The sequence below is a fragment of the Apibacter sp. ESL0404 genome (assembly GCF_019469245.1).
Classification (GTDB): domain Bacteria; phylum Bacteroidota; class Bacteroidia; order Flavobacteriales; family Weeksellaceae; genus Apibacter.
In genome coordinates this window covers 807401-865071 of sequence record NZ_CP048267.1, presented here as the reverse complement: position 1 = coordinate 865071, position 57671 = coordinate 807401, and the positions used below count along the sequence as shown (strand labels likewise).

Annotated in this window: 46 protein-coding genes and 1 riboswitch (1 of these 47 cut by a window edge); of the genes, 21 read left to right on the top strand and 25 right to left on the bottom strand. The window is 32.3% G+C overall.

Going from position 1 to position 57671, the window contains the following annotated elements; translation table 11 throughout:
* Positions 1 to 438: the start of a nitrate/nitrite transporter gene (locus tag GYM72_RS03600; RefSeq protein ID WP_160567470.1), read on the bottom strand. 1038 nt of this gene lie to the left of the window's left edge; 438 of the gene's 1476 nt are visible here — the first part of the coding sequence; the start codon lies at positions 436 to 438; the stop codon falls past the left edge of the window.
* A gap of 48 nt (positions 439 to 486) precedes the next feature.
* Positions 487 to 876 (bottom strand): Rrf2 family transcriptional regulator, encoded by a 390-nt coding sequence (locus GYM72_RS03595; protein WP_105297385.1) that lies wholly within the window; start codon positions 874 to 876, stop codon positions 487 to 489.
* A 364-nt stretch (positions 877 to 1240) separates the two neighbouring features.
* Here GYM72_RS03595 and GYM72_RS03590 point away from each other — a divergent pair, with 364 nt between their 5' ends.
* The 3 genes from GYM72_RS03590 to GYM72_RS03580 are packed head-to-tail and all read left to right on the top strand — an operon-like array spanning position 1241 to position 3658.
* Positions 1241 to 1681 carry an Rrf2 family transcriptional regulator gene (locus GYM72_RS03590; RefSeq protein WP_220264732.1) on the top strand — a complete coding sequence of 147 codons (441 nt, stop codon included), beginning with the start codon at positions 1241 to 1243 and terminating at the stop codon, positions 1679 to 1681.
* A 7-nt stretch (positions 1682 to 1688) separates the two neighbouring features.
* Complete coding sequence (gene ric, locus GYM72_RS03585) at positions 1689 to 2408, top strand: iron-sulfur cluster repair di-iron protein (protein ID WP_220264731.1); 720 nt, start codon at positions 1689 to 1691, stop codon at positions 2406 to 2408.
* Between the two features lie 11 nt (positions 2409 to 2419).
* Complete coding sequence (locus GYM72_RS03580) at positions 2420 to 3658, top strand: hypothetical protein (protein ID WP_220264730.1); 1239 nt, start codon at positions 2420 to 2422, stop codon at positions 3656 to 3658.
* Positions 3659 to 3702: 44 nt separating this feature from the next.
* Here GYM72_RS03580 and GYM72_RS03575 read toward each other — a convergent pair whose 3' ends face one another.
* The 4 genes from GYM72_RS03575 to GYM72_RS03560 all read right to left on the bottom strand — a co-directional run bounded on the left by GYM72_RS03575 (position 3703) and on the right by GYM72_RS03560 (position 6461).
* The gene (locus GYM72_RS03575) at positions 3703 to 4113 is read right to left on the bottom strand and encodes a secondary thiamine-phosphate synthase enzyme YjbQ (RefSeq protein WP_220264729.1); all 411 of its coding nucleotides are present in this window, start codon (positions 4111 to 4113) and stop codon (positions 3703 to 3705) included.
* A 19-nt stretch (positions 4114 to 4132) separates the two neighbouring features.
* On the bottom strand, positions 4133 to 4657 hold the full coding sequence (gene idi / locus GYM72_RS03570; RefSeq protein ID WP_220234166.1) for an isopentenyl-diphosphate Delta-isomerase: 525 nt from the start codon (positions 4655 to 4657) through the stop codon (positions 4133 to 4135).
* 16 nt (positions 4658 to 4673) lie between these two features.
* Positions 4674 to 5639: a PorP/SprF family type IX secretion system membrane protein gene (locus GYM72_RS03565; RefSeq protein ID WP_220264728.1), complete on the bottom strand. Its 966-nt coding sequence runs from the start codon at positions 5637 to 5639 to the stop codon at positions 4674 to 4676.
* Between the two features lie 117 nt (positions 5640 to 5756).
* On the bottom strand, positions 5757 to 6461 hold the full coding sequence (locus GYM72_RS03560; RefSeq protein WP_220264727.1) for an alpha/beta hydrolase: 705 nt from the start codon (positions 6459 to 6461) through the stop codon (positions 5757 to 5759).
* Between the two features lie 129 nt (positions 6462 to 6590).
* On the opposite strand from GYM72_RS03560, the gene GYM72_RS03555 reads away from it, so the two are divergent.
* Positions 6591 to 7805 carry an RsmB/NOP family class I SAM-dependent RNA methyltransferase gene (locus tag GYM72_RS03555; protein ID WP_220264726.1) on the top strand — a complete coding sequence of 405 codons (1215 nt, stop codon included), beginning with the start codon at positions 6591 to 6593 and terminating at the stop codon, positions 7803 to 7805.
* Here the strand turns inward: GYM72_RS03555 and coaE are convergent.
* A complete protein-coding gene (coaE, locus tag GYM72_RS03550; RefSeq protein ID WP_220264725.1) occupies positions 7798 to 8397 on the bottom strand; it encodes a dephospho-CoA kinase in 600 nt (199 codons plus the stop codon). The two genes, GYM72_RS03555 and coaE, sit on opposite strands and share 8 nt — an antisense overlap.
* Positions 8398 to 8404: 7 nt before the next feature.
* Positions 8405 to 9031: a hemolysin III family protein gene (locus tag GYM72_RS03545; protein ID WP_220264724.1), complete on the bottom strand. Its 627-nt coding sequence runs from the start codon at positions 9029 to 9031 to the stop codon at positions 8405 to 8407.
* A 154-nt stretch (positions 9032 to 9185) separates the two neighbouring features.
* Between GYM72_RS03545 and hemG the strand changes: the two genes are divergently transcribed.
* The 8 genes from hemG (at position 9186) to uvrB (ending at position 17472) form a co-directional block, all read left to right on the top strand.
* Positions 9186 to 9725 carry a menaquinone-dependent protoporphyrinogen IX dehydrogenase gene (hemG, locus tag GYM72_RS03540; RefSeq protein ID WP_220264723.1) on the top strand — a complete coding sequence of 180 codons (540 nt, stop codon included), beginning with the start codon at positions 9186 to 9188 and terminating at the stop codon, positions 9723 to 9725.
* Positions 9726 to 9793: 68 nt separating this feature from the next.
* Positions 9794 to 10669: a carbon-nitrogen hydrolase gene (locus GYM72_RS03535; RefSeq protein WP_220264722.1), complete on the top strand. Its 876-nt coding sequence runs from the start codon at positions 9794 to 9796 to the stop codon at positions 10667 to 10669.
* Between the two features lie 24 nt (positions 10670 to 10693).
* Positions 10694 to 11335 (top strand): DUF4271 domain-containing protein, encoded by a 642-nt coding sequence (locus GYM72_RS03530; protein ID WP_158254223.1) that lies wholly within the window; start codon positions 10694 to 10696, stop codon positions 11333 to 11335.
* Positions 11336 to 11341: 6 nt separating this feature from the next.
* A complete protein-coding gene (locus tag GYM72_RS03525) occupies positions 11342 to 12079 on the top strand; it encodes a uroporphyrinogen-III synthase (protein ID WP_105297371.1) in 738 nt (245 codons plus the stop codon).
* Between the two features lie 351 nt (positions 12080 to 12430).
* Positions 12431 to 13564: a radical SAM family heme chaperone HemW gene (gene hemW / locus GYM72_RS03520; protein ID WP_220264721.1), complete on the top strand. Its 1134-nt coding sequence runs from the start codon at positions 12431 to 12433 to the stop codon at positions 13562 to 13564.
* Between the two features lie 28 nt (positions 13565 to 13592).
* The gene (gene murI, locus GYM72_RS03515) at positions 13593 to 14414 is read left to right on the top strand and encodes a glutamate racemase (protein WP_160565480.1); all 822 of its coding nucleotides are present in this window, start codon (positions 13593 to 13595) and stop codon (positions 14412 to 14414) included.
* Positions 14415 to 14566: 152 nt separating this feature from the next.
* Complete coding sequence (locus tag GYM72_RS03510) at positions 14567 to 15187, top strand: bifunctional nuclease family protein (RefSeq protein WP_220264720.1); 621 nt, start codon at positions 14567 to 14569, stop codon at positions 15185 to 15187.
* A 278-nt stretch (positions 15188 to 15465) separates the two neighbouring features.
* Complete coding sequence (uvrB, locus tag GYM72_RS03505) at positions 15466 to 17472, top strand: excinuclease ABC subunit UvrB (protein ID WP_220264719.1); 2007 nt, start codon at positions 15466 to 15468, stop codon at positions 17470 to 17472.
* A gap of 113 nt (positions 17473 to 17585) precedes the next feature.
* Here the strand turns inward: uvrB and GYM72_RS03500 are convergent, their stop codons facing one another.
* The 11 genes from GYM72_RS03500 to GYM72_RS09870 all read right to left on the bottom strand — a co-directional run bounded on the left by GYM72_RS03500 (position 17586) and on the right by GYM72_RS09870 (position 40611).
* Positions 17586 to 17996: a hypothetical protein gene (locus GYM72_RS03500; protein WP_220264718.1), complete on the bottom strand. Its 411-nt coding sequence runs from the start codon at positions 17994 to 17996 to the stop codon at positions 17586 to 17588.
* Between the two features lie 12 nt (positions 17997 to 18008).
* Positions 18009 to 18791 (bottom strand): hypothetical protein, encoded by a 783-nt coding sequence (locus GYM72_RS03495; RefSeq protein WP_220264717.1) that lies wholly within the window; start codon positions 18789 to 18791, stop codon positions 18009 to 18011.
* Between the two features lie 365 nt (positions 18792 to 19156).
* On the bottom strand, positions 19157 to 19885 hold the full coding sequence (locus GYM72_RS03490) for a hypothetical protein (protein WP_220264716.1): 729 nt from the start codon (positions 19883 to 19885) through the stop codon (positions 19157 to 19159).
* 20 nt (positions 19886 to 19905) lie between these two features.
* Positions 19906 to 22038: an RHS repeat domain-containing protein gene (locus tag GYM72_RS09880; RefSeq protein ID WP_255571568.1), complete on the bottom strand. Its 2133-nt coding sequence runs from the start codon at positions 22036 to 22038 to the stop codon at positions 19906 to 19908.
* A 428-nt stretch (positions 22039 to 22466) separates the two neighbouring features.
* Positions 22467 to 23045, bottom strand: coding sequence for a hypothetical protein (locus GYM72_RS03480; RefSeq protein ID WP_220264715.1), 579 nt, complete (start codon positions 23043 to 23045; stop codon positions 22467 to 22469).
* Positions 23046 to 23129: 84 nt separating this feature from the next.
* Complete coding sequence (locus GYM72_RS03475) at positions 23130 to 23846, bottom strand: hypothetical protein (RefSeq protein ID WP_220264714.1); 717 nt, start codon at positions 23844 to 23846, stop codon at positions 23130 to 23132.
* 394 nt (positions 23847 to 24240) lie between these two features.
* Positions 24241 to 24642 (bottom strand): hypothetical protein, encoded by a 402-nt coding sequence (locus GYM72_RS03470; RefSeq protein ID WP_220264713.1) that lies wholly within the window; start codon positions 24640 to 24642, stop codon positions 24241 to 24243.
* Positions 24643 to 24655: 13 nt separating this feature from the next.
* Entirely contained in the window at positions 24656 to 26806 is a 2151-nt protein-coding gene (locus GYM72_RS09875; protein WP_255571565.1) for an RHS repeat domain-containing protein, read from the bottom strand.
* Between the two features lie 410 nt (positions 26807 to 27216).
* Positions 27217 to 27645, bottom strand: coding sequence for a hypothetical protein (locus GYM72_RS03460; protein WP_220264712.1), 429 nt, complete (start codon positions 27643 to 27645; stop codon positions 27217 to 27219).
* A gap of 2 nt (positions 27646 to 27647) precedes the next feature.
* The gene (locus GYM72_RS03455; protein WP_220264711.1) at positions 27648 to 37502 is read right to left on the bottom strand and encodes a toxin TcdB middle/N-terminal domain-containing protein; all 9855 of its coding nucleotides are present in this window, start codon (positions 37500 to 37502) and stop codon (positions 27648 to 27650) included.
* 37 nt (positions 37503 to 37539) lie between these two features.
* On the bottom strand, positions 37540 to 40611 hold the full coding sequence (locus tag GYM72_RS09870) for a T9SS type A sorting domain-containing protein (RefSeq protein ID WP_255571563.1): 3072 nt from the start codon (positions 40609 to 40611) through the stop codon (positions 37540 to 37542).
* Between the two features lie 418 nt (positions 40612 to 41029).
* Between GYM72_RS09870 and GYM72_RS03445 the strand changes: the two genes are divergently transcribed.
* Together GYM72_RS03445 and leuS are read left to right on the top strand one after the other, a co-directional pair.
* Positions 41030 to 41665 carry a DUF6348 family protein gene (locus GYM72_RS03445; protein WP_220264710.1) on the top strand — a complete coding sequence of 212 codons (636 nt, stop codon included), beginning with the start codon at positions 41030 to 41032 and terminating at the stop codon, positions 41663 to 41665.
* A 140-nt stretch (positions 41666 to 41805) separates the two neighbouring features.
* Positions 41806 to 44661 (top strand): leucine--tRNA ligase, encoded by a 2856-nt coding sequence (gene leuS, locus GYM72_RS03440; RefSeq protein ID WP_220264948.1) that lies wholly within the window; start codon positions 41806 to 41808, stop codon positions 44659 to 44661.
* 68 nt (positions 44662 to 44729) lie between these two features.
* Here the strand turns inward: leuS and GYM72_RS03435 are convergent, their stop codons facing one another.
* A complete protein-coding gene (locus GYM72_RS03435; RefSeq protein WP_220264709.1) occupies positions 44730 to 45497 on the bottom strand; it encodes an SDR family NAD(P)-dependent oxidoreductase in 768 nt (255 codons plus the stop codon).
* A 121-nt stretch (positions 45498 to 45618) separates the two neighbouring features.
* Between GYM72_RS03435 and GYM72_RS03430 the strand changes: the two genes are divergently transcribed.
* From GYM72_RS03430 to GYM72_RS03420, 3 genes are all read left to right on the top strand, one after another.
* On the top strand, positions 45619 to 45927 hold the full coding sequence (locus tag GYM72_RS03430; RefSeq protein ID WP_220264708.1) for a MerR family transcriptional regulator: 309 nt from the start codon (positions 45619 to 45621) through the stop codon (positions 45925 to 45927).
* A 320-nt stretch (positions 45928 to 46247) separates the two neighbouring features.
* A riboswitch (SAM riboswitch) is annotated at positions 46248 to 46345 on the top strand.
* A 159-nt stretch (positions 46346 to 46504) separates the two neighbouring features.
* Positions 46505 to 47641 (top strand): PLP-dependent aspartate aminotransferase family protein, encoded by a 1137-nt coding sequence (locus tag GYM72_RS03425; protein WP_220264707.1) that lies wholly within the window; start codon positions 46505 to 46507, stop codon positions 47639 to 47641.
* A 28-nt stretch (positions 47642 to 47669) separates the two neighbouring features.
* Positions 47670 to 48851: a homoserine dehydrogenase gene (locus tag GYM72_RS03420; protein WP_220264706.1), complete on the top strand. Its 1182-nt coding sequence runs from the start codon at positions 47670 to 47672 to the stop codon at positions 48849 to 48851.
* A gap of 30 nt (positions 48852 to 48881) precedes the next feature.
* On the opposite strand, the gene bshA is transcribed toward GYM72_RS03420, so the two are convergent.
* The 4 genes from bshA to GYM72_RS03400 all read right to left on the bottom strand — a co-directional run bounded on the left by bshA (position 48882) and on the right by GYM72_RS03400 (position 52608).
* Positions 48882 to 50006 carry an N-acetyl-alpha-D-glucosaminyl L-malate synthase BshA gene (bshA, locus tag GYM72_RS03415; RefSeq protein ID WP_220264705.1) on the bottom strand — a complete coding sequence of 375 codons (1125 nt, stop codon included), beginning with the start codon at positions 50004 to 50006 and terminating at the stop codon, positions 48882 to 48884.
* 1 nt (position 50007) lies between these two features.
* On the bottom strand, positions 50008 to 50637 hold the full coding sequence (locus tag GYM72_RS03410) for an alpha/beta hydrolase (protein ID WP_105297008.1): 630 nt from the start codon (positions 50635 to 50637) through the stop codon (positions 50008 to 50010).
* A gap of 251 nt (positions 50638 to 50888) precedes the next feature.
* On the bottom strand, positions 50889 to 51539 hold the full coding sequence (locus GYM72_RS03405; protein ID WP_160542322.1) for a protein-L-isoaspartate(D-aspartate) O-methyltransferase: 651 nt from the start codon (positions 51537 to 51539) through the stop codon (positions 50889 to 50891).
* A gap of 154 nt (positions 51540 to 51693) precedes the next feature.
* Positions 51694 to 52608 (bottom strand): DMT family transporter, encoded by a 915-nt coding sequence (locus GYM72_RS03400; RefSeq protein ID WP_220264704.1) that lies wholly within the window; start codon positions 52606 to 52608, stop codon positions 51694 to 51696.
* Positions 52609 to 52845: 237 nt separating this feature from the next.
* Here GYM72_RS03400 and rpsL point away from each other — a divergent pair, with 237 nt between their 5' ends.
* Genes rpsL through rpsJ form a run of 4 tightly spaced genes read left to right on the top strand, consistent with a single transcriptional unit; the run spans position 52846 to position 56182 of the window.
* Entirely contained in the window at positions 52846 to 53226 is a 381-nt protein-coding gene (rpsL, locus tag GYM72_RS03395) for a 30S ribosomal protein S12 (protein ID WP_055425682.1), read from the top strand.
* Positions 53227 to 53251: 25 nt separating this feature from the next.
* Complete coding sequence (gene rpsG / locus GYM72_RS03390) at positions 53252 to 53728, top strand: 30S ribosomal protein S7 (protein ID WP_055425681.1); 477 nt, start codon at positions 53252 to 53254, stop codon at positions 53726 to 53728.
* A 7-nt stretch (positions 53729 to 53735) separates the two neighbouring features.
* On the top strand, positions 53736 to 55865 hold the full coding sequence (fusA, locus tag GYM72_RS03385; protein ID WP_220264703.1) for an elongation factor G: 2130 nt from the start codon (positions 53736 to 53738) through the stop codon (positions 55863 to 55865).
* A gap of 11 nt (positions 55866 to 55876) precedes the next feature.
* The gene (rpsJ, locus tag GYM72_RS03380) at positions 55877 to 56182 is read left to right on the top strand and encodes a 30S ribosomal protein S10 (protein WP_055425679.1); all 306 of its coding nucleotides are present in this window, start codon (positions 55877 to 55879) and stop codon (positions 56180 to 56182) included.
* A 676-nt stretch (positions 56183 to 56858) separates the two neighbouring features.
* Here the strand turns inward: rpsJ and GYM72_RS03375 are convergent.
* Positions 56859 to 57554: a formyltransferase family protein gene (locus GYM72_RS03375; protein WP_220264702.1), complete on the bottom strand. Its 696-nt coding sequence runs from the start codon at positions 57552 to 57554 to the stop codon at positions 56859 to 56861.
* Positions 57555 to 57671 lie beyond the last annotated feature (117 nt).

Sequence of the window (57671 nt, the reverse complement as noted above, 5' to 3'; positions counted from 1 at the left end):
TCCTGCATTTCCCATTCCAAAAATTCCCAGAGCTCTCCCTTGCCATTCTTTAGGATACCAAACAGAAGTATACCCTACTCCTATAGCAAAGCTTGTTCCTACAAATCCAAATAAAAAGCTTAATAAAGCAAATATCCAAAATGATTTTGCCATCGGTAGTAAAAATAAAGGAATGGAACAAAACAAAAGTAAACCTGCAAATACATATTTACCGCCGAATTTATCCGTTAAAATTCCGATAGGAAGTCGTAAAAGTGACCCTGTTAAAACAGGAATTCCCAACAGCCACCCTGTTTCTACCACTGAAAAATCAAATATGCCTTTATCTACTAAGTAAGTTACTAAAACACCATTGAGTGTCCAACAGGCAAAGCAAACCGTAAAGGCTAATGTATTTAAAAAAAGTATTTTGTGAGATTGAAGTAATTTAGTGCTCATTTAATAAAGTAGTTTAATAATAGTTAATAGTTGTATAATAGTTAATTGTTAGACTTCTAAGGTTGAATCCAAAACATATTTTTTAAAATCGTCTTTAATTTTATAAAATTTATGATGTAAAGGACAAGGGTTTTCTGAAGAACAATCTTTTAAACCTAAAAGGCATCGATTTATAGATTTTTCTCCATCAACTGCTATAACTATATCAGAAATCTTGATTTCTCCCAGTTCTCTGCTTAAAGTGAACCCGCCATTTTTACCTTTCATTGAAAACAATAAACCTGCTTTAACCAATTGCTGCAAAATTTTAGCAGTAAATGGCCCGGGAGTGCCTAATGCTTCACTTACCTCTTTGACTTGACGCAAATTATCTACTGTACTGTTAGCACTTAGATATATCATAATTTTAATTGCGTATTCACTTGTTTTTGAAAACATTATTTTCTAATGCAGAAATTAAACATAGTTTTATTTCTACAAATATACAAATTAAAAAATTATAATAAGACTTTTATATCCTATTATCTTCAATATTTAAAAAGATTATAAATAACTGATTCATTTTCAATTTCTTAACTTAATATACCATTTAATTTTATTATGTTTTTTTAAGATATAGGTATTAATATTTTATATTTATTTCACAATTTATATATCAAAATTTACCTTAATTTAATTTATTATTCTGTAAATCAAGTATTTTTTATCCCATATAAATATTGATAATTTTCTATATAATAAAAGATATTTTTGTCCTTTATTATTTTTTTTATACCTTTGGCACAATTTAAATATCTAGAAATTGTTTTCGAAGAGCTGTGAATATGCTATTAGAGCAACGATATTTGTTGGTGCGCAATCTTTTAAAGGAAATAAACCGGGTTTGAAAGATATTTCTGCAGAAATTAATTCTCCGGAGGCGTTTACCGCTAAAATCTTACAAACTTTAGTTAGGCATCATATAATTACTTCCCATAAAGGACCTTCGGGTGGGTTTAGTATTCCTATTAATTCTTTATCGGAAATTAAAGTATACGACATTGTATCGGCTATTGATGGAGATTCAATTTTTACGGGATGTGCATTGGGATTACCCAAATGCTCGGAGAATCACCCTTGCCCTGCTCATCTTAAATTTAAGGCTATTCGGAATCAATTACAAGATACTCTCCAATCAATCAGTATTGAAGATATGATTAGGGATGTAATTTCCGGTTTAACTTTTTTAAAAATAACAAATTAATTATAATATGGAACATAATTGGAACGCAACTATTGGAGAAATTGTAGCAGAAAATTATCAAACAGCTTCCGTTTTCTCAAAATACGGTATCGATTTTTGTTGTAAAGGAGATAGAACCATCGAACAAGCTTGTGATAAAAAATCAATTGATATCAAAGAATTAACCGATCAACTCAATGAAGCAATAGCTGTACGCGAGGAAAACATTGATTTTAAATCGTGGCCGCTGGATTTATTGGCAGATTATATTGAAAAAATTCATCATCAATATATTCGTGAAAAAAGCCCCTCTTTGTTAAAGTTTTTAAATAAAGTACAGAAAGTTCATGGTTTTAGGCATCCCGAATTAGTAGAAGTTTATCAATTATTTGAAGCTTCTGTAAACGATTTAGAAGCACATATACAAAAGGAGGAAAGAATTTTATTTCCTTTTATTCGTCAATTGAATGAAGCTAAAAATAAAAATTTACCCTTTGTAACTCCTCATTTTGGTACTGTACAAAATCCTATTGAGATGATGAAGCACGATCATGACATTGAAGGTGAACGATTTAAAAGAATTTGCGAATTAACTCAAAATTATACTCCTCCCATGGAGGCTTGCAATACGTATCGTGTATCTTTTGCTATGCTGGATGAATTTGAGCAAAATTTACACAAACATATTCATTTGGAAAATAATATTTTATTTCCTAAAGCTATACAATTGGAATCTTCTATGAACTAAGAATACAAACGATGATTAAAAAGTGGATTATTGTAAGCTTTTTAAATGTATTTGTTGCCGGAGTTCTGGGATTTTTACTCAGGATATTTCAATACTATGAGGTACGTTTTCCGTATGGTAATTTTTTACATTCTCATTCTCATATTGCTATGTTGGGAGGATTATATCAAATATTTTATGTATTAATCTATCTGTATTTTATCCCTCAAAATAAAAAAAATTTATCCTCCTATTTTTCCTTATTTTGGATTACTCAATTAACTATTTTGGGAATGTTATTGAGCTTTCCGATTCAAGGTTATGGCTTGTTTTCTATATTGTTTTCCGTTATACATATTTTATGTTCTTATTATTTCTGCTTTATAACTTTTAAGAATCTTACTCATGAGAATGATTTGAGTTCTATTTTTCTTAGATCTGCATTAACTTGTATGCTCATATCTTCTTTTGGAATTTGGGGACTGGGGATTACAATGGGAACATTAGGTAAGAACTCTGTATTGTATTCTATTTGCATACAATTTTATCTACATTTCCAAATCAACGGTTGGTTTTTATTGGGCTCTTTGGCTTTATTATTACGATTGATTTCAATAAAATCTTTAGGTGTTCCGCCTAAAATTGCCAGGTATTTTTATATTTTGATTTTAGGAGGTATACTTTTAACATTTGGCTTACCTCTTAGCTGGTATTTTCATTCGATTTATATTTATTTTGTATACTCTTTAGGGATTCTTTGTAACATTGCCGCTTTAGTATTGTATCTAAAGTATATTCATCCTTTTATTGTAAAAATTAGTAAGGCAAATGATTATATCCTATCTCTTTTATATGGTTGTTTTGTAATTTCCTTTGTTGCAAAAAACGTTCTCCAACTGTTTCTTTTAGTACCGGAAATGGCTCAATTATCTCATGAAATTAAAAATTTACGTATAGGATTTATTCATTTGGAAGTTCTTGGAATATATACAACTTTAGCTGTTGTTTTACTCTTGATACAATGTCAATGGATTAACTGCAGAAATAATCTTATACAGATCGGTACTTTCTTTTTCTTACTTTTCTTCTTTATTTCGGAAGGTTTATTATTTATACAAGGATTTTACATTTATTTAGATAAAGGTTCAATTCCTTATTATTCTTGTGTTTTGTCTTGGATCAGCTTGTTATTTCCTTTAAGTTTTGGATTATATTTGATGTATTTATATCAAGCTAATCTTTCTTTAAAAAGCAATAGCCAAATCCAGTAAAGTATTGAATAATTAAAAATAAAAAGGGGTTAAAAAAGGCAGAATTAACTTAGTATAGTAGCAACTAGTTTTCTATTTCCTCCTCTATTTCTAAATTCACATAAATATAAACCCTGCCAAGTTCCTAGATTAAGTTTTCCATTGGTTATTGGTATCGATACACTCGTTCCTGAAAGTATGGATTTAGCATGGGAAGGCATATCATCTTCCCCTTCATAAATATGGGTATAGTAAGGTTCTCCTTCTTTAACTAGATGATTAAAGATATTTTCTAAATCGAATCTGACATCGGGATCGGCATTTTCATTGATAGCTAAGCCTGCAGATGTATGCTTAATAAAAAGATGGAGTATTCCGACTGGAGGAAGGGACGGTAATTTATTGATGATTTCATCCGTGATTAAATGAAAACCTCTGGCTCGTTCTTTCAAAACAATTTCTATTTGAGATACCATCGGATTTAACGTTTAAAAATTAACCGGTGTAATGTTCAATATATTTTTCATATTTGTCGAATATAATCTTAAACCATTCAGTATAATTAGAGGGATGCAAATCAATATCTTTTTTTAAATCTGTTAAGTTTATCCACTTTATGGACTCTACTTCCAAGGGATTGATAACTATTTCTCCATCGTATTGGCCTATGAAAACATAATCATATTCATGTTCAATAAGCCCGTCTCCTACCTCTGCTTTATAAATAAAATCGAACTTTTTGTGCAATTCACAATCAAACCCTAATTCTTCTTTAAGTCTCCGATGCGCTCCATCCATATAACTTTCACCAATTCTAGGATGGCTGCAACAAGTATTGGTCCATTTCAAAGAGGAATGATATTTTATTTTTGCTCTTTGTTGAATTAAAAGTTCCTTTTTTTTATTGAAAATAAATATTGAAAATGCTCGATGCAATTCACCTTTTATATGGGCTTCTTGCTTTTCCATTTCACCTACTATCTCATCTTTCTCATTCACTAAAACTACGTATTCTGTCATCTTTTCAAAAATTCTTCTATCTGTAACGAAATCCTTGCGGATTTATAAAGTTTTCTATATTATATCCTAAACCTACCAATAATCCATCACCTCCTTTTTTGAATACGTCTGTAATTCCAAAATTATATCCAAAAGTAAAATTTAATCTGCCTAATTCTGCTTGTAAAAATGGTGTTACGGAAAGACCGCCGCTAACTTGAGAATCTTTGGCTGTCCTGTAACTAACTCCTAAAGCAAAAGCATTGAAATCATCTTTATATTTAGCTTTCAAATTTAAATCCATCATTCTTTCGGAATTTGTATTTAAGCTCATCATAAATGAGGGTTCTAAAAAAAAGGATTCCACCAATTCCCAATTATAGCCTAAATTCAAATAATACCAAGAAGGTGAAGGTTCTATGGAATTTACCACCGGTTTGTTTTTTCCTAAAGGTATGTCTAGTACAGAAACTCCTGCAAAGAAACCTTCATAGGCTACGGACATCCCTAAATTCAGGTAAGGCAAAAATACAGATTTATCACCATATAATAGAGGATCATTCGCATCTTCCGGTCTCAATTTGGAATATTCAAATGATTGAGAAAAAAAACTGAACGAAGTACCGAATGAAAACTGACTTTCCGATCTGTTCTCTTCATCCGTTAAAGGAATATGATAGGCTCCTGAAATATTAGCTCCTGTTAGTGTAATCGGACCGTTTTCATCCCTAAAAAAGTAAGCCCCTAATCCTACCCTGTCAAAAGCATTGAAATGGGTACTGATGGTTTGGGTATTCGGACTTTCATTAAAATTGCTAAATTGTTGATGATACGTAGCTTTTAATACAATATCATCAGTAGATCCTGTATACGACGGATTAATCAACACTTTATCCGACAAAAGATATTGTTGATCAAAAGGGATACTTTGTTGACCATATAATTTCACTTTAGTTAGAAAAAAAAATAGTATTAAAAATAAAAAAAGTCGAAATGATCTCATTAGCAATTATTAAATTAGAATCTAAATAAACATTTATATATTGTACAAACTTACTAAAAAAAGAAATATTTTACGTATTACTAATGTTTTAAATTTTTTTTCATCAATTTTTATTATTTATTCATTTAATATTATATTTTCTAATGCTTTATTCACTTTTTTTGGTAATTCCAATACTAAAAGATGGGATCCTTTTTCTACGATTTCAAGATGGGGTTGTTGGGTAGTAGCATAACTGGTATGTATCTTCTTAAATGGAAAAATAATATCTTTTGTTCCATGAATTTGATATATTTTTTCACATTCTTTTTCGGGTAACCAATTTATAATTTGATCAATGGACCATTTAAAATACTCTGAATTTAAATCTACCATAAATTCGTCTAACTTAATTTGATTTCTTTTTTGTTTTTTGGATGGTATTGTATTAAAATAGACGGATCTCATAAATGCATATGAAAGCATTTTCTTTCCGGTAAAAAATTTCATGGGAAACCATTTTGCGAATTTAATTTTCTTTAAGATTTTGAATAATTCAGGAATTTGGATTTTATCTTTCATACTTGCTATCAGTATGGTTTTTTCAGGTTTCATAAACTTATTCATTTCTTGAACAATGACGCCTCCAAAAGAATAGCCGACTAATATAAAAGGCTCGGATTGATCTATTTTTTCTGACATTTTTCGGGCATAAGTAGATAAACTATCATTTTTTTCAGGAAGATGCCATTCAATATATATTTTTTCAAATCCTTCAGGTAGCTTAATGAACTTGAAACATTGACATTTTGCCCCTAATCCCGGAATGAAATATACCTTCATAGTTTTATTTATTTTGTAGTTAAGTAATTACTGTTATAATACAAATGTATTTTTTATTGTGCAATGCATTAGCTTAACTATTGATACATGTTATAATTAACCTATATATTTGCAAATATTTTCATACGAATGATTCCAAAGATAAAGTTACACAGAAATTTAATAATAGGTTTACATAAAGCCTTAGAAGAAAGTTTTTTCGAGCCGAATAAATATGCAGACAAGGTGCTGGAAAGAACCCTGAAATTCAATAAAAAATGGGGCAGCAAAGACCGTGGCTTTGTTTCTGAATCATTTTATGAGATTATACGCTGGAAAAACCAATTGGAATTTTTTGCAAATAAGAAGCTATCTCCCGAATCAATAGATAATATAATCGCCACCTACTTACTTCGTAATAAAATTGAGCTTCAACCTTTTCCTGAATTCGAAAAAGTATATATAAAAAAGATTAAGGATCGTTTTAAACTTCCCTTTCCCACTCTTGCCATAAAATATTCTATTCCTGAATGGATGCAAAAAGTGTTGGAATCAGAGTTGGGCGATTCATGGAGCCAAGAAATAAAAGCTTTAAATGTTCCGGCACAAACCATCTTAAGAGCTAATACTCTTAAAATCACAGCCGAAGAACTTAAAGACGTTTTGAGTGAAGAAAATATTACTGTTGATTTTATCAGGGGATACAAAAATGCTCTTATAATGGAAGAAAAGAAAAATATTTTCAAAACGCAAGCTTTTAAAGACGGTTTATTTGAAATTCAAGATGCATCTTCTCAAAGAGTGGGAGAATTTGTTGACGTAAAACCAGGGATGAGAGTTATCGATTCATGTGCAGGGGCCGGTGGTAAAACATTACAACTTGCTGCTTTAATGGAAAACAAAGGCCAAATTATTGCCATGGATATTCATGAATGGAAGTTGCAAACGTTAAAACAAAGAGCTCGCAGAAATGGTGCTCACAATATACAAACTAAAGTTATTGAAGATTCTAAAACATTAAAAAGGCTTGAAAATAGCGCAGATAGAGTACTAATTGACGTTCCGTGTTCCGGTTTGGGTGTGTTGAGACGTAATCCGGATGCAAAATGGAAATTAAATGAAGAGTTTATTAGCCGTGTTAGAGAGGAACAAAGACAAATCTTGCAAAACCATTCCAAACTTGTTAGAAAAGACGGAATCTTAGTTTATGCAACTTGTTCCATTTTACCATCTGAGAATTCTTTACAAGTGGAAAACTTTTTAAAAGAAAACTCCAATTATCAGTTGATTGAAGAGAAAAAATTGATGCCATCCGTTTGTGATTTTGATGGGTTTTATATGGCTAAAATCGTGCGAACTAGCTAGTCTGTTTGCATTTGATTTTTAAGATATTGACGGTTTGAATGACCTGATTCTTTAAATTTTCATAATCCGAATCATTATTTATATGAAAGGTGGATAATTTTACAATTTTACTCTCAGGCCATTGATGTTGAATACGTTCTTTAACTTCAGTTTCGGATAAATGATCTCTGGATAGTATTCTTTGCATCCGTAGAGAATCGGGAGAAGTAACAGCTATCGTAAAATCGCAATCTTTGTAAGAACCACTTTCAAATAAAATGGCTGCTTCTTTGATTCCAAATAGGGCATTCTGTTTACTTTTCCATAACTGAAAGTCGTGTTGCAAAGCAGTATGAACTAAAAGATTCTGCTTTTTAAGAAGTTCTTTATCGGTAAAGATTTTTTTTGCTATATATTTTCGGTTTAATGTGTCTCCTTCATAAGCCTCTTGCCCTAAAAGTGAAATTATATTTCTTTTGAGCTCATCGTTTTCAACCATTAGTTCCTTTGCTCTTGTATCGGAATTAAACACCGGAAAACCAAAATCTTCAAATATTTTGGCTACCGTCGATTTTCCTACCCCCATTCCTCCTGTTAATCCAACTATTTTCATTAAAAATTTATATAATATAGTATACCATGGCGTAATGGGAAGCGCTTCCTCCCAAGACAAATAAATGCCATATAAAATGAGCATAAGGCATCTTATCCCTTGCATAAAATATAGTTCCCAGAGTGTACAAAACTCCTCCCAGAACTAAAAAAAGCAAAGCCTGAGAAGTCATAGAATTTGCGATATTCTTTATGTCGAATACCAAAAGCCAACCCATAATCAAATAAAGAAGTAAAGATAACTTATCAACCTTACCGGTCAAAAAAATTTTCATGATAATACCTAAAGCAGCTATGGTCCAAACGATAGTAAAAAGCGTCCATCCCGAACTTTTTTCCAATGTAATCAGGCAAATCGGTGTATACGTTCCTGCAATCAGCAAAAATATGCTCATGTGATCTAAAACGCGAGCTTTTTTCTTCCAATTTTCATTCACAAAAAAATGATAGATGGTTGAAGAGGTATATAAGATGATGAGCGAAAGACCAAACGTCCAAATGCTTAAGGTACTGTATAAACTACTATTATTATTTTTTACTAATAGAAATATTAGTCCGACAATACCCAATATAATTCCCATTCCATGCGAAATAGTATTTAAAATTTCTTGTTTATCTCTGGCTATTTGAGTCATTACCTTTAACTTTTAACAAAGTTACTAAATATATTTATCTGAAATTTAATTTTGTAATTTTTAACACTTCTTATTCATAAAAGCTTTATTCATACATACCGGCTATTACATTTATTATAAGTAATTTTGCTGTCACTAAAAACTTTATTGTCATATGTCATCAAAAGAAAAAAAAGTTTTGATTATATATTCTTCTACCGATGGTCATACCATTAAAATTTCCAAGTTCATTTCTGGTATTTTAAAAGCGAAAGTAACTATAGTATCAATTAATGATCCAATTCCCTCTCTTTCTAACTTTGATGGTGTAATTATCGGGGCTAGTATTCGGTATGGATTCCACAGAAATAAAGTAAAAAAATATATCAATACTCATTCTCAAGAACTAAGTTCGATGCCGAATGCTTTTTTCTCAATAAGTTTAATAGCAAGAAATAAAGAAAGAAGATTGGTTGAAAATAATCCATACGCTAAAAAATTTTTAAATAAAATTAAATGGAAGCCAAACCATATAGGTTTATTTGGTGGCTTATTAAATTATCCTGCCTATTCAACTTTCGACAGGCTCATGATTCAGCTTATTATGACAATGACTAAAGGTCCTACTGACTCTTCAACCGTAATTGAATACACAGATTGGAAACAGGTTAAAAATTTTGCCAACGAGTTTAATTCTCAAATTGATGCTATTTGAACACTATAATTTATAAAATATAACTTATTTTTGTAAGTGAAAAAACCTTGAAAATATATTTTTAAGTAATGGCAAAAGTAAAAATCGGATTGGTACAATCCAGCTGTTCCAATAATATTGAGAATAACATAGAGAAAGCAATTGAAGGAATTAAAAAAGCAGCTTCACAAGGTGCTCAAATAGTTTGTCTTCAAGAGTTATTTACATCCCTGTATTTTTGTGATGTTGAAAATTACGATAATTTTAAAATAGCTGAAACTATTCCCGGCCCCACTACGGACCGATTGGGAAAAGTAGCAGCTGAATTAAATGTTGTCATTGTTGCTTCACTTTTTGAGAAAAGAGCTAAAGGATTATACCATAATACTACTGCAATTATTGATGCCGATGGTCAATATTTGGGAAAATATCGCAAAATGCATATTCCTGATGATCCTGCATATTATGAAAAATTTTATTTTACTCCGGGTGATTTAGGATACAAGGTTTTTCAAACCAAATATGCTAAAATAGGAGTATTAATTTGTTGGGATCAATGGTATCCCGAAGCTTCTCGTATTACGGCTTTATTGGGTGCTGAAATTCTATTTTATCCTACAGCTATTGGTTGGGCTTCTACTCAAAATGAGGACACAAACATCGAACAATATAATGCATGGCAGACCATTCAGAGAAGTCATGCAATTGCCAACGGAGTGCATACAGTAAGTGTTAATCGTGTGGGATATGAACAAGACGGCGCGATGAAATTTTGGGGTGGATCTTTTGTTTCTAATCCGTTCGGCACTATTTTACAACAAGCTTCTCATGAAAATGAAGAGGTTATGGTCGTGGAAATTGAAACCGAACAATCTGACAGTTACCGAGTGCATTGGCCTTTTTTAAGAGATCGCCGTATTGACTCTTATTCTCCTATTACCAAACGTTTTATTGATGAAGATTAATTTATAGAGTAAATCATCTAAATTTTGGAAATAACAAAAATACCTTTAGGGGACAATCTGGTAAATTTTATTCTCTTAGGATCTTTACTATTATTGATTATTTCGAGATTTTTATTAATTCCTAAAGATGAACCCATTTTCCGTTTTAGGTCCATACCTACCGAAAATGAGAATTTTACTCTGTATGTTGCTATATGTAGTTTTGTTTATACGGTTATTTTGGCTTTAACTCTTCTTCCTTTTTTTACGGTAGTAATTCCTTTTTATAATACGGAAGCTTTAAAATTAATCTCATTATTTGTAATTTTAACCATATATCAAGTATCTTCTTATACGTTAGGAAACGGCTTTCTTTTGATATTAGGAAAAAACAAAGAATATCAGATTAATTATAATAATCGATTTATCTTTTTGTTTATCAAATTGTTTATTACAATACTACTTTGTTTTACAATATATTATACAGATATTTCGGTTCAATATGCTCCTTATCTTGTGGTAGGAACGCTATCATTTTTACTGGTTACAGAATGGATTTGGCTGATGTTCTTCATTAAAAATCAAATAAAACTTCCTGGTTATTATGAATTTTTGTACCTTTGCGCTTTCGAAATCTTACCGGCACTATATGTTTTAAAATTAGTGTTTTTAGGAGATAAATTTTAATTTATTATGAAAATAAAATCCGTTTTAATCTCTCTATCAAAGCCCGCTGGCGATAGTTCACCATATTTTGACATTGAAAAAAAGCATAAAATAAAAATTGATTTTTGTCCTTTTATCCATGTGCAAGGCGCTGATGCAAAAGATGTTAGATTACAAAAAATCGATTTTTCTAATTTTACCGCAATCATATTTACCAGCCGCAATGCGATCGATCATTTTTTTAGACTGGCCGATGAAATGCGATTTACGGTACCTGATTCCATGAAATATGTTTGTCAATCTGAGGCTATTGCTTTATATCTTCAAAGATATATTGTATACCGAAAAAGAAAAATCTATTTTGGAGAGAAAGAGGCGGAAGATATGATTCCTCTTTTGAAGAAGAACCCTAATGAAAAATATCTTTTACCAACTTCTGATGTGCTTAACCAGGATATCCCTGATGCATTAGACAAATCAGGAGTAGATTATACCCGAGCTATACTTTTTCGTACAGTAAGTAGCGATGTGGCTTCACAAATTAAAGATATTAAAGAATACGATGCTTTAGTATTTTTTAGTCCTTCCGGTATCAAATCATTATTTGATAATTATAAAGATTTTAAACAAGATTCCATAAGTATCGGTATATTTGGTCATTCCACCAAACAAGCTGCTGAAGAAGCAGGATTAACTGTTAACTTCTTTGCTCCAACCAAAGAAAGTCCATCAATGGCAAAAGCTTTGGATGATTTTTTACAATAAATTTATAAAATATATAAAGCTCAAATTTAAAATTAAATTTGAGCTTTTTTTTACTGTATTGATAAAATTTATTTTCGTTCTTACTTACATATTAACTTTGCGTTACCTATTACCCTATAAAATACTTTTAAGGCACATTTACCTTTTTAGCTTACGATATCAATAAAACTAATTCATAATATACATTTTTCAGTTTTTTTACTTTTTACAAATGAATTTAATCTACATTATACTATTTATCAGGTATTATGACATAACCATTTGCTTAAAAAGCATTTATTAATTCAAGTTAAATTAATTAAAATGATTCAACATTTCCTTGAGTTATAATATCTTTGCAATGATTTTACTATGTCAGGACTTTATATTCATATTCCTTTTTGTGTAAAAAAATGTAATTATTGTAATTTTCATTTTTCAACTCAATTCAACTATAAATCACAATTGATACAAGCTATAGGTAAAGAATTGATTTTAAGAAAAAATGAATTGATTACCCCCATTGAGACCATATATTTTGGTGGTGGAACTCCTTCAATCCTTAATTATAAAGAACTTGAATACTTATTTACTATAATTAAGGAACATTACGATATGTCTGAAACTAAGGAAATTACTTTTGAAGCAAATCCGGATGATTTATCTGTAGAATATCTTCACTTCCTCAAAAATCAAACTCCTGTAAATCGACTAAGTATAGGCATTCAATCTTTTATTGATGAGGATATCAAATTTATGAATCGAAACCACAATGCGGATGAAGCAATTCAATCTATTCGATCCGCTCAAGATATTGGTTTTAACAATATTACGATAGATTTGATTTATGGGGCACAAACTACTACCCATGAAAGATGGATGTATACTCTTGAAAAAGCTATCTCTCTAGGAATTCCTCATATTTCATCCTATGCACTTACAGTTGAACCAAAAACCGCTTTTGAAGCACAAATCAGAAAAAATAAACTTCCACCTATTGATGAGGAAAAACAAGCGATTCAATTTGAAATGCTTAGAAATAAATTAATTGAGCATAAGTATATCCAATATGAATTTTCTAATTTTGGTAAAGAAACGTTTTTTTCTCAACATAATACTTCCTATTGGAAAAATAAACCTTATTTGGGGATAGGGCCTTCCGCCCACTCTTATAATGGAAAAGATATAAGAAGCTGGAATGTCTCCCATAATATACAATACCTTAAAGCTGTCGAAAATAATATACTCAACCATGAGGAAGAGGTAATTAGTGAAAAAGATCGTTTTAACGAAAAAATCATGTTGGGACTACGTACCCTTTGGGGGATCAATATCGATGAATTGGAGAAAGAATTTTCATCTTCTTTGATGAAACACTTTTATAGAGAACTAAAGAAACTGGAAGCAACTAAAAAAGTAAGAATATCCAATCAAATAGTAACTATTCATCCGGAATCTTTATTTTTTACGGATGGAATTATTGCCCAATTTTTTTTCATTGATTAATAACTTATAAACACTTATTTTTGCATCAATGAAAGAAGAAGATCGACCTATTGGTATTTTTGACTCCGGAATGGGAGGACTTACTATTGCGAAGGAAATAAAACGATTGTTACCTCATGAAAGTCTAATTTATTACGGAGATTCAAAGCATTTGCCTTATGGTGATAAATCTAAAGAAGTTATAACTGAATATTCGATAAAAATAACTAAATTTTTACTCGAAAATAATTGTAAAGCTATTGTTATTGCTTGTAATACTGCCACTGCCAACGCTTTGAAAGAAGTAATTGCTTTGGCAAATGAAAAAAATGTGCCGGTATATGATGTTATTTCACCCGTAGCTGAAAAAGTAGCCTTCACTTTTAATCAAAATGTAGGTGTATTAGCCACTAAATCAACTATTTCTTCTCATATTTATAAAAAAAGCATTCAAAAACTAAATCCACATATAAATGTTCATGAACTAGCTGCTCCCCTGCTGGTTCCGGTAATTGAAGAAGGTTTTAATAATCATGAAATATCTTCTATAGTTCTTAAAACGTATTTAACTAATAAAAAGCTTCAAAATATAGATTCTTTAATTTTAGGGTGTACTCATTATCCTATCATTATTAATGAAGTTAAAAATTTCTATTTAAATAAAATTCAGGTTATTGATTCTCCACTGATCGTTGCCAATTACATTAAACAAGACCTTGAAAATAAAAAATTGACTTCACAATCTAAAAACCCTTTGTATGAATTTTATGTTTCCGATTTAACGCCTACTTTTTCTAAATTGGCAAAGAAATTTTTTGGAAGCTGCATACATCTTAAAATTGTTGATATTTTTAATACTATTAGAAATTAATTTATCAACAAAAAAGGATTTTATTAATTTATATAAAGAAAAGTTTCTTTATACCCCTAAAATAAACATCTATTAAAAAATTCTAAAAAAAATTCGTAAATTGCATTGTTATTTCAGTATTTACTATGTTTTCATTGAGTAATATATAATTTATGGATTTAATTCGACTACATATTAGAGGTATTTCATACAGCCAAACTCAAACCGGAGCTTATGCTCTTATTTTAGAAGAAGATTTTGGTAAAAGGAAAATTCCTGTAATTATAGGAAGCTTTGAAGCACAATCCATTGCTTTAGCATTAGAGAAAGATATTACTCCTCCTCGACCAATTACTCATGATTTATTTACTACCTTTGCAAAAAGTTTTCATATTATTGTAAAAGCTGTTTTTATATATAAATTAAAAGACGGAGTATTTTATTCCAATATTTTATTTCAAAACAGAGACACTGATGAGGAAATTGAAATAGATTCTCGCACTTCTGATGCCATTGCGTTAGCCGTGCGTTTTGAAGCTCCCGTATATGCCACTAAAGAAATTCTTGAAAAAGCAGGAGTTTATACGGAAATGAATGAAGATGAATTAGCCACTGAATCAACTTTTGAAAAGGCGTTAGATACCATTGAAAATCAATTGAATATCAATGATATTGAAGATTCATTCGCCCATTTAACCGATTCAGAGATTAATGATTTAATTTCTAAAGCTATAGAAAATGAAGATTATGAGACTGCAGCGAAATTAAGAGATGAACTCGTTAAACGAAAATAAACCATCTCGCAACTTGTTTAAAGTTATCATTATTTTATAATATTTTAACATCATTTAATTGATTATTATTTATAAATTTAAGTTTCAAACTTTAAATTTATTATCTTCCTTATTTAAGTAAATAAAACATTACTTAATTTAATGTAACATTTTTTTTGAAACCTAGGTTTCAAATGATAATTAATGCTTTAACATATTTGTTTTTATACAGTAAAAAAACCTTTTAAGTAAAAAGAGTACTATCAATATATATTTTATTACATTTATATTTTTAATATATGAAATTTCAAGTAGTTTCTCAATTTAAGCCTACAGGCGATCAGCCTCAGGCTATTGAATCACTTTCCAAAGGAATATTAAAAAATGAAAAGTATCAAACTCTTTTAGGAGTAACCGGTTCGGGTAAAACCTTCACTATTGCCAATGTGGTTGAAAAAATTCAACGTCCGACTATCATCCTGGCACATAATAAAACGTTGGCTGCCCAACTTTATATGGAATTTAAAGAATTCTTTCCAAATAATGCAGTAGAATATTTTGTTTCATATTACGATTATTATCAGCCAGAAGCATTTATGCCTACTACCAATACGTATATAGAGAAAGATTTGTCCATTAATGAAAATCTTGAAAAATTACGTTTAAGCGCTACTTCTGCCCTGCTTTCCGGCAGACGAGATGTATTGGTGGTTTCTTCTGTTTCTTGTCTATATGGTATTGGAAATCCGGTGGAATTTAAAAGTAGCATGGTTTCATTAAAAGTGGGTCAAGCTATTTCAAAAACTAAATTACTGCAATCTTTAGTGAATGCCTTATATTCACGCTCTGAAATCAATTTTGGAAGGGGAAATTTTAGAGTCAAAGGGGATGTGATCGATGTTTTTCCTGCTTATTCAGATACAGGAATACGAATTCAATTTTTCGGAAATGAGATTGAACGTATAGAAAATGTGGATTATGTTTCTAATAATGTAATTGATTCTATTGAAAGTATCAATATATATCCGGCTAATCTATTTGTGACTTCTCCGGAAACATTAAATAATGCTATACGAAACATACAAATTGATTTAGGTAAGCAGGTCGACTATTATAATGAAGTAGGTAAAAATCTGGAAGCTCACCGCTTAAAAGAACGAACTGAATTTGACCTGGAAATGATTAAAGAGTTAGGATATTGTTCGGGAATAGAAAATTATTCTCGATACCTCGATGGTCGTCTCCCCGGAACCCGACCTTTCTGTTTATTAGACTATTTTCCTGAAGATTATTTAATGGTAATTGATGAAAGTCACGTTACTTTACCTCAGGTTCATGCCATGTACGGAGGAGACCGAAGCAGAAAAGAAACGTTAGTAGAACATGGTTTCAGACTTCCTGCCGCACTAGACAACCGTCCTTTAAAATTTGAGGAATTTGAAATGATGCAGAATCAGGTCATTTATGTTAGTGCTACTCCTGCTGATTATGAATTGCAGAAAAGTGAAGGAATATATATTGAACAAATTATTCGTCCGACTGGATTACTGGATCCTGTAATTGAAGTGAGACCTTCTTTAAATCAAATTGATGATTTGATGGCTGAAATTCAAAAAAGAATTGAAGAGGATGAAAGGGTATTAGTTACTACGCTAACTAAACGTATGGCGGAGGAATTAACTAAATATCTTACAAAATTTGGGATAAGAACTCGATTTATACATTCAGATATTGATACGCTGGAACGTGTTGAAATTATGCAGGATTTACGTATTGGTAAATTCGATGTTTTAGTTGGTGTCAATTTATTACGTGAAGGATTAGATCTTCCCGAAGTTTCTTTAGTTGCTGTACTTGACGCCGATAAAGAAGGGTTTTTACGTTCGCATCGTTCTCTAACGCAAACCGCGGGTAGAGCCGCTCGTAATATTCACGGTAAGGTTATTATGTATGCGGATAAAATGACGGATAGCATGAAAAAAACTATTGATGAAACAGCCAGAAGAAGGGAAATTCAAAATCAATATAATTTTGAACATCATATTACTCCTCAACCATTAAATAAAAAAATAACTAATATTTCTATTAATAACTTGGATAATGAAGTGAAATCGTATGCACCAAGACATGAAATTAAAAAAGTGGCAGAGGATGAACCTCAATATAAATCAGAAGATTTAGAAAAAATTATTTCTAAAAAACAAAAAGAAATGGAAAAAGCTGCTAAAAATTTAGATTTCTTAACGGCTGCTCAATATAGAGACGAAATACAAGCTTTAAAGGATAAAATGAATTTATCTAATTAATCTTTACTTCATAGTAATTATATCCATTATAGCAAAAAATATTTTATCTTTTGTTAATTTGAAAAATTAATAATTTAATCAAAAAACCTCGCATAATGCGAGGTTTTTGATTTCTATTTACCTTTTGCCCATTCGGGACGTTCTTTCCAACCTTCCGGCGGAGCTTGCTTTATGCTATCCGGTACAGGAATATCCTGGTATATTTTTGAATAACTATTATCCTCCAATGAAAATTGGACCAAATAATAATGTCCTACTTTGGGATCTGCACTATCCTTATATATATTACTACTTTTATATTGTTTATTCCCAACATTATAAATATAGCTCACAGATTTATGAGTTACAATTGGCCATTCTATCCTATTTATATACCCTATCGTATAATTTCCATATTTAACGGGATTATGTTTGTAACTTATATACATATACAGCAAAATAAAAGGTATTATAATAAATAAATAATTCCATTTTGATTCCTTTTCAACTAAATAATAGCGTAAAGTTTCTATAAACTTATTCATTAGGGTTATTTTCTAATCCAATTTATTTTGAATTACATTGACTCCATAATCCGGGGCATTCATAAGTAAGGTTGCGGCTCTGCTTCCTGCTGTTTGACCAAAGCGTACGCTAGTTTGCATATATGTCCCGATTACGGTTCCTTTAAATAATTGTGAACCGCTGATTCCTGTAGCTGCAGCTCCTCCTAACACGCTTAAGGTTGCCTGGTTTATAAATCGCTTGCCTTCAAGTGTTCCATTAAATACGGACTGCATTCCATCATTTATTGTTATTGGAGTTGATGAAGAAAGTAAGGCATTTCCTACATAATTCATTCCCAGGCCCGCTAAGCCACTCTGGGTAAAGTTAACTCTTTCAATCGCATCGATAAGATCTCCACCATTGGTAGTCATGTTTGCCGCCGTTTGTACAGCTGCATCTGTGCCTACTCTACCTAAAACGGCTGTAGTTGTTGCTCCTCCGGATAAACTAAAGAATCCTGCTGCTATGCCTTCATAAGCCGCAACCGGTCCGAAAATCACGCCTAATGCTCCTAACGTCCAGTTCTTTACATCATCTGTATGCATTAAGGGTTTTCCGCCATAGGCATCCAAATATCGTTGATAGGCTTCTCTTGAGCGTCTTTCTTTTTCCTGCTGTTGCTTGGTTACTTCATCGTTGGACGGTCTTCTTTTTCCTATTACTTCTATTTCTGGTAATACTGTCTCATTCTCTGGATCTACGCCTTCTGTTTTCATTCCTGTTGGATCTGTATACTTTATTGGGTTCTGATAGGTATACTGATATATTAACATTGTTTTATCATATAAGGGATCTACACTTAAGAAGATTGACTCTCTTGGATTTAGTATCTATTGTCATTAAATTACTTTCTCTTTTAAATAGCTTTAATGACTAAATTAACTTATTTATAATTAATTTTAAAATTTATTTATCTTTTTTGTCATACAAGAATATCTTTTTTCTCAACTCCTTTTGTAATCTTGCTAAATCTTCTATTATTTTGACAATTATATCCTGAACTCATAGGGCAATATTAATGGGATACTTTAAGCACTATTGTAATTATTAGACTGCTTACCTGTAAGAATAATATTATTTAAAAATAAAAACCCACATAGTAGTGGGTTTTTGTTAGAATTTTAAAATAATTATATAATTATTCTTGCAATATTTCTTTTAAACTTTTATAAGGAGATTTAAATCTATAACTCCCATCTTCTTCAAGTTTAATAATTGGTGACAAACTTATTATATATAAATTATTAGATATATCTCTAAGAAAAATAAGACTTGATTTTCCAACAAATCCAACGTATCCAAAATCATTTTTATTAAAATCATTAAAAGAAAAGTTAATATTTGATGAATTAAATATATATTCAATTATATCTTTTGATATAATGTTTTTTGATAAGATCTTATTTTTTAAATATACATTTACTTTACTTAATTGATTAATTGGTAAAATGGATACATTATAAAAAATCGCAGAAGTTTCATTAGTACTAACTACAGTTTTGGCTATAATATCATTTCTATTAAATAAAGAATTTCTATCAAGAAAAGGAATTGATGAAAAGTATATTATATCTTGCATAGATTTATTTGTAGATAATTGACCTACTTTAGTAATAGATAAGTAATATGTACTGTCTAACAAACAAGAAATCCCTAAAAAATGATCTTTTAAATAATATTCTGCTTCATAAGTTAATCTATTTTCTGAAATATTAATTAATGAACTTATTTTGAATTTATGACTTTCTTTAATTACTTGTAATTTACTATATGAAATATAATAATAAATAATATTATAACTAAAATAAGCAATTATTAAATAAATTGTCAGCTTGAGTATTTTAGTATAAGTTCTGCGTGTAATCATTTTTATATAATAATAATTAATTATTGCATTTCCTGTCCTTGATTACTAGATCCAAAAATAGGAGTGTAGAAAGATGGTTGTAAAATAGTTGGCGGTAAGATCCTACGTATACCATAATTTATCGTTCCTATAATCAAGCTTACTGGTTTTATTCCTATGCTAAAACCATTGGAATTATTATCTTTATTTATATTCTCACTTCCACTGAGATAAATTTCACTATTCTTAATATCTGCATTTAGATTAATTCCAATATTTAAATCTAAACTACCTAAAAGGGAGACTCCAACTCCTGCTCCTAAACTTTCTTTAGTGATTTCTACATTACCTTTAACTATATTTAAATCTAATTGATAGTCTTGGGAGATTTCATACGTTCCTTGTGATATGTATCTAGTAATTTTATTATCTATATTTAATATCCCTGCATTCCCATATGTTGAAGAACTATATGTTGTAAGGTTCGCTAAAATATTTTTTGGTAATAAATCAATCTTAGATAAAACAGTTTCTGTATTTGTAATATATTTATTGTTAGAAACTCTTCGTTTTCCCGTAATAACTACTTCAGGCAGGTCAGTCGGATCGTCAGGATCAATTCCTTCTCCTTCTAAGCCTCTAGGATCTATATACTTAATCGGGTTCTGGAATGTGTAAGCATACGGCGATACATTCGGGTACTTTTTTGCCAAAGGATCTACACTTAACCATACACTCTCTCTTGGATTATAGTATCTTGCGCCATAATAATACAGTCCTGTCTCTTCATCCAACTCTTTTCCATTAAACAAGTAAGGGGTATTCCAACTGTTATTTCTCTCCTCTATAAATACTTCTCCAAACGGTACATATTCTACATGCTGTACTATTTCGCCGTCTAAGTTAGTGATATAACTTGAGCTGCCCAAATGATCCGGGTGATAATAATACTGCATTTTCTCATAGTTCACATTGCCGATTCCTATCCCTGCTCTTAAGGCTGTATTCTGAGAACAACAGAAGCCTTCGCCATTAACGTAATCGTCGTTGTCCTTTCCATTATACGGTACTTCAAAGTACGCATAGTTTCCTTTTATGTCTTGAATGCTTCTTTGGTATTTTGCTTTCCAGTTGATCGTTACTCCGGGTACGCTTGATCCTGCATACTCTATTCTTCTCGGATCTGCGCCAAAGCTTTCTATATCTCCCAACTTACTTACTATTCGTTGGTTTCCTGCGTAGTAATGTTTGGTATACTTTCCATTAGGACTTACTACTAAGAAGGGGTTGATATAGGCCGTGAATCCTTGTGTTTCGGTATTGCCGCCTGAGAATAAGGAATTGATATACACTTGCTCGCTTTCGCCGCTTGTTTTGATTACTCGTTCTCCTGAAGCATCGTACACATAGTTACTTACATACCCATTATCATCTATTGCCATTAATCGGTTTTCTTCATCCCAGCGTAATTTCCTTTCTTGCGTTTGGCTGGTTTTTCTTAAATCCTTCTTCTCTAATTCTACATTTACATAGGTTAGATTTCCGTTTAAATCATAGTGGTAATTCTTGTGCTCTTGGCGTTTTTCTTCTTCTTGACTTTCTTCTTCTCTGTAATTTATGTCTTGAACGGTTTTAATTTGATTCTTTTTCGTTGAATCGTAGGTATACGATAAGTCATAACCTGCTTTTAATCCGCCTTCAATCATTATGCCTTGTTGACTTACTTGTTGGTTTTTGCTTACGATATTATGTAAGTTATCGTAGCCCATTTGCAAGCTGTATGCGGCCGTTTTGTTATCCGCACCTGTGTAGGTCCCTTGTGCTTGTACTAAGCGGTAAAGTCCGTCATATGCATATTCATGTTGCATTTGTCCTCCCATAGTCTTTTTGTTGTCCTGAGGTAGCGGGGCTTGGTTGGATACGCTTAATACATTACTAACAGCGTCATACGTATATTTGTTACTAATGATCTGAGTTCTTACTCCTGTTGCTTGCGTTTTCGGTGATACCCAAACTTGTAAATCACTAAGTCTTCTTCTTTCCGGATCATAGGTATAAGTGGTTTCCGAGCCGTTGCAATATTTAAGATAATTTCTTTGTTCGAATTTATCATAGCCTATTTTGTTTACATAGTCATAGCTATAAGCTTTGCTTCCTTTTATTCCGGTTAACAACCCTGCCGTATTATAGATATAATCTACTTTTTCTTGATCAGGATAGATGATCTGCTCTAGTTTATTCCAGCTGTCGTACTTGGTTTGGGTTATATTATTCCTGGATGAATTTAATCTATTTCAGATTAACAAAAATCTTAGGCTTTACCCTCAAATCTCTTTGAAAATTACTCAAACCGTGCTGCTGGCGGAAATCTAGTTCCCTAGTTACACAGAACAAGATAAATGGGACATTTACAACATAGCTCGTTTATTCCTGAGGAGGAAATGGACTTGGGAAATGGAGTTGTTTGATTTCATTGAATAGGGAGTAAAAAAAACGACCGATACGTATCGGTCGCTTTCTTTCTAGATATTTATTAAATATTTATTTGTCTTAATATTGGAGACTAGTTCATTTTTACATAACCTTTTAGGTAAGTTATTAATTATAAGTATTTTTCCCATACTTCATATAATTTTATTAATTCAGAATCACTTCCTATACCTTCTCCAAATATCTCCCCAATATTATTCATAATTCTAATTGGATTTAAATCACTACCTTTTTTATTACTTAAAGAAATTACCATATTTCCATGATTAATATCTCTATTTTTAGCCGAAGAAAAATGTTGCTTCCAATATAAATTTTTATAGTTATGAATAAACACCTCACCAAAATAAATACCAGCATCTAATAATATAGTCCTTGTTTCTAACGTTAGAGTCCAATCATCAATATCTATATAATCTGGTACTGTTGCCCTAACTTTTGCATAATCTTCTTCACTTAGTTGTTGTATCTTCACATTCGTTTTTAACCATTTACCTAACCCCATTAAAGATTCTTTGCTATAGTCCATTTGCCAATCCTCATAACCTAGAGTTCTTTGTACGAGATATTCTAATTCCAATAAACATTTATCCTTATTTTCATTAAACCAAACCTCATATATTTTTAATTCTTTCTTATCCTTTTCTCTAAAATCTTGACTAAATAATAATATATTAAACAGTTCTTCCATACTCTAAATTTTAATGATTAACTACTTTAATTCCTTTATTTTGTAATTCATTCAATAAAGGTTGAGAAGCTCCCCCTTTTCCTGTTACCGGACTTTTAAAGAAATGCCAGGTAGAACTTTTATTTCCTTTTTACTCATTAATTCAATATCTTTAGCAATTTGTTTTTGAATACTTTTTGTTAAAGTTGTATATCCTACTTTAGATTCATGAGCTGCTCCTTTTACTAATTGATCTACTATTCTTGCTCCCTGGGATGTTTCAAATCTAACTTGAGATTTTCCTCCCAAAGCTTTCAAGGCTTCTTCTCCTACAATTCCAGTTGATCCAATCTTAGAGTAATTACTTACTGCACCACTAATATTTCCAACCTTAGATGTATTACTTATTAGTCCTGCACTTCCTGAACCTATTATGCTAATACCCGCATCAACTATCTCTGCATTTTGCTTTGACATTCCTGCTGCTTGTAAGCCTTGACTAGTAAGTGAACTTTCTTCTTCTCCTGTCCACATTTGCCTTAATCCGGAACTAGCTACATCAGCCCCATAAACTGCTACTACAACTCCAGCTGCTTTAGTTGCCATTGTGGGCTCTGGTGTTACTAGTAAAGCACCTCCTGCTACCATTTCTAAAGCACCTCCTATAGCTTTTACTCCTCCCAAAATTCTTGTCCATACTTGTTTTCCATATGGATCAATCAGTATAATTGGACTTTGGTAACAATACCCATACGTATTGAGATTAAACGAGTTATACACTCCTTCGTTGTGTTGCCCGTCTATGTAGTGTTCTACTTCCATAATCGGATTATATCCGCTTAATGGATCAGTACTTAACCATACACTTTCTCTTGGATTATAGTATCTTGCTCCGTAATAATGTATTTTTTCAAATAACTTTGTTAGCTAAATTAGTTTTTTATCCTTATCTCTATAATTAATTTATCTTTTTTATCATACAAGAATATCTTTTTTCTCAACTTTTAATGTAATCTAGGTAAATTCACTATTTTCATGGAACACTTAAAAAATCAGAAATCAATTTTAAGGACATTTAAAATGTACTGCAACTCCACCGCTAACTTATCCCCTACGATGAACTTGAATAGTGGTATAAGATTTAGCAAACTTCAATAAAAACCCCGCGAAATGCGGGGTTTGGTTTATAATTTAAGAAGTTATTTTTTAAACTTATTTAGAAATTGGCTTTATCAACTCGTGACTTTAAACCCTTATACTTTGCTAAATATTCTTCATTTCCTTCAAATTCTAAATTTTCTAAAAAATTTTTCTCAAAGTCTACTATAGATATATCATCTATATTCAAAATCTTCTTATTTTGTTTAAAATAATTTAGTCCAACACTTGTTAAAGTTTGATACATTGTAAAAACCATGATTGAATCCCACCAAGTGTACTTTTTTTTATTCTCAATCTCTACTACGTACTCTACTTCTCTATAATCTTCTCTTATAGATTCAATATATGTTTTTGTCTTTTCTACATTTTCTATATTATAAACTCCTTTCCATAAAGCTTTTACAGGATAAAATATATCCTCAAAGTATTTTTCTTCTATTTTTTCTTTTTTCTTCATACTAATTAAGCTTTTAATGTCCTATAATTTTACCATTCTGATCCGTAGTGATCCTTTTTCCTGTAGTCTTACTTGTCTTACCAAAATCCCTAGTCCCCTTGGGCCATATCTTAAACTCTCCTTCTTTGCCTCTATGCGTTGTATTGGATCTTCTATAGATAGCTCCGGTCTTCTTATGTATCTTACCTCCATCTGATTTAGATGGTTTAAATTGATCAGGTTCGTTATCAGGAGTAGGCAATTTCCCATCTTTACCTTCTTTCTGCAATTTCTTCGCCGTTTTCTGTCCCTCTGATCCTTCTTTTAACTTTCCTAAATCACTACTTCTTGTATCACTCTCTCCTTTATCCTCACTTTTTAAAAGAGTTATCCCTCTTTCTTTTAAGGTTTGTTCGTGGATTTCATCTAATGCTTCTTGTTCTCCCTGATTCAATGCTGTTGAATGCAACACTGCTCCTAATACTGTGGTTGGAATATCTAATATCCCTCCTATTATTCCTCCTACTTTTTCTCCTAAAAATTTTCTTCCTACAACTTTTCCTACTGCGGCTCCTACTGATTGCTTTCCGTTGGGATCTACTAATAGAACAGGATTTTGATAACAATACCCATACGTATTAAGGTTAAACGAGTTATACACTCCTCCGTTGTGTTGACCGTCTATGTAGTGTTCTACTTCCATCACTGGGTTATATCCGCTTAATGGATCAGTACTTAACCATACACTCTCTCTTGGATTATAATATCTAGCACCATAATAATACAGTCCTGTTTCCTCATCCAACTCTTTTCCATTAAATAAGTAAGGGGTATTCCAACTGTTGTTTCTTTCTTCTATAAACACTTCTCCAAACGGTACATATTCTACATGCTGTACTATTTCGCCGTCTAAGTTAGTGATATAACTTGAGCTGCCCAAATGATCCGGGTGATAATAATACTGCATTTTCTCATAGTTCACATTGCCGATTCCTATGCCTGCTCTTAAGGCTGTATTCTGAGAACAACAGAAGCCTTCCCCGTTTACGTAATCGTCATTGTCTTTTCCGTTATACGGTACTTCAAAGTACGCATAGTTTCCTTTTAAGTCTTCAATGCTTCTTTGGTATTTCGCTTTCCAGTTGATCGTTACTCCGGGTACGCTTGATCCTGCATACTCTATTCTTCTCGGATCTGCTCCAAAGCTTTCTATATCTCCCAACTTACTTACTATTCGTTGGCTTCCTGCGTAGTAATGTTTGGTATATTTTCCATTAGGACTTACTACTAAATAAGGGTTAATATAGGCCGTGAATCCTTGTGTTTCGGTATAGCCGCCTGAGAATAAGGAATTGATATACACTTGCTCGCTTTCGCCGCTTGTTTTGATTACTCGTTCTCCTGAAGCATCGTACACATAGTTACTTACATACCCATTATCATCTATTGCCATTAATCGGTTTTCTTCATCCCAGCGTAATTTCCTTTCTTGCGTTTGGCTGGTTTTTCTTAAATCCTTCTTCTCTAATTCTACATTTACATAGGTTAGATTTCCGTTTAAATCATAGTGGTAATTCTTGTGCTCTTGGCGTTTTTCTTCTTCTTGACTTTCTTCTTCTCTGTAATTGATGTCTTGAACGGTTTTTATTTGATTCTTTTTCGTTGAATCGTAGGTATACGATAAGTTATAACCTGCTTTTAATCCGCCTTCAATCATTATGCCTTGTTGACTTACTTGTTGGTTTTTGCTTACGATATTATGTAAGTTATCGTAACCCATTTGCAAGCTGTATGCGGCCGTTTTGTTATCCGCTCCTGTGTAACTTCCTTGTGCCTGTACTAAGCGGTAAAGTCCATCGTAGGCATAGTCATGTTGCATTTGTCCTCCCATAGTCTTTTTGTTGTCCTGAGGTAGCGGGGCTTGGTTGGATACGCTTAGTACATTGCTAACAGCGTCATAGGTATATTTGTTATTAATGATCTGAGTTCTTACTCCTGACCTTTGCGTTTTCGGTGATACCCAAACTTGTAAATCGCTAAGTCTTCTTCTTTCTGGATCATAGGTATAAGTGGTTTCCGAGCCGTTGCAATATTTTAGATAATTTCTTTGTTCGAATTTATCATACCCTATTTTATTTACATAGTCATAGCTATAAGCTTTGCTTCCCTTAATTTTGGTTAACAATCCTGCTGTATTATAGATATATTCTACTTTTTCTTGATCCGGATAGATGATCTGCTCTAGTTTATTCCAGCTGTCGTACTTGGTTTGGGTTACGTTACTTTTGGATGAATTTAATTTTTTTCAGATTACTTTATTTGTAAGATTGCCAAACGGCTTTTTGATATCTCTCATTCTCTAAATACACCGAACACAATCAATGGGATATTTAAAATATCCTGCAACTCATTCGTTCGCTTAGCTTATCTCTGAATGTGAATTGGAATTGTTGGATCTATTGAGAAAGGAGTAATGACAAAGGCGGCTCATAAGTGCCGCCTTTGTCTTATTTTTTGGAATTACTTCAAAATTAAAGTTGATTAGGCCGTTAATTAAAAAAATTAATAAATATCATTAGTTTAAATATGTTTAAATTATTCATTTTGTAAAAATTTGCTTAATTTAGGGAATACTGAATCTAAATTTTTACCATAAAATAAATCACCATATAATAAGCCCGATTCAAAGTAACTATTTAATCTTTTTCGATCTTGTTTTGATACGTTTTTTATAGCATTTAAATATTTATCCTCTCCAATATTATAAATTAGATGAATTAATACTTCTCCATGATCATACGATGTACCATCACCAAAATGTAATAAAGATATTTTTTCTATATCTTTATCTTCTCCATTGAGAGCCGATTCTAATAAATCACAATAATTAATATGATATTTTTCCTTAGATACGGTACTTAATAAATCACTAACTTCTATTCCTTTTATTTCACACTTATCATTACAGGATGATTGAAAGATAGCTAAAATAACAAAACAAATGATTTTATAATTTATTTTCATTTTTAATCTAGTTTAGTGGGTATATTATCTTCTCCTGTTACTTTAAGGGTACCATAATTTATTAATTTTGAAAATGGATTCCATTTTTGCCTGCCCCTCCTTTCGGGAACAGTTGTTGTATTTGTTCCTTCAATTGAATTTTTTATAATACCCCATTCTTCGGATCTATCTTCTTGAGATATATCTGTAGTAACACATCCATGGCTTAAAGTTCCTAAATGAAATCTAAATCCATCACGTCCAGTTTCATCATCCATATCATTATATCTTTCACTATCCTGCTTATCTAATCTAAACCAGTCTTTATGATGAGGTTTGGTGTCTGCATTATTATCTAAAATGTCATATTTTCCATTTGGAATAGGTTTCTGTTCGGGTCTATTAGGATCTCTTGTAACTTTACCATTTTCAGCTCGCCCACCAGTAAATACATTTATCACTAAGATACCATAATTATACTTAGTCTTATCTTTAGAAGTTAGTTTACTATAATCTTGCGCTGAAACAAATCTATAATTTAATTTAGGATTAACCTTGCTTATATCTGGAATTATTGCCAAACGATTTGTTGATTTATTAAATACTGCTACAACCTGCTTCCCATTCGGGTCTATATAAAGAACAGGATTTTGATACGTATAAATATAAGGATTTAAATTTCCAGAGTTGTAAACTCCCCCGTTATGCTGTCCGTCGATGTAGTGTTCCGTTTCCATCACCAGGTTGTATCCCGCCAGCGGGTCCACAGACAACCACACGGATTCCCTTGGGTTATAGTACCGGGCACCGTAATAATACAGTCCTGTCTCTTCATCCAACTCTTTTCCATTGAATAAGTAAGGGGTATTCCAACTGTTGTTTCTTTCCTCTATAAACACTTCTCCAAACGGTACATACTCTACATGCTGTACTATTTCACCGTCTAAGTTAGTGATATAACTTGAGCTGCCCAAATGATCCGGGTGATAATAATACTGCATTTTCTCATAATTCACATTGCCGATTCCTATCCCTGCTCTTAAGGCTGTACTCTGAGAACAACAGAAACCTTCCCCGTTTACGTAATCGTCATTGTCTTTTCCATTATACGGTACTTCAAAGTACGCATAGTTCCCTTTTAAGTCTTCAATGCTTCTTTGGTATTTTGCTTTCCAGTTGATCGTTACTCCGGGTACGCTTGATCCTGCATACTCTATTCTTCTCGGATCTGCACCAAAGCTTTCTATATCTCCCAACTTACTCACTATTCGTTGACTTCCTGCGTAGTAATGTTTGGTATATTTTCCATTGGGACTTACTACTAAGAAGGGGTTGATATAGGCCGTGAATCCTTGTGTTTCGGTATTGCCGCCTGAGAATAAGGAATTGATATACACTTGCTCGCTTTCGCCGCTTGTTTTGATTACTCGTTCTCCTGAAGCATCGTACACATAGTTACTTACATACCCATTATCATCTATTGCCATTAATCGGTTTTCTTCATCCCAGCGTAATTTCCTTTCTTGCGTTTGGCTGGTTTTTCTTAAATCCTTCTTCTCTAATTCTACATTTACATAGGTTAGATTTCCGTTTAAATCATAGTGATAATTCTTGTGCTCTTGGCGTTTTTCTTCTTCTTGACTTTCTTCTTCTCTGTAATTGATGTCTTGAACGGTTTTTATTTGATTCTTTTTCGTTGAATCGTAGGTATACGATAAGTTATAACCTGCTTTTAATCCGCCTTCAATCATTATGCCTTGTTGACTTACTTGTTGGTTTTTGCTTACGATATTATGTAAGTTATCGTAACCCATTTGCAAGCTGTATGCGGCCGTTTTGTTATCCGCTCCTGTGTAACTTCCTTGTGCCTGTACTAAGCGGTAAAGTCCATCGTAGGCATAGTCATGTTGCATTTGTCCTCCCATAGTCTTTTTGTTGTCCTGAGGTAGCGGGGCTTGGTTGGATACGCTTAGTACATTGCTAACAGCGTCATAGGTATATTTGTTATTAATGATCTGAGTTCTTACTCCTGACCTTTGCGTTTTCGGTGATACCCAAACTTGTAAATCGCTAAGTCTTCTTCTTTCTGGATCATAGGTATAAGTGGTTTCCGAGCCGTTGCAATATTTTAGATAATTTCTTTGTTCGAATTTATCATACCCTATTTTATTTACATAGTCATAGCTATAAGCTTTGCTTCCCTTAATTTTGGTTAACAATCCTGCTGTATTATAGATATATTCTACTTTTTCTTGATCCGGATAGATGATCTGCTCTAGTTTATTCCAGCTGTCGTACTTGGTTTGGGTTACGTAGGTAGCGATCGCTTGATTAGGAATTATAACCGTTCTGCGTACTTCAGTAATTTCTCCTAAAGTTCCATATTTAAATTCCTGAGCTCCGGTTGCATCTTCTTGCAACATCACTTTTCCTATACGATTATATTTTGAATTTTTATCTCCATAGTAATAGGTAACGTTATTTTGTGGATGTTCCGGATAATGTATTGATTTTAATCGGGTATAATCATATTCGTATTCTATTTTTTGATTTGTTTTTTCTAAGTTGGAAGTCTGACGAGTTATTACATTTCCTAAGGCATCATAACTTAATTGGGTAATTCCTGCACTTGGATGTGATAAATGAATTCTTCTTCCGGCTAAGTCATACTTCGATTGAGTGATTTGTCCCTCGGTATCGATGACTTCTAATAATTGATTGATGCCATCGTAAGTATAACGGGTAGTAATTATTCCTGATGGGCCGGATAGTTGTTCGGTCTTAACGGTAAGACCCGATCCGTTGGCATAGGTTTTCTGTTTTCCTCCCATAGCATCCGTAAAGATGGTTACTTGCTGTCTTTCAGTCGGATTTATTGTATACTCGGTGGTTTGAGTACTGGAATCCGGAAGGATATTTGCTACGGTACGGTCTAACAGGTCATAGTTGCTTACACTTGGGTTTACTTTATCGAAGTTTCGATTAAATTCTATGGCATGTTCCGGCGATTCGGTAATCGGATAGTAGCTTTTTACTACTCGTCCGAACGGATCCAGCATAGTTCTTCCGCTTACAATAAGTACCTTTTCGTCCTGAGGATTACTTCCGTTTGCATCGGTATGTGTTATCACTCCGTCTTTTTTTACCTGTAAGGTTTTTCCTGCTCCGTCAACAAAACTTAACGTTTTTATATCCTCTGTAGGGTGTTGCGGATTGTAATGATAAGTTATTGCATAAGCAGGGTTTTCAATGTCTCCATTTGAATTTAAAACTACTGACGGATTATATTTATATTTTATAGTATAAGGTAAATCCAATTCCAATTCATTAGGTCCGGTTATGGTCGCAATTCTTCCCAGATTATCTATTGTGGTTTCTGTGAAATATCCGTTGATATCTTTACTGGTTAACGGTATTCCATAACGATAATCATAATTTTCTAATAAACTGGTATATCCATAGGCATCATCAATACGCTCTACATACATATGGTAATCTTTATCGTATCTATATTTATACCACATTCTTTGGCCTTTAGTATTAGCCGGTAAAGTTTTTTGGGTAATATTTCCGTACTTGTCGTAAGTTATATCAGTTACCGATTCTTCTTTATCATTGAGTTTTTGACGAACTCGGGTAAGATGATTTGAATAGTTTAGATCATACTCTGCCGTTACTTCTCTTTGAACACTTCCGCCTGATCCTTTGACTTGAACTTTTACCGGTAATCCGAAAATGTTCTTATTAGGATTAGAGGTATAGGAAACGGATGTTTGATAGTTATAGCTTCCTGCTCCGTTTTCGCCTAAATTTCCGCTATCACTGTATCGGTAGTTGGAAAGTTCTCCGTATTGATCTGCCAAGTCATACGAATACCAGGTTTCATTGGTTACTATCCCTTGATCTTTACCTTCAAACACTGTATTGCGGGTATATTGTAGTGGAGCAAACGACGCTTGATCATCAGAACATACTATGTTGGAAGAAATGCTATAGTTGTTTCTATCCTTTTGTTTTACTTCGTATTGATAATATTTGTTTTCAGTTTGGGCATATTTTTTCCCTTGAGCATCGGTGATGGTTGTTTTTAATAAATTACCTGAAGTATAGTAATTCGTAACATCATATTCATCAATGGTTTTTCTATATACTTGATTGTTGTTTTCGGTATTTATACTTATTTTTTCTACTTTTCCAAAGCCTAAAAATTCTCTTTCATGTCTGTCTTGTTTTCCTTCCAGATAACGATATTCCATACGGTTATTGGCTCCATCATCATGAATTCCATCGTCAATTTCTACAGATGATAACACCCATTTTCCTCCCGGATGTTCATAAGTAGCTTCGGAACGGTTATAATCAAGCATGAATTTTCCCCCTATGGAATTGGATACTTTGCTCAATTTATTGGTTCTTCCAATGGTTGAGCGCTTCACTTTTATACTTCCCGAATTATCTGTCCATACCATATCCGGATATCCATCCCCATCGACATCTTTGATTTCGAAGGTTGTGTGACTGGTGGAATTGGAAGAGTTTACTCCCGGATTTAAAGATATCTTTATTGGTGGAGCCACAAATAGTGGGATGACTATATTCACGGTATAGGAAACATTGGTTGAAATACTGACGGAAGAATTTTTATTTATACGATTCATCTCTTTCCACTCTTGTTCCGGAGCAAAAGAGGCTCCTTTATTTAGTGATACCCATGTTTTTCCCTCGTTAATGCGCACTTTATCTACTAAACCGTCACTGTTTACATCCATTAACTTAAAGTTGGATGTATTGGTTACAGTTGTTACATTAACTCCCCCTGAAAAACTGGATGAAGCTTTATCAAAAGATTTTATAGGCATATCCGCACCACCAGTGAATGTTTCAGATTTTCCGGTTTGTATATCGTTTATATCCCAATCAACTTCCGGACTGAAACTATAACCTAGATTAAAACGTACTTTACCATTCTTATAAACTTTATCCGGCAAACCGTCTCCATTAATATCCATTAAAGTATGTTCAACCTTTTCTTTCATTTTTGGTGGACTATCTACGGAAAGACTTAAAGACCCTATACCCAATTGAGCCGATTTAATATCTATAGAGTTTTTCTTTGCGCCTAAAGTTAGTTTAGTATCAATTGAAGAAGCTGTAATCGGAATAGATCCGAAAACATTTGCTTGACTACTACTGGTACTACGATGATTGCCTTCAAATCCGTTACGTGAATCAATCACTTCTCCGTCAAATCCCCCACGGGTATTGGTAAATTGTATCTTATTTTTGGTTATAATATCCGGATATCCGTCCCCGTTCATATCTGAAAAAGATACTGTTGTCTCATCACTACCCTCGGAATCATTATAGTTTACTCCAATACCAAATGAGGCTCCCGCTTGTTTAGTCGTGTTTTTTGACTTGCTGGTTAATTTGACCCCCAATGCTGAAGACCCCTGTATACAGCTACCGGAAGATGGAGATTTACTGCTTAATCCTTCCAATGGATTGGTAAGTTTAACCTCTTTTTCTCCTAAACGAGAAGCACTTAGAATTCCTTCTTTTATATATACATATCGATCGGCTCCTGTCCAATAACTCTTGGTTTCATTATCAAGACCCATCGGAATAAAGATCATGGTACGAGGATCCATATCAGCATTTTCATTCTGCGGCAATTGTAATTCCTTTTCATCTATAGGACGTGCATAACGTCCGGCATTGGCATTGTAAATAAATTGCCCCCAACCGCGATACATTGGTCCGAAACCTTTGTCTGAATCTTTTACAAAAATATTTGCATATCCATTAGACGACAATCCGTTTTCGGGTTGCAAAGTAAAAGTTAAAGCTTTCAAATTTTTGATGATCGTTGCATCTTTGGTGAAAGCTTCCACCCAAATATTTTCAGTTAAAGACTCATTGGCTGCTACTTCCAAATCCATGAGAGGTGGGGTAACGACAATTCCATTCTCAACTCTGATTTTATATCTTCCCAATAATCCTGTTTTTTTCTTGATGGTAATGGCCAGTTCTCCATTCAAAAGGTAAGAATTCATAGGATCATTTGCCAGCGCTTGAAATGTAAGTGATATTTTTTTAGTTTGGCCGGCATTTTCAAAAACTAAAGGATAGTAACTTCCTTCCCATTTTTGATGGTAAATGCTATAATTAACACTTCCCAGATCTGCCTCTTGACTGTCATCTAATTTTATCTGTGGTTTCCAACTAATTTTTTTCCAATTCACTTGACTGGGTGAACTCAAAGCAAAATAAAAGTTTGTCCAATTTTTGTTTTCGGGTACAGGTATTTCCAAATTTCCTTGATGAGTTTCGTTCCAATTAAATGTTTTTTCATAAACTATAATTTCCTCGGAACGACTGTCATTGGTTTGAATAACTTTTACCGTAACGTCATCAGATGTGATCGGTTTTTCAAAAGTTCCAAATATTACGGCTTTTTTATAATCACCGACACTGGTTGCTACATCCTGTGAAGCTATGTGGGATTCTGAGGATGGAAAACGATACATTTTTTGCCCGTCAGGATTTATACTGTTTAAGTCTGCTTCAACAATGGTAGTTTGTTCATAGGTTATAACGGGATTCCATTGTACTTGATCAAAGCTTCCATTAGACATTTCCTGGTTTCCTGATTGAACTCTGAAATAGATTTTATCTCCTTGTTTTACAGTCTCGGATAATTTTACATTGGCAGGATAATTAGTAAAATCACCTTTATTTATACTCTTATTCCATTTTTCTTTTCCTTTATACTGAATGGCAACTCTTACCCCATCGGCTTTTTCATATTCTTCGGTGTCATAATCTCCCGTTGGCGCTTGAAGCTGTACATTTCCTTCAATTTTTATCTTCCCGTCAAAAGGTGCTTCCCAAAATTTAACCACATCATAAAGTGGAGAATTATAAATAAGATCTTTTTGTTCCTGTGGATCTACTGCAGTGTCGGAACTATCTATAGTTCCTCCTCCCATAATCGGGCTTGGAGTTAATGAACTTTCTAATGTAAAGGAAGGAATCAAATTACCATCACTATCTCGGGTAATATGATTGAAATATACCTTACCGTTGGATACTAGATCAATTAACCCATCACTATTTACGTCTGCAAAATAGACGGTTGTAGTTGTATTAGTTGTCCCTCCGCTGATACCTACAGTTGCAGAGGCTAAACCAATTCCTGCTCGGGCAGAGCCACCTCCATTGGAACTAGTTGACTTTGTTTTAGAAAATTTATTTATACCTTTTATAGCAATAGGCTTACCAAATTTTTCCCCTTTTAAAGGTGTTAACAAATGAGGCTCATAATATAATACTCCATTTTTTTGATATACTTTATCCGTTAAACCATCACCGTTGATATCTATAAAAGTCGATTTACCTTCTGTCACACTAGTGGAATAACTGTAGCTGCCTCCCAAGGTTCCACTGTTAAATATGGCATCTCCATTAAAAATTCCTACTCCGGTATAGAAAGATCCTCCATAAGAGGTAGTTTTACTTTGATTTATCTTTTCGCCAGATCTTGCCCAAACTTCTTCTTGCTGGTTAAAAGGTATGTACCCCTCTTGTGATTTAACATCATCATAATAATCAAAACGATTGGAGGTAAATTCTTTTCCTTTATCGTCTTTGTGCGTTATCTGATCTAAAAGATCTGTATAAAATGCTCCGGATTTATATTTTAATTCATATTCTCTTAATTTGCTGCCTTCAAAGTCTATCTCAACAAGGGTAAGTAAACGATTAGAAGAGGTAAAAAATCCATATCGAGCTGAGTTTGTTTCTTTTTGCTTAGTTTTAGCAGAGGTGAATTTAACCACTGTATGCGGATTTTGTCCTTTGTTACCGGCATGTACTTCTTTAAGATATAAAGCTTTGGATTTCAAACCTCCTTTTACCGGCTCTTCCACTTGTTCATAAATGTATTCAATCCAATCTCCGTGTAGTTCATCTACTCTGGAAACTTTCCATTCCGTAATTACGTCTTTGCTCTTTCCTGATATATCGGTAACAGTTCCTTTAAGTATTCCTCCATTTCCTCCGTAAGTATATTTAACCCCTTTTCTGTTGGTTACTTCCCAGGTATAATTTCCCGGATTAGTTCCTTTCCTTTGAATGGTAGCAAAGCTCCCTTCTTTTCTGGAATAAAATAAGCGGTCTGATTTTCTGGCTATTTTTTCTCCTCTGTGGGCTATGGACGTATTTCCATCATCTCCCAGGGTTACCAACTGGGTCCCATCCATCGTATAGGTTTCGGTTTCTTTTGAGGTATCGTATCTCGGTACTCCCCAACGAGTATCTACTGTTATACTCGGAATATTCATATCCCAGCCCTCGCCTAACCATCCGCTACCTCCATCACTGTTATACTGAATACCTAGAGACGGACTCATTCCATTACGAGCAGGAGGCATTTCAAAAGTATAACTTAACGCTGCAGATCCACGATTATTGGCAGTGGGTGCGCTTATTAAATTCACCTTTGACAACGGATCGGCAACTTTAATATTGCTCATGGTTGTGGGTGTAAAACCATTAGTTTCCGGCGATTCCGGTACTTGTATCACCCCGTTAATCATATCCGTGAAATGAGTAGTTCGGGATATGATTACTTGATTTTTAGTATCTATACTGTCTCTTTCTAAAGCTACCCAATGATGGCTTTCCAAATCAAAATAGAAGGTACGAATATCTTTTTCGGTATAGCCGTTCGGAATTTTAGAGCGGTCGTAAGCCAACTTGAGTATTGCTCCTTCATTGAAATGCTCTCCATGAGGTAAAAATTTATACCCGTCTGCTTTCCCCGTCACATTTTTCATACCCATATCCAGTGCGGGAATGTCAATACTTCTTAATCCTCGAATCAGTATTTGCTTGTCACTTAACAAATTCTTACCATTTACACTCAATTCAGCTCCTAAAAGATTAATTACATTAGTTTCCTTATCTTTTTTAAACCAAATTTGTTTTTGATCCAAAGCTGATTGTAATAAATTGGTAAAATCTGGCTTACCAGATAATATGGTCGATTCTTTTACATATGTTTTACCTTCAGATACCAATTCTATAGTATTTACATCTCCAGACAGAATTGCCTCAAATTCACCTTGATAAGTGGTAGTTTGAACACCATTGATCTGTATATTACGATTTTTTTCATCCGGAAAATATCCTTTTACATAGGTGTCCCCTCCTTTATAGGATATGGCTTCCCATTGGAGAGGTTCTAAAATAGATTCCTGTTTTTCAATTTCAATTTTTAAATTTTTAATTTTATAACCATAAGTAGCATCTTTAGGTATTGAAAATTGAATATAATTTTCTCCTTGTTGTAACCAGTTAGAATTTATAGGTTCTTTTTGCTTAGTCCAATTATAATGTTTTTTTACCAAGTATCCCCCTCTGCTTATTCTATCATTAATACTCTTTGAAATTCCATTTTTATCGGAAACCCCGTATAAATCATAAATTAAGTATGTCTTATGATTTTGTAATGGCTTCTGATCTATATAGACCGTAAATATGTTATCTTCAGGATTATCAAAATTTTTATCATCCAATATTCCAATTATCCCTTCTTTAGTTTTCGAACTATAAAGAGTAGAAAGAGAAGTATTAGATTTATCTATTTGATTTTCTTTGCGAATTTTTAAATAATTTAATTCGTGCTCTTCAGACTTGTTAGAGTCTGCACTTATTTGATCAATTTTAATATTTTTTGTGTAAGTAACGCGTTTTTCCCTGGTTTTATATTTTTTATGTTCTAAAATAGGGATATATGGGGAAAAGCTTTGTAATGCCATGGTGGTAAGTAACACTAATGAAACAAACCTGGCTTGCTTTGAATTTAATTTCATAGTACAAAATTTTTGATTATGTATTTATGTATTATAATTAGTTGATTGAAATATGTTTAGTAAATTCTCCTTCTTCAGTAAATACTTTTACTACATATACTCCTTTTGGAAGACCTGAGATATCTACAATATGCTCCTTAGAAATTTCATTATTATTTTTATTATAAATCATGTTTCCGTTATAATCAAATACAGAAATCATTATTTTAGAAGGATTTTTTAGACTAATCTTTCCTGTTATCTCTGATTTATTATTGAAATCTTTATAATAAAATTGAACATGATTATCATCATCTACATTGGATGTTATTTGATAAATTCGATTATTTTCTGGCTGATTTAAACAATTTTCGTCGAGCGTTATAGTATGTTCGAGTATCGTTTTTGATAAATTGACTGATTTAGGATAAGGATGGACACCTAGGAAATTCCAATAGGTAGGTAGAGATTCTGTAAATCCGTCTGTATTTCTTATATTATATATTCTTCCATCATTATTATTGATTTTAAAAGCAAAAAAATGATAAGAGGAAAGATATTGCGTATAAAAAGTTTGACCATTTATTTTATAATAAACTTTATATGGCGACTCCTTTTCATTAAAATCTTTATAAATTTGAATTCTATCTCCTTCTTTAACAATGATATTATCTAACGGAGTATTACTTTTTGTATGTTCATTAATAATATAAATTCGCCCTTGATTAATTTCAAAGCCCGCTCTTATGTTAACATTAGCAACAGAATTGTCTCTTGGATGTAATGATAATCCCATTTGAAAATTTTGATCATTTCCTTTCAAAATCGTTTCAAAAAATCCGCCTCTATCCCAATCTATATTTTGAATACTATATGCTTTTGCTTCCACCGCAGTAGAATCTGAAATCAAATTAAAACCTCCCAATTCCTTTAATTTTAAAGTATATTGTCCGGATGAAAGTTCATTTATATTTAATTCGTTACCAAAAAAAACTCCTGCTTTTTTTATTTCATTATCTTTTTGATCGACTAATTCATATTCAAATCCTTCATCTCCTCTCAATATATTAACTTGAATAGTTCCATCATTTTTAGTAATTGAAGACGCATCACAGGTCGGATTGGATTTATTTATATTTGCAATTATATTATTTGGTCTGTAACCGAATGTAAATACATCACTTCCGTTTGAATCAGTATCGAAAAATACATTATTAAAAATTATTTTTTTTCTGTATGGATCAAAATCATCCGACTGATATAAATCAGTATTTTCTATTTTAAAATCTCCTTTACCTGATCTATCAATTAAAAGATAGGTTTTACCATCATTATATCCTTCAAATTCTTCAGCCCTATATTTTATATATCCTAATTCTATCTTAGTGCCATTATTTATAAAACCTCCAGTTCTAAAATCTTTAACTCGCGATTCATATTTCCATGGATACATTACTACACTAGTATAAAAATCATTTTCAATATCTTCTTCATTTATAGGTATATTCGGTGAAATTAAACCAGGAATAGGTGGAGCATATCCATTAAATCGAATAATAAAATCATCTTTAGATTTATCAATTTGAACCCGGTCCCCTACATTTAATTTAACTTTTATTTTATCTTTAACAATACCTCTGATAACGGTAAATACATCACCTTTATGATCTATATATAATCCATAATCGGAACTTTCATTTTGTTGATCTGTAATATTTTTAGTTCCAAATTTTAACATTATTCCTCCGTAAGGATTACCTAAGATAAAAGATGCATGTCCTTCGTAACCCGATAATGGTTTTTCACTATACAATATCTCAGGTTGAGAATTATTAGAATTAATCATTTTTATCTGAGAAAATTTGTATTTATCCTTAATAGCCTCTAAGTTATCGGAAACATGCCAAGTAATATCATTCTCACTTTTATCCATGTTGGTTTTCATTAACCATCGACGATTCATTATATTTAAACCTGCAAAACTTTCAATTTCTGAAGTTTTTAAATCCTCGTTATTATCTCCCCAAATCATGAATTCGGAATCAACCATGGAATTAGCCGGAAATTTTTCAATTACTAACAGCTTATTTCTATTAGACTGATTGTAATTATTGGCTGCATCAAAAGAATCCCCTTCCAAGCTATAACTTAAATAAGGACTTTCTTCATAAGATGTGGAACTTTTTCTTTGATATAACCCACTTAGATCATCTCTATAGATACCTGTAACCCTGTGATTAAATTTTTTTTGTTGATCTTTATCCCATAATAATTGATTATTGCTTCCTATCATGGAATTTTCTAACATAAAACCATATTTTAAAGCCAAATAGGTTTCCGATTTAATTTTTTCTAAAGGATTAAGTACCCTGTCATAAATTATTAATTCAGGAATATATGCTGTATAAACGGTATTTGGATCAAATAAATTAGTATCGTATGTTGAATTATTAAATTTATTAAACCAATAAAATTTTTCACCAAGAGATAAATTAGAATTCATTTTCTCCCCCCAAACATTCGTTGCCCTTTTATTTGTACGAAAATATGTAAACGAGCGCATCGATTTTTCCTTATACGATGTTATCCCCCCTAACGCATTTTCTTGTGGATGGTACATTAAATCATGCCCATTTTCCGAACCATAATCTAACATTCCTTTCTGACTTTCATTGCTATGGATAATTTTATCTTTATTCAAAACAATACCCTTTCCTGCAACTCCATTCAGAGCGAAAATATAACTCGGCTGCTCAAAATTTTCACCATAAATATTATTTTCTGCAAAAGTTCCTAAAATCGTAGCAGTTGATAAATTGGCGCTCCTTATTTGAACATCTTTACTATAGGAAGGATTGATTAAAAGTATAGAAGGGTTAAAATTATAAGACCTTCCAAAAGGATTCCATTCTACAATGTATTCATTTCCTGTATCATAATAATTAAGTCGTAAAGAATCACCCGAAAAATCTTTCCAAAGATATCTTCCATTTAAATTTCTGGTTTCTGGGACTGTTTTCATCCATAAAACAGCCCCAGGTACACCTCCCGGCCCAACAACTTTATTATTTTGAGCTGAGGTGAACATTGAATTAATACCAATAATTAATAAAAAGTATAATTTCCTCATAGTTTGTTAATTAAAAGTTTACATTTCAAATGTATTATTTTATTTCTAATGAGTATAATATTTGAAAAAAAAATTTGATTAATATTTACAAATAACTATTAATTATACCTTTATTTTGTTAAAATGCTAATCTTGTCTATTATTTAAATATAAAAAATAGTAAATTGACAATTATTTTTTTATGTATTGAAATATTTGATTTATTTATAGTTATAATTAGTCATGGATAATAATTAATGTTAATTAAAATATCATTGCAATTCATTTCTTAAAGATATCCACTTCAAAAATTATTACAATTTTGACTCTTCATACATCTTATTATGCTTCACATTATTATATTGATTCATACTATCGTAAAGAAAACTGATTAAATAATCTAAAAAAGATATTATGTAATTTTGAAGAAAAATAATCTATGTCACCTCAAGAAATTCTCGCTAATATGCTTCTTGCTCATGACCTACCCAGCATTGAATATAAAGACTGGCTTTTGGTTGATGAACAACTTCCTGCCATGCGTGCTGAAACATTTGATTTTAAAGAATATGAAAACGGAGCCAGTATACGTTTAGATATAACCTTACTTTTAGCCAGTAAAAAAACTATCTTGGAAAGCTACTTAGGTATTGGTAAAAATAAAATTAGTGCCATACAAAATGCTTTTCAAAATTTTGTAACTAATTCATTTCATGTGTTCTTATCTGCTTTTTGGCAGATTACAAATGATGATCAAATTGGAATTGAAGAATGGGAGATCAAAGGCATCCAATGGAAGGTATATATCGGTAATTTTGGGTGCAAAGGCGATTTCAATATTCCCGAGAATTTATTTAAAATCATAGAGGAACAAATTCAAGAGGAAAATCTAGAGGAAGATCTATACTGGCTTCGCATCTATTATGCTAATGTAAACAGCCGGGATATTATTATTGAAACTTTAAAAAATAATGAAGTATGGCCGGAAATGGAAAATAAATTGAAAACAATTACTTGGGACAGTTCCGATAAATTTTACAGTCTAAGAAATTTTATAATATTGAAGCGTAAGTAAGTTTGTAAGAATTATTATATATATTTCATATCATATATCCTCTTTTACTATTGTAAATAATACGTATGCTTTAAGCTGAAATTCAATTTTAAAAATTGAATAAATCATTACCTTTGCAAAAAATTAATTCAATTTTACCCATGCAATATAATTTTCAGGAAATCGAAAAAAAATGGCAAAAAAAATGGAAAGAGCAACAAACTTTTGCTGCTTCAAACCATACAGATAAACCCAAGTTTTATGTATTGGATATGTTTCCGTATCCTTCGGGAGCAGGTTTACATGTAGGTCATCCACTGGGTTATATTGCCTCTGATATTTATGCAAGGTTTAAACGCCATCAGGGTTTTAATGTACTTCATCCCATTGGTTATGACAGTTTCGGGCTACCTGCTGAACAATATGCTATTCAAACAGGCCAACATCCGGCGATAACCACAGAAGTTAATATTAACGGGGGTATAGATAATAAAGACAATGTTATTGCTGGATATAACAATCAATTGAAAAAATTGGGATTTTCTTTTGACTGGAATCGTGAAGTGAGAACATCTGATCCCGGCTATTATAAATGGACCCAATGGATTTTCATCCAACTTTTTAAGTCATATTACAATACTGCTTCGCAAGAGGCTCGTCCTATTACTGAATTAGTAGATATTTTTTCAAAAGAAGGTAATGCTAAAATAAATGCCTGTACCTCACCAATCGAAATATTTACGGCTGAAGATTGGAACCGTTTTTCAGATGAAAAAAAACAACATATTCTTTTAAATTATCGATTGGCTTATCGTGCAGAAACAACCGTTAACTGGTGTCCGGCTTTAGGTACGGTTCTGGCAAATGATGAAGTGGTAAATGGAGTTTCTGAACGAGGAGGATATCCTGTTTATCAAAAAAGCATGATGCAATGGTCTATGCGGATTACGGCTTATGCTGAAAGACTTCTTTCCGGATTGGAAACTATCGATTGGAGTGAATCAATCAAAGAAAGTCAACGTAATTGGATTGGTAAATCTTTAGGAGCAGAAATCAATTTTGCAGTTGCTGATTCTGAGACAACCGTTACAATTTTCACCACTCGTCCGGATACAATATTTGGTGCAACTTATATGGTTATGGCTCCTGAACATCCTCTTGTGGATCAAATTACTACCGGAACTTATTACGAAGCCGTAAACCAATATAAAGATCAAAGCACCAAACGATCGGAAAGGGAGCGAATCGCAGATGCTAAAACTGTTTCAGGACAATTTACCGGAGCTTATGCTATAAATCCTTTTACTCATAAAAAAATTCCTATTTATATTGCAGATTACGTATTATATGGATACGGAACAGGTGCCATAATGGCTGTTCCTGCTCACGATGAGCGCGATCATCGATTTGCTAAACATTTTGGACTTCCAATTGTTGAAGTAATTAAAGGAGGAACCGATGTTCAAGAAGAGGCTTTTTCTTCTAAAGAAGGAATCTGTATCAATTCCCAAATTTTAGACGGATTGACTGTTAAAGATGCTCAAGCTAAAATTATTGAGGAAATAGAAAAAATGAAAATCGGGCACGGAACTACCAACTACCGATTACGAGATGCCGTTTTTTCTCGTCAACGATATTGGGGGGAACCTATTCCTATATATTATAAAAATGATATTCCCTATGCTTTACCGGAATCCGCACTACCTTTACTCCTTCCGGAGGTTGAAAAATATTTGCCCACTGAAGACGGAGACCCTCCATTGGGACGTGCTACACAATGGGCCTGGGATACTGAAAATGAACAAGTTGTAAGTAACGACCGTATTAATCATACCACGATTTTTCCTTTAGATTTGAATACAATGCCCGGTTGGGCCGGAAGTTCCTGGTATTTTCTCAGATACACAGATCCAACTAACCATTCTTGCTTTGCCGATACTAAAAAAATAAATTATTGGGAAAACGTAGATTTATATATTGGAGGAAGTGAACATGCTACGGGACATTTATTGTATTCACGTTTTTGGAATAAATTTTTAAAAGATTATGGATACTGTGCCCAAGAAGAACCGTTCCAAAAATTAATTAATCAAGGGATGATTTTAGGTCAAAGTGCTTATATCTACCGAATTAACGGAACTAATAACTTCATCTCTTACAATTTATTACATGAAGCACAAGATACCTCTCCACTGCATATTGATGTAAAACTTCTTAAAGGAACTACAGATGAAGTTGATTTAGAAAAATTAAGAAATTGGAGAGATGAATTCAAAAATGCAGAGTTTATTCTTGAAGAAGGTAAATTTATATGCGGGAGAGAAGTAGAAAAGATGTCAAAATCTTACTACAATGTTATTAATCCGGATGATGTTTGTGATGAATACGGAGCCGACAGCTTACGTATGTATGAGATGTTTTTAGGACCTATTGAACAGGCTAAACCTTGGAATACTCAAGGACTTAGCGGAGTTCATGGATTCTTAAAAAAATTCTGGAAATTGTATCATTCCGGTGAAGGAGAAACTTTCTTTGTTTCAGATGAAAAACCTACTAAAGAAGAACAAAAAATAATTCATCAATTAATAAAAAAAGTTAAAGAGGATTTGGATAATTTTTCTTTCAATACATCCATAAGTTCTTTTATGATTGCTACCAATGATTTGGTAAAAATAAAATGTTATAAAAGAGAAATTTTAGAATCTTTGTGCATTTTAATCTCTCCTTATGCTCCACATATTGCAGAAGAGCTATGGGAAAAATTAGGACATGAAAATAGCATTGAATTTCAAGCATTCCCTGAATTTAACGCTGAATATCTTGTTTCCGAAATACATGAATATCCGGTTAGTTTTAATGGAAAAGTACGTTTTAAAATTGAAATGCCTATTTCCGCTACTCCTAAAGAAATTGAAGAAGCAGTAATGTCTCATGAAAAAACACCGAATTATCTTGACGGCAAACAACCTAAAAAGATTATTGTAGTGCCTAAACGAATTGTCAATATTGTACTATAAATAGACTTGAAAAACCAATCCCAAAACGGATTGGTTTTTTTATATTTTTTTATGCTACCTTTTATTAACTAATTAGTTGTTAATCCACCATCAACCGGTAGAATCGTTCCGGTAATCCATCGGGCTTGATCGGATGCCAGGAAAACAGCAGCCGCCCCAATATCTTCTACCGTTCCAATACTACCCATCGGATATATAGATTTAATCATTGTATGAAAATTTGTTTTCCCTTCTTCGCTAAGCTGTTCTAAATTATATCGTAGAAGCGGCGTATCGATACTTCCCGGAGCAATAGCATTAACCCGAATTCCATCTTTTCCTGCCTCAAAAGCCAATGATTTAGTAAATGAATCTATACCGCCCTTAGTCATGGAGTAAGCAGTAGATTCTCTTCCCGGTAACATTCTGTGTGAAAAATAAGATGAAATATTAATTATATTTCCTTTGGATTTTTTCAAAGATTGATACAAATTTTGAGTCAGTATATAAGGCGCTTTCATATTAAGATTAATGTGTTTATCTAATAAATCTTCAGATGTTTCTTCAAAAGGATTAAAACGACCGATCCCAGCATTATTAATTAACACATCAACGGTATTTACTTTTTCTAAAATTAGTTTACCAACTGAAGATAATTTTTCAATTTCCGTTAAATCCGCAGAAATCAGAGAAACAGTTACGTGATACGACGAAAATTCTTCTTTGATGTTATTTAATTTTTGAGGATCTCTGGCAATTAGAACAAGATTTGCTCTTTGTTGGGCGAAAGCACGAGCAATTCCCAAGCCTATTCCTTCTGTAGCGCCGGTTATCATAACATTTTTGTCTATGAACATAGTGTTTAAATTTTAATTATATTTTATTGTTAAATATTTACATTTTATGCAAATTATTTACAATTACAAATTTAACTTTTATTTTGTATATTTACTTCAAATAATGTAAATAATTTACAAAATGAACGAAACCAATCATTTATCTTTCGATTTTAAATTTTTAGAGCAATTAATTGTGGGCATTGGCGAAGTTTCTCAAATAACGGGAATTCCTACCCGACAAATTAGGTATTGGGAAGATAAAGGAATTATCAAAAGTCTTAAAGAACAGGAAGGAAAAAACAGAAGATACAATTATGAAAATATTAAAAAAATGATTCTAATAAAAGAATTATTGGAAGAAGGGTTTACATTAGATGCTGCTTCACAAAAATTAGACAGTCGAATGCAATTGATTGAAAATGTATTAAAAAAGCTTACCAATAAATAAAATCAGTATCTAATGAATGGGTTGTTAAAATATCATTTACATTGTATAATATTATTATTGATCTTACTATAAATCATGCCCTAGTATAAAATATTTACCATTGCAAAAAAATGTATTTTTTTAAACTTAGAATTAATTTCAACGGTTATTTAAATGCTTCTGTAGGTAAATTGATTTATATTTAGCATGCTTTATATCTTATATTATAATGATTAATAAAGATACATTACCTTTATAAATATTATAATAAAATCGTTTTTTATTGGAAATTAAAAAATAAAACGTATCTTTGTAATATATTTAACGATCATTAATAAAATTACTTATCAAGAAAGGTGGAGGGAATTGGCCCTATGATACCTTAGCAACCCTCTTATATGAGTAGGTGCTGCATCCAACCGTAAAGGAAAGATAAGTCGAAACAGCTTACATACAAATACAAATAATACGAGCTTCTTTCGACCTACATAAAGAAGCTAATTCATAATTTAGCATTTAAATGGGAATCTTGTATAAGTTGTTTTATGATGATTAATGAATTTTAAGGCATTTATTAATTAGAAAAAACAACCTAGTCATGAAATTAGAAACAAAATTAGTACATATTTCTACTCCTGATGTACTTACCGGAGCTATATCTACTCCTATTTACCAAACCTCTTCTTATGTTCAGGAAGAACCGGATGTGAATAAAGGATTTGCTTATACAAGAACGGCTAATCCAACCCGTAAAGTTGTAGAACAGGCCATTGCTGAATTAGAGGGCGGTATTGCCGGATTTGCTTTTTCATCGGGATTGGCTGCAACGGATTGTGTTTTAAAGTTATTAAAACAAGGGGATGAAATTATTGCTGTAAATGATGTTTACGGAGGTACTTATCGAATAGTTACTACAGTTTATAATAAATTTGGTGTAATCTCTAAATTTATTGATACTACTGATATTCAAAATGTCTTACAAGCAGTTTCAAATAAAACTCGCTTCATTTGGCTGGAAACCCCTACAAATCCTACTTTAAAAATATCCGACATTGAAGAAATCGCTAAAATTTCCAAGCAAGTGGGAGCACTATTAATTGTAGATAATACTTTTTTATCTCCTGCTTTACAACAACCGATACGTTTAGGAGCAGATATTGTTGTACACAGTGGAACTAAATATCTTTCAGGACATGGAGATGTTTTATCCGGATTTATAGTTGTGAAAGATCCTAAAATAGCCGAAGAATTAAAATATTTACAAAATACCTCAGGGGGCGTACTCTCGCCTTTTGATAGTTGGTTAACCTTACGCGGAATTCAAACTCTATCTCTGCGTATGGAAAAACATTCACAAAATGCTCAAAAAATTGCTGAATTTTTAACTACACATTCCAAAGTAGATAAAGTATATTATCCCGGATTAAAAAATCATCCCAATCATCATATTGCGGCCAAACAACAAAAAGGGTTTGGCGGAATGGTATCTTTTAGTTTAAAAGACGATACTTTAGAAACGGCAAAAGATTTTTTAACACGTACCAAAATTTTTCTTTTAGCTGAAAATTTAGGCGATGTTAGGAGTTTGGGTAGCCATCCTGCCACCATGACCCATAAATCAACCCCTCTTGAAGTTCGTAAAGAAACAGGAATTCAAGATTCTTTAATTCGTTTATCGGTAGGAATTGAAAATGTAGATGACCTGATTAATGATATCAAACAAGCTTTAGATTAACGGTTAATTTTATAAATTGAATAATTAAATGATAAGAAATAAACTTAAATTAGGAATTTTTGGATTTGGATGTGTGGGAACTGGATTGTATAAAGTGTTAGAAGAAGCCGAAAGTGTAGATGCAAATATTAAAAAAATATGTATTAAACATCCCGATAAACCGAGATCAATCGATAAAAAGTATTTTACTACTGATAAATACGAGTTATTATCGGATCCTGAAATTGAAGTTATTGTCGAATTAATAGATGACGCTGATGCTGCTTTTGATATTGTTTCAGAGGCCATGAAAAACGGAAAAGCTGTAGTTTCGGCAAATAAAAAAATGATTGCCGAACATTTACCTGAACTTCTAAAGTTGGAAAAAGAATACCAAGTTCCCCTACTCTATGAAGCCTCTGTTTGCGCCAGTATTCCCATCATCAGAAATTTAGAAGAATATTATGATAATGATTTATTAACATCGGTATCGGGAATTTTTAATGGTTCTACCAATTTCATTTTAACCAAAATGATCCATGAAAAACTTTCTTATCCTGTCGTTTTAAAAGAAGCACAAGAGAAAGGATTCGTAGAATCAGATCCTACCTTAGATGTGGAAGGAATTGATCCTAAATATAAATTGTGTATTATTCTTTTTCATGCTTTTGGACTTATTACTAAACCGGAATCTATATTTAATTTTGGAATATCAAGAATTAGTGATTTTGACTTGGAATTTGCTCGTCAAAGAAATTTAACAATCAAGTTAATAGCAAGATGCAATAAAAATAATAATGAAATTACGGGTTTTTGTGCTCCTACTTTTATAGAAAAAGAAAATACATTAGCTCATGTAAATTATGAATATAATGGAGTGGTTTTAGAAAGTGCTTTTTCTGAAAAGCAACTTATGATTGGTAAAGGTGCCGGAGATAAACCCACCGGATCTGCCGTGCTTTCTGATATTTCAGCTTTAACGTATGATTACAGATATGAAAACAAGAAATATATTCATCTAAATAAACAATTACAATTAGTCGATACTAAAATTTATAAAGTTTATATAAGATATCACGACCAATTTTCCGGTTTTGATGATTTTGAGTCCATCGAAGAACAATACAGCAGCCTTTCAGGTAATTATTTTATAGGCTTCATCTGTTTACATAAATTAGCGCATTCTTCATGGATTAAAGACCCGAATATAAATGTTATTTTTTTCAGCTGATTGGGTTGATAAGTATGTAAATTCAACTATTTAGTTATGATTGCCCAATGCTCGGTCATACAATTCTTTATATAAAGGAATTATCTTAGAATTATCAAAAAGTAACGCTTGATCTTTCGCTTGTTTTTTGAAAAGTGAAAGCATTTTTTCATCGTTCAGCAGCCTAATGGCATTCTTTGCCATGGAAGGGATGTCACCAACAGGTGATACAAATCCTGAAAAACCGTCTTTATTAACTTCCGTAATTCCCCCGGCATTACTTGAAATAACAGGTATGCCACAGGCCATTGCTTCTAAGGCTGCCAATCCGAAACTTTCTTGTTCAGAAGGTAATAAAAATAGATCTGCAATACTTAAAATTGAAGATACATCAACCATTTTTCCCAACGTTTTTATTTTATCCTCCAAATGATACACTTTAGTTAAATGCTCAATGGTTTCTGTCTCCGGTCCTTCTCCAACAATCAAAAGTTTCGATTTAACTTCTTTTTGTACCAGATTGAAAATCGACATTACATCATCAATGCGTTTAATTTTTCTCAAGTTAGATACATGGATAAGTAATTTTTCATCTTCAGCAGCAAAATTCTTTCGGATACATGGGCTTGATATTTTCAAGGAATTATCAATAAAGTTCGGAATTACTTCAATGTCTTTTTTAATAGTAAATGCTTCAAAAGTATCTTGTTTTAAACTTTGGGAAACTGAGGTTATATAATCGGATTTATTGATCGAAAATTCGACACCGGATTTATAAATGGGATGACTTCCTACCAAAGTAATATCTGTACCGTGTAAGGTAGTGATTACCGGTAAGTCAACACCTTTCTCTTTTAAAATTTGCTTGGCAAAATAGGCTGCATAAGCATGAGGTATTGCATAATGCACATGCAGCAAATCTAATCCGTAAGTTTCTGCAACATTTACAATGATTGTAGACAATGCTAAGGAAAAGGGTTGATATTCAAATAAAGGATATTGTTTAACGCAAACCTGATGAAAATATACATTAGGCAAAGTGACATCCAGTTTTGCCGGAATGCTATAGCTTATAAAATGAGCTTCATTACCTAATGCGGCCATCTCCATTCCTAATTGGGTGGCAACTATCCCGCTCCCACCGAACGTAGGATAACAAACAATTCCAATTTTCATCTTATTGCAAAAAATTTAAAAGATCATAATAGTTTTCAGAATTTATGCCATGACCTTCATTGTATTCATGATATTCATAATCTAAATCTAATTCTTCACATATTGATTTGAATTGACGAGACCATTGAATGGGAATAATAGGATCTTCTTTTCCATGTGAAAAGAAAAATTCCAATTGTGAAAAATCATCTCCCATGTTTACGTCTTTCAATAATTCCGGATCCGGATATCCACTTAAACAGGCTATTTTTTTAAACCTTTTAGGATGGTGTAATGCTAATGAAAAAGAGAGGATAGCTCCTTGACTAAAACCTAATAAGGTTATGGAATTAGTATCGAAAGGATATTTAGTTTGGATTTGATCCAAAAATTTCATAATAATTTTTTGCGATTCAATGGCTTGGTCGGAATTAATCATTTTGGCTCCTGAAGTAAAATCTAAATCGTACCAGGCATATCCACCCATGCTAATTTCTCGTATGGCTCGTAAACTAATCACGTAGGCATCATCGGGTAATTCTTCTGCAAAACTGAACAAATCTTGCTCATTACTTCCATATCCATGGAGTAAAAGTATTAATGAAGGCGTCTCGGTAGCTGACTTAGGTTCTCTTAATAAATAATGGACCATATTTAGAATTTTAGTAAAACAAAGATACTCTTTTTTGTATAATACATTTTAGAGAATCAAGCGATCTAACCTTATCTATACGTTTCTTATGAAATTTATGCTTCTTGGTGAGTATCTTGAAAATGATTTTTTTTAGATCAATTATTAGTTAGAAAATTAGATTAGATTATATTTTTTCAAATTATTAAAACATAATGCTTTTTAGTAAAATAGATACGGTTTAAAATTATTAATTGAAACCAATCGATTTTTTATTCAATCACTCTATTTTCTAACATAGGAACAAATTGATAATCTCCAAACTCCATAGTCTCAAATGTATTTTCATCTAATTTTAGAACGGTATACATTTTTTGCTCTTTTTCTCCTATAGGAATAACCATGACCCCTCCAACTGCTAATTGCTCCAATAACTTTTTAGGCATGGTGGGAACCCCCGCTGTCACTATAATTTTATCAAAAGGAGCAAAAGAAGGAAGACCTAAATATCCATCGCCAAAAATTTGATGTTTAGGAACGAAATTAATTTTTTTAAGGATTCTTTTGGAGAATTCAAATAATTCTTTTTGTCTTTCAATGGTAAAGACTTGTGCTCCTAAAGCTACTAAAACAGAAGTTTGATATCCGGAACCCGTTCCGATTTCTAAAACTTTTTCTCCTTTCTGAACGTGTAATAATTGAGTTTGAAAAGCTACTGTAAATGGATGGGAAATCGTTTGATTGGATAATATTGGAAAAGCTCTGTCTTCATAAGCCAGATCTTCAAATATTGAATCTATAAAGAGATGACGAGGAATTTTATTTAGGGCGTTTAATACAATTTCATCATTTATTCCTTTTTGCTTAAGTAAATTAATTAGTTTATTTCTCTTTCCTTTATGTTTTAATGTATCCTGTTTCATTGTCTTGCAAGTTATTTAAAATATCAATGAGAAACAATATTTACCGGGACGCATAAAGGCGAAAAGCAAGCGATAAAAAATATTTTTTACATGAAAATTATTGTAATTTAAAAAGTTCCTTATTTTTATCTTATTAGTATTTTTTTTGAATTTTTTATTTTTTTAATCTTTTAGGAAGGATAAAAGTTAAATTAAGTAAAACAATAGCGATAAGGATAAGTACAATGCCCACCCATTGCAGGGAAGTTATTTTTTCGCTAAGCACAAATTTAGCCATCATAACAGAAACCGGAAGTTCCAAGGAAGCGATTATACTTCCTATTCCGATTCCCACCACCGGCATACCTTTGGTAAATAAAAAGGGAGGAAGAATAGTTCCGAAAACAGCTAATATAATACCCCATTTATAGAATATTGAAAAATGGAACGGTTCAGTTATCAGCGCATGAGCCCATATTAATGAAACCATAAGGGTGGCTCCTACTAGCAGATAAACAGACCGCAAAGTAGAGGGCATAGATAAGGCTACTTTATTGGACGTAAACATTGAAAAAGTATAGGATAGTGCTGCTAAAATTCCAAAAATTACACCTGTTGCATTCAAATGAACGTGAGATTCATTGATAAGATTTGTTGCTAATAAAGTACCCAAAAGAATGGTTATAATGGCTACAATTTCAACAAGTGTAGGTTTCTTACGATTTACAATAAAATCCACTAATGCACCCATCCATACCGCTTGCATAAGTAAAACTATGCATATGGATACAGGGATTCCGTAATGAACAGCTAAATAATAAAAGGTGCTGGTAAGACCAAAAGATGTTCCACACAAAACTAAATATACTTTATCTTTTAAAGTGTATTTTTTTTCTTTACTTACCTGTTTATTTTTACTAAAACCATGAAGTATGATAAGACCTAGCAAGCCGAGGACCGCTTGAGAAAAGGTAACCTCCGCAGTAGTATAACCGTCGTTATAAGACAGACGAACAAAAGTTGCCAATACTCCATAAGAAGCTGCTGCAAACGCCACAAAAAATAGCGATTTTAAGTAGTTCACGTTCATTTATTTGTATTTATATAATTTTAAGCAGGTTCAAAGTTAAAAACTTAAATTCAGATACTTGACGAAAAAATCATTCAATTCATGATTTTTTTTAAATTTAGATTAAACAATTATCATTTAGAAAGATAAAATTTTAAATAAATAATCATATGAATCAGTGGATTATGGGCGTATTATTTTTTGCATTTATAAATAAAAAGCACTACATTTGCAAACTTAAAAATTAAAAGAGCATAAATGCCAACTATTCAACAATTAGTAAGAAAAGGAAGAGCCACACTTACCAAGAAGAGTAAATCGGCTGCTTTAGATTCTTGTCCACAAAGACGTGGAGTATGTACTCGTGTATATACCACTACACCTAAGAAACCGAATTCAGCGCTTAGAAAAGTAGCCAGAGTTCGTTTAACTAACGGTAAAGAGGTCAATGCGTACATCCCGGGAGAAGGACATAATCTGCAAGAGCACTCGATAGTATTGGTGAGAGGCGGAAGGGTAAAAGATTTACCTGGTGTTCGTTATCACATTGTCAGAGGTGCTTTAGACACAGCTGGTGTTCAAGGACGTTTACAAAGAAGAAGTAAATACGGAGCTAAACGACCTAAAGAGAAAAAATAAGTAATAACGAAATTATTCAGGTAAAATGAGAAAAACGAAAGCAAAAAAACGTCCGCTTTTACCGGATCCTAAGTTTAACGATCAGTTAGTAACTCGTTTCGTTAATAACTTAATGAAAGACGGTAAAAAAAGCATAGCTTTTAAAATTTTTTACGATGCGTTGGAAATCGTAGAAACTAAAAAAGAAAATCAGGAAAAAACATCTCTGGAAATTTGGAAAGATGCTTTAGAAAACGTAATGCCTCACGTTGAAGTACGTAGCAGAAGAGTTGGGGGAGCTAACTTCCAGATTCCAATGCCTATTCGTCCGGATAGAAAAATTTCTATGGCGATGAAATGGTTAATAAAATATTCAAGAGATAGAAATGAAAAGTCCATGTCTCAAAAGTTAGCTGCTGAAATTATTGCCGCTGCTAAAGAGGAAGGTGCTGCAGTTAAAAAGAAAACCGATACGCATCGTATGGCTGAAGCTAATAAAGCATTCTCACATTTCAAATTCTAAAGAAAATATGTCTAGAGATTTAAAATATACACGTAATATAGGTATTGCTGCTCACATTGATGCAGGAAAGACAACTACAACGGAAAGAATTTTATTTTATACCGGAGTAAACCATAAAATCGGAGAAGTTCATGATGGAGCTTCAACGATGGACTGGATGGTTCAAGAAGCTGAAAGAGGAATCACTATTACCTCTGCAGCGACTACATGTAATTGGAATTTCCCATTAACTGATGACGGTAAAAAACTACCGGATACACAGTCTTACCACTTTAATATTATCGACACTCCGGGACACGTTGACTTTACTGTTGAGGTGAACCGTTCATTAAGGGTATTAGACGGATTAGTTTTCTTATTTAGTGCGGTTGACGGTGTTGAGCCTCAATCTGAAACTAACTGGAGACTTGCGGATAATTACAAAGTTCCAAGAATGGGATTTGTAAACAAAATGGACAGACAAGGTTCTGACTTCCTTAATGTATGCCGTCAGGTTAAAGAAATGTTAGGATCTAATGCGGTTCCTATCGTATTACCTATCGGATCTGAAGAAGATTTCAAAGGGGTAGTTGACTTAGTTAAAAACCGTGCTATTGTATGGCATAATGATAACTTCGGTTCTACTTTTGATATTGTAGATATCCCTGAAGATATGAAAGAGGAGGTAATGGAATATCGCCAAAACCTTATCGAAGCAGTTGCTGAGTACGATGAAACTTTAATGGAAAAATTCTTTGAAGATCCGGATTCAATTTCGGAAGAAGAAATCCACGAAGCGCTTCGTAAAGCAACTATAGATATCAGCATAATACCTATGGTTTGCGGATCATCTTTCAAAAATAAAGGGGTTCAGTTTATGTTAGATGCTGTTTGCCGTTATCTTCCTTCTCCACTGGACAAAGAAGCTATTGAAGGTACAGATCCTAAAACTGATGAACTGATCGCAAGAAAACCGGATGCAAAAGAACCGTTTGCAGCTTTAGCGTTTAAAATTGCTACCGATCCTTATGTTGGTCGTTTAGCTTTCTTTAGAGCTTATTCCGGTCATTTAGATGCCGGATCTTATGTATTAAACACTCGATCCGGAGATAAAGAAAGAATTTCCAGAATCTATCAAATGCATGCCAATAAACAAAATCCTATCGAATATATCGAAGCCGGAGATATTGGTGCAGCAGTTGGATTTAAAGATATTAAAACAGGAGATACACTTTGTGATGAAAAATCTCCGATTATTTTGGAAAGCATGGTATTCCCTGATCCGGTTATCGGTATCGCTGTAGAACCTAAAACTAAAGCGGATGTTGATAAATTGGGTATGGCTTTATCAAAATTAGCGGAAGAAGATCCAACTTTCCAAGTAAAAACAGATGAAGCTTCAGGACAAACTGTAATTTCAGGAATGGGTGAGCTTCACCTTGACATCATTGTAGACCGTTTAAGAAGAGAATTTAAAGTTGAAGTAAATCAAGGACAACCTCAGGTTGAGTATAAAGAAGCTTTAATGGGATCTGCTGATCACAGAGAAGTTTACAAAAAACAAACCGGTGGTCGTGGTAAATTTGCTGATATTGTATTCCAAATCGGACCTGCTGATGAAGGAAAAACCGGATTAGAATTCGTAAACGAAATCAAAGGTGGTAACATTCCTAGAGAATTTATCCCATCTGTTGAAAAAGGTTTCAAAGAAGCTATGAAAAATGGTCCTTTAGCAGGATATGAGATTGACGGTATGAAGATCATATTGAAAGACGGATCTTACCATGCGGTTGACTCTGACCAGTTATCTTTCGAATTGGCAGCTAAACTTGGATTCAAAGAAGCAGCTAAGAAAGCAAAACCGGTTATTATGGAACCTATTATGAAATTGGAAGTTTTAACTCCGGAAGAATATATGGGGGACATTGTAGGAGATTTAAACCGTCGTAGAGCAACAGTAAGCGGAATGGATGACAGAAATAATGCCAAAGTTATTAAAGCATTTGTTCCATTATCTGAAATGTTCGGATACGTAACTTCCTTAAGAACTTTATCTTCAGGACGTGCTACTTCAACTATGGAATTTGACCACTATGAAGCAGCTCCTCAGAATATAGCTGATGAAGTTATTGCTAAAGCTAAGGGTACAAACGTTTAATTTTTAAAACAATGAGTCAAAAAATAAGAATAAAACTTAAATCTTACGATTATAATTTAGTTGATAAATCAGCTGAAAAAATCGTAAAAACCGTGAAAGCAACCGGTGCTGTAGTTAATGGTCCTATTCCATTACCTACTCATAAGAGAATTTTTACCGTATTGCGTTCTCCACACGTTAACAAAAAATCTCGTGAACAATTCCAATTAAACTCTCATAAAAGATTAATGGATATCTACAGTTCTTCTTCTAAAACTGTTGATGCATTAATGAAATTAGAGCTTCCTAGCGGTGTTGAAGTAGAGATTAAAGTATAAGTTTTTAAACGAAACTTTAAATATAAAAAACCTTCTGAATTATAATTCAGAAGGTTTTTTTATTTTAATAGTATAACAAAAACGCACATTACCACTTAAATTTAATATTTATTTATACAGTATTCTGAATATATTTTAAGTATTTACTTTATTATTATATAAATTTTGGCATGAAATTAGTGTTTAATAAAAGCATAAATAAATCTATTATGAAAAATAATTTGGCTTATTTTTTTAAAAGTATATTGTTCTCAACTGAAAAAAGTAGTATTAGTCATTCTAACATATTGCCAATTGTAACTTTCAGCACATTTATAATTCCAGTATCTATAGTAAAATTAACTAGCTTAGTATATCTATCTAACTTTCTAAAATATTTTTTAAAACAATCCGGATTAATATTTTTTAGAAATCCAAATATATATTTTTCAAGACCTCAATCAGTAATTTACTGCGATTGTTGCTATAAAAATTAATTAAAATATTATTGAATATTTTGAATGGTTTAGAATTTTAATTATGAATGAATTATAAGATAAAAAAGAATAGAATCAGAAAATTTAAAGACTAATTATAAGTATATGTATAAATTCACCAATTAAATTTGTAAACTCATTTAATTTAAATTCAATAACATGTTAAATTCTATTTAGTGATGCAGGCTTTTTAAGCCTGCTTATTTTATATTTTTATTTTTATATTCCTCAAATTTTAAATATAATTTTTCTTCTTTAATTCTGGGCATTCTTCGATGAGGCTCTGTCACATCCGTTGGTAAGGAAATAAAATCTTTAATGGTATCGACCTTTTCAATAGAATCAACCAAAAGTTGCATTTCTAAATTCCAAAGTTTAAAGCATAGGGTATGAAACGTATCTTCTAAAGCTATATCTAATTTTTCTTGTATAATTAAAAGACCAGCGTCTGCCTCTTTGTCTACAAAATGAACTGTTACTCCAATGGGTAAATTTTCATATACTGCCCATTTCAAAGCATCTAAACCACGAACAAAGGGAAGATATCCCGGATGAGAATTTATAATTTTATGGTTGGAAACTAATTGTTCGGGCAATAAACCCGCTCCCGCTATTAAGATAGAATGATAGGAATTTTCTGTAAAACAGTTATCCAACTCTCCTATTTCTTTTTTTATATAGGTATAATCTAAATTTTTAGCTAATTGATCATTTTCCAGGGTAAGAAGTAATTCGGTGGGACGATGTGTAATAAGTGCTTGTATAGGCTTTCTGGGAACAAATGGTATTGCATATACATCAACTTTATGATATCCTTTCCCTTTTAATCGCAACAATACTTCTTGTATTTTCCTTGTGGGATGGTCATAACAAATAACAGCTATTTTTTTATTCATAATAAATATTTTAAAAATTAACTAGTTCAAGTGAGATTTACTAAAGTGTGTTATTTTAAAGCATTATATAAATAATAATATAATGAACGGGAAAAGGACGTTCTATTGTTTAAAACT

Coding starts and splice junctions, on each gene's coding strand:
- ric (WP_220264731.1), top strand. CDS start 1,689: ATGGAACATAATTGGAACGCAACTATTGGAGAAATTGTAGCAGAAAAT.
- hemG (WP_220264723.1), top strand. CDS start 9,186: ATGTCATCAAAAGAAAAAAAAGTTTTGATTATATATTCTTCTACCGAT.
- GYM72_RS03535 (WP_220264722.1), top strand. CDS start 9,794: ATGGCAAAAGTAAAAATCGGATTGGTACAATCCAGCTGTTCCAATAAT.
- rpsL (WP_055425682.1), top strand. CDS start 52,846: ATGCCAACTATTCAACAATTAGTAAGAAAAGGAAGAGCCACACTTACC.
- GYM72_RS03595 (WP_105297385.1), bottom strand. CDS start 876: ATGTTTTCAAAAACAAGTGAATACGCAATTAAAATTATGATATATCTA.
- GYM72_RS03460 (WP_220264712.1), bottom strand. CDS start 27,645: ATGAAAATAAATTATAAAATCATTTGTTTTGTTATTTTAGCTATCTTT.
- GYM72_RS03480 (WP_220264715.1), bottom strand. CDS start 23,045: ATGGAAGAACTGTTTAATATATTATTATTTAGTCAAGATTTTAGAGAA.
- GYM72_RS03410 (WP_105297008.1), bottom strand. CDS start 50,637: ATGGTCCATTATTTATTAAGAGAACCTAAGTCAGCTACCGAGACGCCT.
- fusA (WP_220264703.1), top strand. CDS start 53,736: ATGTCTAGAGATTTAAAATATACACGTAATATAGGTATTGCTGCTCAC.
- GYM72_RS03375 (WP_220264702.1), bottom strand. CDS start 57,554: ATGAATAAAAAAATAGCTGTTATTTGTTATGACCATCCCACAAGGAAA.
- GYM72_RS03490 (WP_220264716.1), bottom strand. CDS start 19,885: ATGATTACACGCAGAACTTATACTAAAATACTCAAGCTGACAATTTAT.
- GYM72_RS03580 (WP_220264730.1), top strand. CDS start 2,420: ATGATTAAAAAGTGGATTATTGTAAGCTTTTTAAATGTATTTGTTGCC.
- GYM72_RS03495 (WP_220264717.1), bottom strand. CDS start 18,791: ATGTTAATATATCAGTATACCTATCAGAACCCAATAAAGTATACAGAT.
- leuS (WP_220264948.1), top strand. CDS start 41,806: ATGCAATATAATTTTCAGGAAATCGAAAAAAAATGGCAAAAAAAATGG.
- GYM72_RS03425 (WP_220264707.1), top strand. CDS start 46,505: ATGAAATTAGAAACAAAATTAGTACATATTTCTACTCCTGATGTACTT.
- GYM72_RS03420 (WP_220264706.1), top strand. CDS start 47,670: ATGATAAGAAATAAACTTAAATTAGGAATTTTTGGATTTGGATGTGTG.
- GYM72_RS03525 (WP_105297371.1), top strand. CDS start 11,342: ATGAAAATAAAATCCGTTTTAATCTCTCTATCAAAGCCCGCTGGCGAT.
- bshA (WP_220264705.1), bottom strand. CDS start 50,006: ATGAAAATTGGAATTGTTTGTTATCCTACGTTCGGTGGGAGCGGGATA.
- GYM72_RS03545 (WP_220264724.1), bottom strand. CDS start 9,031: ATGACTCAAATAGCCAGAGATAAACAAGAAATTTTAAATACTATTTCG.
- GYM72_RS03565 (WP_220264728.1), bottom strand. CDS start 5,639: ATGAGATCATTTCGACTTTTTTTATTTTTAATACTATTTTTTTTTCTA.
- GYM72_RS03435 (WP_220264709.1), bottom strand. CDS start 45,497: ATGTTCATAGACAAAAATGTTATGATAACCGGCGCTACAGAAGGAATA.
- GYM72_RS03430 (WP_220264708.1), top strand. CDS start 45,619: ATGAACGAAACCAATCATTTATCTTTCGATTTTAAATTTTTAGAGCAA.
- murI (WP_160565480.1), top strand. CDS start 13,593: ATGAAAGAAGAAGATCGACCTATTGGTATTTTTGACTCCGGAATGGGA.
- coaE (WP_220264725.1), bottom strand. CDS start 8,397: ATGAAAATAGTTGGATTAACAGGAGGAATGGGGGTAGGAAAATCGACG.
- GYM72_RS03575 (WP_220264729.1), bottom strand. CDS start 4,113: ATGGTATCTCAAATAGAAATTGTTTTGAAAGAACGAGCCAGAGGTTTT.
- idi (WP_220234166.1), bottom strand. CDS start 4,657: ATGACAGAATACGTAGTTTTAGTGAATGAGAAAGATGAGATAGTAGGT.
- GYM72_RS03400 (WP_220264704.1), bottom strand. CDS start 52,608: ATGAACGTGAACTACTTAAAATCGCTATTTTTTGTGGCGTTTGCAGCA.
- hemW (WP_220264721.1), top strand. CDS start 12,431: ATGTCAGGACTTTATATTCATATTCCTTTTTGTGTAAAAAAATGTAAT.
- rpsG (WP_055425681.1), top strand. CDS start 53,252: ATGAGAAAAACGAAAGCAAAAAAACGTCCGCTTTTACCGGATCCTAAG.
- GYM72_RS03510 (WP_220264720.1), top strand. CDS start 14,567: ATGGATTTAATTCGACTACATATTAGAGGTATTTCATACAGCCAAACT.
- GYM72_RS03455 (WP_220264711.1), bottom strand. CDS start 37,502: ATGAAATTAAATTCAAAGCAAGCCAGGTTTGTTTCATTAGTGTTACTT.
- GYM72_RS03555 (WP_220264726.1), top strand. CDS start 6,591: ATGATTCCAAAGATAAAGTTACACAGAAATTTAATAATAGGTTTACAT.
- GYM72_RS09870 (WP_255571563.1), bottom strand. CDS start 40,611: ATGAGGAAATTATACTTTTTATTAATTATTGGTATTAATTCAATGTTC.
- uvrB (WP_220264719.1), top strand. CDS start 15,466: ATGAAATTTCAAGTAGTTTCTCAATTTAAGCCTACAGGCGATCAGCCT.
- GYM72_RS03560 (WP_220264727.1), bottom strand. CDS start 6,461: ATGAAGGTATATTTCATTCCGGGATTAGGGGCAAAATGTCAATGTTTC.
- GYM72_RS03405 (WP_160542322.1), bottom strand. CDS start 51,539: ATGAAACAGGATACATTAAAACATAAAGGAAAGAGAAATAAACTAATT.
- GYM72_RS03445 (WP_220264710.1), top strand. CDS start 41,030: ATGTCACCTCAAGAAATTCTCGCTAATATGCTTCTTGCTCATGACCTA.
- GYM72_RS03500 (WP_220264718.1), bottom strand. CDS start 17,996: ATGAATAAGTTTATAGAAACTTTACGCTATTATTTAGTTGAAAAGGAA.
- GYM72_RS03470 (WP_220264713.1), bottom strand. CDS start 24,642: ATGAAGAAAAAAGAAAAAATAGAAGAAAAATACTTTGAGGATATATTT.
- GYM72_RS03475 (WP_220264714.1), bottom strand. CDS start 23,846: ATGGAAGTAGAACACTACATAGACGGGCAACACAACGAAGGAGTGTAT.
- rpsJ (WP_055425679.1), top strand. CDS start 55,877: ATGAGTCAAAAAATAAGAATAAAACTTAAATCTTACGATTATAATTTA.